This is a genomic window from Bacillus sp. HSf4 (genome assembly GCF_029537375.1).
Classification (GTDB): Bacteria; Bacillota; Bacilli; order Bacillales; family Bacillaceae; genus Bacillus; species Bacillus sonorensis_A.
The window spans coordinates 40,001-95,000 of sequence record NZ_CP120679.1 but is presented as its reverse complement, the minus strand read 5'-3'; the positions used below and the strand labels follow the sequence as shown (position 1 = coordinate 95,000).

Annotated in this window: 60 protein-coding genes, 2 tRNA genes and 1 pseudogene (2 of these 63 cut by a window edge); 3 read left to right on the top strand and 60 right to left on the bottom strand. The window is 45.3% G+C overall.

Annotated elements, in window-relative coordinates; genetic code table 11:
* The 47 genes and pseudogenes from lysS to metG form a co-directional block, all read right to left on the bottom strand.
* Positions 1-989, bottom strand: partial view of a lysine--tRNA ligase gene (gene lysS / locus P3X63_RS00505; protein ID WP_026589793.1) — the 5' portion only. Its footprint begins 511 nt before the window's first position; only the first 989 of its 1,500 coding nucleotides appear in the window; its start codon is at positions 987-989; its stop codon lies off the left edge, out of view.
* A gap of 82 nt (positions 990-1,071) precedes the next feature.
* Positions 1,072-2,073, bottom strand: a complete 1,002-nt coding sequence (dusB, locus tag P3X63_RS00500) for a tRNA dihydrouridine synthase DusB (protein ID WP_026589794.1) — start codon at positions 2,071-2,073, stop codon at positions 1,072-1,074.
* Positions 2,074-2,089: 16 nt separating this feature from the next.
* The gene (locus P3X63_RS00495) at positions 2,090-2,299 is read right to left on the bottom strand and encodes a helix-turn-helix domain-containing protein (protein ID WP_035428856.1); all 210 of its coding nucleotides are present in this window, start codon (positions 2,297-2,299) and stop codon (positions 2,090-2,092) included.
* Complete coding sequence (gene folK, locus P3X63_RS00490; RefSeq protein WP_026589795.1) at positions 2,251-2,751, bottom strand: 2-amino-4-hydroxy-6-hydroxymethyldihydropteridine diphosphokinase; 501 nt, start codon at positions 2,749-2,751, stop codon at positions 2,251-2,253. Before folK ends, P3X63_RS00495 begins: the two co-directional genes overlap by 49 nt.
* The gene (folB, locus tag P3X63_RS00485) at positions 2,748-3,110 is read right to left on the bottom strand and encodes a dihydroneopterin aldolase (protein ID WP_026589796.1); all 363 of its coding nucleotides are present in this window, start codon (positions 3,108-3,110) and stop codon (positions 2,748-2,750) included. The genes folK and folB overlap by 4 nt, the downstream gene beginning before the upstream one ends.
* Positions 3,103-3,960: a dihydropteroate synthase gene (gene folP / locus P3X63_RS00480; protein ID WP_026589797.1), complete on the bottom strand. Its 858-nt coding sequence runs from the start codon at positions 3,958-3,960 to the stop codon at positions 3,103-3,105. The genes folB and folP overlap by 8 nt, the downstream gene beginning before the upstream one ends.
* A gap of 18 nt (positions 3,961-3,978) precedes the next feature.
* The gene (gene pabC / locus P3X63_RS00475; protein ID WP_277692241.1) at positions 3,979-4,833 is read right to left on the bottom strand and encodes an aminodeoxychorismate lyase; all 855 of its coding nucleotides are present in this window, start codon (positions 4,831-4,833) and stop codon (positions 3,979-3,981) included.
* Positions 4,830-5,414, bottom strand: a complete 585-nt coding sequence (gene pabA, locus P3X63_RS00470; RefSeq protein ID WP_277692239.1) for an aminodeoxychorismate/anthranilate synthase component II — start codon at positions 5,412-5,414, stop codon at positions 4,830-4,832. The genes pabC and pabA overlap by 4 nt, the downstream gene beginning before the upstream one ends.
* 4 nt (positions 5,415-5,418) lie before the next feature.
* Entirely contained in the window at positions 5,419-6,843 is a 1,425-nt protein-coding gene (locus tag P3X63_RS00465) for an anthranilate synthase component I family protein (protein WP_277692238.1), read from the bottom strand.
* 179 nt (positions 6,844-7,022) lie between these two features.
* On the bottom strand, positions 7,023-7,946 hold the full coding sequence (cysK, locus tag P3X63_RS00460) for a cysteine synthase A (RefSeq protein ID WP_026589801.1): 924 nt from the start codon (positions 7,944-7,946) through the stop codon (positions 7,023-7,025).
* Between the two features lie 68 nt (positions 7,947-8,014).
* Positions 8,015-8,911 carry a peptidyl-prolyl cis-trans isomerase gene (locus P3X63_RS00455; protein ID WP_277692235.1) on the bottom strand — a complete coding sequence of 299 codons (897 nt, stop codon included), beginning with the start codon at positions 8,909-8,911 and terminating at the stop codon, positions 8,015-8,017.
* Between the two features lie 54 nt (positions 8,912-8,965).
* Positions 8,966-9,835: an Hsp33 family molecular chaperone HslO gene (gene hslO, locus P3X63_RS00450; protein WP_026589803.1), complete on the bottom strand. Its 870-nt coding sequence runs from the start codon at positions 9,833-9,835 to the stop codon at positions 8,966-8,968.
* Positions 9,836-9,845: 10 nt separating this feature from the next.
* Positions 9,846-10,622: a type III pantothenate kinase gene (locus P3X63_RS00445; protein ID WP_026589804.1), complete on the bottom strand. Its 777-nt coding sequence runs from the start codon at positions 10,620-10,622 to the stop codon at positions 9,846-9,848.
* Positions 10,623-10,831: 209 nt separating this feature from the next.
* The gene (gene ftsH, locus P3X63_RS00440; RefSeq protein ID WP_026589805.1) at positions 10,832-12,754 is read right to left on the bottom strand and encodes an ATP-dependent zinc metalloprotease FtsH; all 1,923 of its coding nucleotides are present in this window, start codon (positions 12,752-12,754) and stop codon (positions 10,832-10,834) included.
* Between the two features lie 85 nt (positions 12,755-12,839).
* Positions 12,840-13,379, bottom strand: a complete 540-nt coding sequence (gene hpt, locus P3X63_RS00435; RefSeq protein ID WP_026589806.1) for a hypoxanthine phosphoribosyltransferase — start codon at positions 13,377-13,379, stop codon at positions 12,840-12,842.
* On the bottom strand, positions 13,363-14,793 hold the full coding sequence (tilS, locus tag P3X63_RS00430) for a tRNA lysidine(34) synthetase TilS (RefSeq protein ID WP_277692231.1): 1,431 nt from the start codon (positions 14,791-14,793) through the stop codon (positions 13,363-13,365). Before tilS ends, hpt begins: the two co-directional genes overlap by 17 nt.
* A gap of 102 nt (positions 14,794-14,895) precedes the next feature.
* Complete coding sequence (locus P3X63_RS00425; protein WP_026589807.1) at positions 14,896-15,936, bottom strand: serine/threonine protein kinase; 1,041 nt, start codon at positions 15,934-15,936, stop codon at positions 14,896-14,898.
* Positions 15,902-16,639 carry a VWA domain-containing protein gene (locus tag P3X63_RS00420; protein WP_026589808.1) on the bottom strand — a complete coding sequence of 246 codons (738 nt, stop codon included), beginning with the start codon at positions 16,637-16,639 and terminating at the stop codon, positions 15,902-15,904. The genes P3X63_RS00425 and P3X63_RS00420 overlap by 35 nt, the downstream gene beginning before the upstream one ends.
* Before the next feature lie 69 nt (positions 16,640-16,708).
* Positions 16,709-19,198, bottom strand: a complete 2,490-nt coding sequence (gene spoIIE, locus P3X63_RS00415; protein ID WP_026589809.1) for a stage II sporulation protein E — start codon at positions 19,196-19,198, stop codon at positions 16,709-16,711.
* Between the two features lie 209 nt (positions 19,199-19,407).
* A tRNA-Glu gene (locus P3X63_RS00410) sits at positions 19,408-19,479 on the bottom strand.
* A 9-nt stretch (positions 19,480-19,488) separates the two neighbouring features.
* A tRNA-Met gene (locus P3X63_RS00405) sits at positions 19,489-19,562 on the bottom strand.
* 154 nt (positions 19,563-19,716) lie between these two features.
* A complete protein-coding gene (locus P3X63_RS00400) occupies positions 19,717-20,103 on the bottom strand; it encodes a S1 domain-containing RNA-binding protein (RefSeq protein ID WP_026589810.1) in 387 nt (128 codons plus the stop codon).
* Between the two features lie 79 nt (positions 20,104-20,182).
* Entirely contained in the window at positions 20,183-20,560 is a 378-nt protein-coding gene (locus P3X63_RS00395) for an FtsB family cell division protein (protein ID WP_026589811.1), read from the bottom strand.
* Between the two features lie 17 nt (positions 20,561-20,577).
* A complete protein-coding gene (gene yabQ, locus P3X63_RS00390) occupies positions 20,578-21,204 on the bottom strand; it encodes a spore cortex biosynthesis protein YabQ (protein ID WP_026589812.1) in 627 nt (208 codons plus the stop codon).
* A complete protein-coding gene (gene yabP / locus P3X63_RS00385; protein WP_026589813.1) occupies positions 21,201-21,509 on the bottom strand; it encodes a sporulation protein YabP in 309 nt (102 codons plus the stop codon). Before yabP ends, yabQ begins: the two co-directional genes overlap by 4 nt.
* Positions 21,510-21,584: 75 nt before the next feature.
* A complete protein-coding gene (locus P3X63_RS00380; RefSeq protein WP_077735247.1) occupies positions 21,585-21,848 on the bottom strand; it encodes an RNA-binding S4 domain-containing protein in 264 nt (87 codons plus the stop codon).
* A 3-nt stretch (positions 21,849-21,851) separates the two neighbouring features.
* Positions 21,852-23,324 (bottom strand): bifunctional methyltransferase/pyrophosphohydrolase YabN, encoded by a 1,473-nt coding sequence (yabN, locus tag P3X63_RS00375; protein ID WP_077735248.1) that lies wholly within the window; start codon positions 23,322-23,324, stop codon positions 21,852-21,854.
* The gene (locus tag P3X63_RS00370; protein WP_026589816.1) at positions 23,314-24,912 is read right to left on the bottom strand and encodes a putative polysaccharide biosynthesis protein; all 1,599 of its coding nucleotides are present in this window, start codon (positions 24,910-24,912) and stop codon (positions 23,314-23,316) included. Before P3X63_RS00370 ends, yabN begins: the two co-directional genes overlap by 11 nt.
* 204 nt (positions 24,913-25,116) lie before the next feature.
* Complete coding sequence (gene spoVT / locus P3X63_RS00365; protein WP_026589817.1) at positions 25,117-25,653, bottom strand: stage V sporulation protein T; 537 nt, start codon at positions 25,651-25,653, stop codon at positions 25,117-25,119.
* A 134-nt stretch (positions 25,654-25,787) separates the two neighbouring features.
* Positions 25,788-29,321: a transcription-repair coupling factor gene (gene mfd, locus P3X63_RS00360; protein ID WP_277692221.1), complete on the bottom strand. Its 3,534-nt coding sequence runs from the start codon at positions 29,319-29,321 to the stop codon at positions 25,788-25,790.
* Positions 29,322-29,386: 65 nt separating this feature from the next.
* Positions 29,387-29,617, bottom strand: coding sequence for an anti-sigma-F factor Fin (gene fin / locus P3X63_RS00355; protein WP_026589819.1), 231 nt, complete (start codon positions 29,615-29,617; stop codon positions 29,387-29,389).
* A gap of 57 nt (positions 29,618-29,674) precedes the next feature.
* On the bottom strand, positions 29,675-30,241 hold the full coding sequence (gene pth / locus P3X63_RS00350; RefSeq protein ID WP_026589820.1) for an aminoacyl-tRNA hydrolase: 567 nt from the start codon (positions 30,239-30,241) through the stop codon (positions 29,675-29,677).
* A gap of 116 nt (positions 30,242-30,357) precedes the next feature.
* The gene (locus P3X63_RS00345) at positions 30,358-30,984 is read right to left on the bottom strand and encodes a 50S ribosomal protein L25/general stress protein Ctc (protein WP_026589821.1); all 627 of its coding nucleotides are present in this window, start codon (positions 30,982-30,984) and stop codon (positions 30,358-30,360) included.
* An 80-nt stretch (positions 30,985-31,064) separates the two neighbouring features.
* Positions 31,065-32,015: a ribose-phosphate diphosphokinase gene (locus tag P3X63_RS00340; RefSeq protein ID WP_026589822.1), complete on the bottom strand. Its 951-nt coding sequence runs from the start codon at positions 32,013-32,015 to the stop codon at positions 31,065-31,067.
* A gap of 20 nt (positions 32,016-32,035) precedes the next feature.
* Positions 32,036-33,406, bottom strand: coding sequence for a bifunctional UDP-N-acetylglucosamine diphosphorylase/glucosamine-1-phosphate N-acetyltransferase GlmU (gene glmU / locus P3X63_RS00335; RefSeq protein ID WP_077735252.1), 1,371 nt, complete (start codon positions 33,404-33,406; stop codon positions 32,036-32,038).
* Between the two features lie 295 nt (positions 33,407-33,701).
* On the bottom strand, positions 33,702-33,995 hold the full coding sequence (gene spoVG, locus P3X63_RS00330; protein ID WP_003178198.1) for a septation regulator SpoVG: 294 nt from the start codon (positions 33,993-33,995) through the stop codon (positions 33,702-33,704).
* Between the two features lie 180 nt (positions 33,996-34,175).
* Positions 34,176-34,553: a 2-iminobutanoate/2-iminopropanoate deaminase gene (gene ridA, locus P3X63_RS00325; RefSeq protein WP_026589824.1), complete on the bottom strand. Its 378-nt coding sequence runs from the start codon at positions 34,551-34,553 to the stop codon at positions 34,176-34,178.
* Positions 34,552-35,405: pseudogene (gene purR, locus P3X63_RS00320) on the bottom strand (pur operon repressor); the annotation flags it as partial. The gene ridA and the pseudogene purR, both read right to left, overlap by 2 nt.
* Positions 35,406-35,461: 56 nt before the next feature.
* The gene (ispE, locus tag P3X63_RS00315) at positions 35,462-36,331 is read right to left on the bottom strand and encodes a 4-(cytidine 5'-diphospho)-2-C-methyl-D-erythritol kinase (RefSeq protein WP_026589826.1); all 870 of its coding nucleotides are present in this window, start codon (positions 36,329-36,331) and stop codon (positions 35,462-35,464) included.
* A gap of 186 nt (positions 36,332-36,517) precedes the next feature.
* Entirely contained in the window at positions 36,518-36,703 is a 186-nt protein-coding gene (locus P3X63_RS00310) for a small, acid-soluble spore protein, alpha/beta type (RefSeq protein ID WP_026589827.1), read from the bottom strand.
* 148 nt (positions 36,704-36,851) lie between these two features.
* Positions 36,852-37,112 (bottom strand): biofilm formation stimulator Veg, encoded by a 261-nt coding sequence (veg, locus tag P3X63_RS00305; protein ID WP_003178187.1) that lies wholly within the window; start codon positions 37,110-37,112, stop codon positions 36,852-36,854.
* Between the two features lie 324 nt (positions 37,113-37,436).
* Positions 37,437-38,312: a sporulation peptidase YabG gene (gene yabG, locus P3X63_RS00300; protein ID WP_026589828.1), complete on the bottom strand. Its 876-nt coding sequence runs from the start codon at positions 38,310-38,312 to the stop codon at positions 37,437-37,439.
* Between the two features lie 150 nt (positions 38,313-38,462).
* Complete coding sequence (rsmA, locus tag P3X63_RS00295) at positions 38,463-39,341, bottom strand: 16S rRNA (adenine(1518)-N(6)/adenine(1519)-N(6))-dimethyltransferase RsmA (RefSeq protein ID WP_077735253.1); 879 nt, start codon at positions 39,339-39,341, stop codon at positions 38,463-38,465.
* The gene (gene rnmV / locus P3X63_RS00290; RefSeq protein ID WP_277692216.1) at positions 39,334-39,894 is read right to left on the bottom strand and encodes a ribonuclease M5; all 561 of its coding nucleotides are present in this window, start codon (positions 39,892-39,894) and stop codon (positions 39,334-39,336) included. Before rnmV ends, rsmA begins: the two co-directional genes overlap by 8 nt.
* 164 nt (positions 39,895-40,058) lie before the next feature.
* Positions 40,059-41,387 carry a G5 and 3D domain-containing protein gene (locus P3X63_RS00285; RefSeq protein ID WP_035428862.1) on the bottom strand — a complete coding sequence of 443 codons (1,329 nt, stop codon included), beginning with the start codon at positions 41,385-41,387 and terminating at the stop codon, positions 40,059-40,061.
* A 116-nt stretch (positions 41,388-41,503) separates the two neighbouring features.
* Positions 41,504-42,271, bottom strand: a complete 768-nt coding sequence (locus tag P3X63_RS00280) for a TatD family hydrolase (RefSeq protein WP_026589832.1) — start codon at positions 42,269-42,271, stop codon at positions 41,504-41,506.
* A gap of 93 nt (positions 42,272-42,364) precedes the next feature.
* Positions 42,365-44,353, bottom strand: coding sequence for a methionine--tRNA ligase (gene metG / locus P3X63_RS00275; RefSeq protein WP_077735256.1), 1,989 nt, complete (start codon positions 44,351-44,353; stop codon positions 42,365-42,367).
* A gap of 506 nt (positions 44,354-44,859) precedes the next feature.
* Here metG and P3X63_RS00270 point away from each other — a divergent pair.
* The gene (locus P3X63_RS00270) at positions 44,860-45,150 is read left to right on the top strand and encodes a transition state genes transcriptional regulator AbrB (protein WP_085959887.1); all 291 of its coding nucleotides are present in this window, start codon (positions 44,860-44,862) and stop codon (positions 45,148-45,150) included.
* Positions 45,151-45,199: 49 nt separating this feature from the next.
* On the opposite strand, the gene rsmI is transcribed toward P3X63_RS00270, so the two are convergent.
* The 13 genes from rsmI to P3X63_RS00205 all read right to left on the bottom strand — a co-directional run bounded on the left by rsmI (position 45,200) and on the right by P3X63_RS00205 (position 54,499).
* Positions 45,200-46,075: a 16S rRNA (cytidine(1402)-2'-O)-methyltransferase gene (rsmI, locus tag P3X63_RS00265; protein ID WP_026589834.1), complete on the bottom strand. Its 876-nt coding sequence runs from the start codon at positions 46,073-46,075 to the stop codon at positions 45,200-45,202.
* Entirely contained in the window at positions 45,999-46,349 is a 351-nt protein-coding gene (locus P3X63_RS00260; RefSeq protein WP_051290501.1) for a GIY-YIG nuclease family protein, read from the bottom strand. Before P3X63_RS00260 ends, rsmI begins: the two co-directional genes overlap by 77 nt.
* Positions 46,336-47,079, bottom strand: coding sequence for a tRNA1(Val) (adenine(37)-N6)-methyltransferase (locus P3X63_RS00255; RefSeq protein WP_026589835.1), 744 nt, complete (start codon positions 47,077-47,079; stop codon positions 46,336-46,338). Before P3X63_RS00255 ends, P3X63_RS00260 begins: the two co-directional genes overlap by 14 nt.
* A 56-nt stretch (positions 47,080-47,135) precedes the next feature.
* Complete coding sequence (gene yabA / locus P3X63_RS00250) at positions 47,136-47,498, bottom strand: DNA replication initiation control protein YabA (protein ID WP_026589836.1); 363 nt, start codon at positions 47,496-47,498, stop codon at positions 47,136-47,138.
* Between the two features lie 14 nt (positions 47,499-47,512).
* Complete coding sequence (ricT, locus tag P3X63_RS00245) at positions 47,513-48,340, bottom strand: competence/sporulation regulator complex protein RicT (protein ID WP_026589837.1); 828 nt, start codon at positions 48,338-48,340, stop codon at positions 47,513-47,515.
* Positions 48,341-48,342: 2 nt separating this feature from the next.
* Entirely contained in the window at positions 48,343-49,332 is a 990-nt protein-coding gene (holB, locus tag P3X63_RS00240) for a DNA polymerase III subunit delta' (RefSeq protein ID WP_077735258.1), read from the bottom strand.
* 11 nt (positions 49,333-49,343) lie between these two features.
* Positions 49,344-49,784 (bottom strand): YaaR family protein, encoded by a 441-nt coding sequence (locus tag P3X63_RS00235; RefSeq protein ID WP_077735259.1) that lies wholly within the window; start codon positions 49,782-49,784, stop codon positions 49,344-49,346.
* Between the two features lie 11 nt (positions 49,785-49,795).
* Positions 49,796-50,125, bottom strand: a complete 330-nt coding sequence (locus tag P3X63_RS00230; protein ID WP_026589840.1) for a cyclic-di-AMP receptor — start codon at positions 50,123-50,125, stop codon at positions 49,796-49,798.
* Positions 50,126-50,199: 74 nt separating this feature from the next.
* Positions 50,200-50,835, bottom strand: coding sequence for a dTMP kinase (gene tmk, locus P3X63_RS00225; protein ID WP_277692208.1), 636 nt, complete (start codon positions 50,833-50,835; stop codon positions 50,200-50,202).
* 2 nt (positions 50,836-50,837) lie between these two features.
* Positions 50,838-52,274: an aminotransferase class I/II-fold pyridoxal phosphate-dependent enzyme gene (locus tag P3X63_RS00220; protein ID WP_077735260.1), complete on the bottom strand. Its 1,437-nt coding sequence runs from the start codon at positions 52,272-52,274 to the stop codon at positions 50,838-50,840.
* A 134-nt stretch (positions 52,275-52,408) separates the two neighbouring features.
* A complete protein-coding gene (locus tag P3X63_RS00215; RefSeq protein WP_277692206.1) occupies positions 52,409-53,527 on the bottom strand; it encodes a toxic anion resistance protein in 1,119 nt (372 codons plus the stop codon).
* Positions 53,528-53,541: 14 nt separating this feature from the next.
* Positions 53,542-54,159, bottom strand: coding sequence for a 5-bromo-4-chloroindolyl phosphate hydrolysis family protein (locus P3X63_RS00210; protein ID WP_077735262.1), 618 nt, complete (start codon positions 54,157-54,159; stop codon positions 53,542-53,544).
* 181 nt (positions 54,160-54,340) lie between these two features.
* Positions 54,341-54,499, bottom strand: coding sequence for a sigma factor G inhibitor Gin (locus P3X63_RS00205; RefSeq protein WP_409446681.1), 159 nt, complete (start codon positions 54,497-54,499; stop codon positions 54,341-54,343).
* Here P3X63_RS00205 and P3X63_RS22780 point away from each other — a divergent pair.
* Both P3X63_RS22780 and P3X63_RS00200 read left to right on the top strand, forming a co-directional pair.
* Positions 54,467-54,571, top strand: coding sequence for a hypothetical protein (locus P3X63_RS22780; protein WP_372708716.1), 105 nt, complete (start codon positions 54,467-54,469; stop codon positions 54,569-54,571). The two genes, P3X63_RS00205 and P3X63_RS22780, sit on opposite strands and share 33 nt — an antisense overlap.
* Before the next feature lie 142 nt (positions 54,572-54,713).
* Positions 54,714-55,000, top strand: the 5' portion of a protein-coding gene (locus P3X63_RS00200) for an amino acid permease (RefSeq protein WP_277692202.1). It continues 1,141 nt past the right edge of the window; the window shows 287 of its 1,428 coding nt (coding positions 1-287); its start codon is at positions 54,714-54,716; its stop codon lies beyond the right edge, outside the window.

Sequence of the window (55,000 nt, the reverse complement as noted above, 5' to 3'; positions counted from 1 at the left end):
TTAACGGCATCTACCATATGAAGCCTTTTCCACTCAGGTTTGAGATCGACTTGATGATCACCATATTGAACAGTAGTAGTGCCAAGCACTTCTTCAGCGATGTGAGCGATGAGATTTTCCGTTAAGCTCATGATATCTTTGTAATCGGCATAAGCTTCATAAAGCTCGATCATTGTGAATTCGGGGTTGTGGCGGGTGGATACTCCTTCATTCCGGAATACACGTCCGATTTCATAAACTTTTTCAAGTCCGCCGACGATCAGCCTTTTCAAATGAAGTTCAATCGCGATTCTCATATAAAGCGGCATATCGAGCGCATTATGGTGTGTGATAAACGGACGGGCGGATGCACCTCCTGGAATGGCATGCATCGTAGGTGTTTCTACCTCCAGGTATCCGTGGTCATCTAAGTATCTTCTCATTGATTGAATGATCTTACTTCTTGTAATAAACGTATTTTTGCTGTCCGGATTGACAATCAAGTCCAAATAACGCTGGCGGTAGCGCTGTTCAATGTCTTTTAAGCCGTGATATTTATCAGGAAGCGGACGAAGAGCTTTTGTTAAAAGATCAAAAGATGTTGCTTTGACAGACAATTCACCCACATTGGTTTTAAACATAACACCAGTAACACCGATAATATCCCCGAGGTCAGAGCCTTTAAACAGCTCGTATTGTTCTTCTCCGACACTGTCTTTTCTAACGTAAATCTGGATTTGGCCTTTCAAATCCTGAATGTGGGCAAATCCAGCTTTCCCTTTGCCTCGTTTTGTCATCATCCGGCCTGCAATCGTTACTTCGATTGCTTTCTCTTCTAATTCTTCCTTAGAGTACTCATTGTACAAATCAATTAGTTCCGCTGATTGATGAGTGCGTTCAAAACGCTGACCGAAAGGGTCCTTTCCGCTTTCGCGCAATTGACTCATTTTATCGCGTCTGACTTGCAACTGATCGTTTAATTCTTCATGGTTATGCTCTTCATGACTCATCATATATCACTCCGTTATTTTTAGTCTTTCAGGAAAAGCAGAAAAACTGCCAGTTAAAACTGGCAGTGAGCAGAGGTCGGATTTATCCTACTTTAGCATCCTGAAGCTCTTTTGCCTCGGCTTCAATCGTAAACGCATCCAGCAGCTGCACGAGCTCATCTCTCGTTTCGCAATGGTTGATTTCATTCCGGACCTTTGCGTTTCCTCTTATACCTTTTAAATACCAGGCCGCGTGCTTTCTCATTTCACGAACTGCCACATTTTCACCTTTTAGTTTGATTAAACGGTCAAGATGAAGCTTGCAGACGGAAATTTTCTCACGCACTTTCGGCTCATCTTTTAATTCGCCTGTTTCCAGGTATTGAACCGTGCGGTAAATCATCCACGGATTACCCAAAGCAGCACGGCCGATCATGACGCCGTCCACTCCTGTTTCATCAAGCATGCGCTTCGCGTCTTGAGGTGTTTTGACGTCTCCGTTTCCGATAACAGGTATTGATACAGACTGCTTTACTTCTTTGATGATGTCCCAGTTCGCCGTTCCTTCATACATTTGCACGCGGGTCCGCCCGTGAAGAGCCACGGCTTTTCCGCCGGCCCGTTCAACAGCTCTTGCATTCTCAACAGCAAAAATGTGATCATCATCCCAGCCCATTCTCATTTTAACGGTAACCGGTTTATCAACCGCATCCACTACAGCAGAAACCATCTCATAAATTTTATTCGGATCAAGCAGCCATTTGGCCCCCGCATCACATTTTGTAATCTTTGGCACCGGACATCCCATGTTAATGTCAATAATATCAGCTGTTGTGTTTTGATCAACGAATTTCGCCGCTTCGACGAGCGTTTCTTTTTCACCGCCGAAAATTTGCAGGCTGAGCGGTTTTTCCCGTTCATCGATATAAAGCATTCCCATTGTTTTCGCATTGTTATAAAGGATCGCTTTATCGCTGACCATTTCTGCGCACACCAAACCCGCACCGAATTCTTTAACGGTCAGGCGGAAGGCGGAGTTGCATACCCCTGCCATCGGCGCAAGGACAACCCTGTTTTTCAATTCGATATCACCGATCTTAAACATTTTACGTCCTCCTTTCTTATTCTTCTGATGGAGACAATTCCTCCACTGATATATTTAAAGTATTGGCTACATCCCTGAGCATGCTCTCCGACGGCATTCGATTTCCCCGTTCTATTTCACCCAGTACAGAAACGGACATACCCAATGCTTTGGCAAAGCCCTCTTGAGTATAACCTTTCAACTTTCTGTACGCACGAATTCGTCTACCCCAGATTTCTGCTTCCATACCCTTACACCTTCTTGATTTTTCGCATGATTGACAGATTCCTCAAAGTCCGGATAAATCTCCAATAGCGGGACGAGTACAAACAAACGTTCATGCATTCTCGGATGAGGAACAATGAGTTGCTCTGTCTCAATATTTTCACGATTATACAGCAAAATGTCAAGGTCTGCCGTTCTCGGACCCCACCTGATGTCCCGCGTCCGGCCGAGTTCATTTTCAATGCGCTGCGTCAAATCAAGCAGTGCAAAAGGCGAAAGAGATGTTTTGACAGCCGCAACCATATTTAAAAATGGATCCTGATCTGTATATCCGACCGGATCTGTCTCATAAATTGAAGAGATGCTTGTAACCGTGACAGACGGATGCTGATGCAGGAGAGCAACGGCTTTTTTTAAATATTCTTCCCGCCGGCCGATATTCGAGCCCAACGCTATATATGCCGTATGTTTCATTTCCGCTTTCTCGTCATTTCTATGGCTACGGATTTGTAATGTCCGGGTATCGGCGGATCTGGTTTGATCACCTTGACAGTGCATTCCTGAACCGCTTCAAATTGACCGAGGACTTTCTCGGCTATCGTTTCTGCAAGGGTTTCGACAAGGTTGACCGGCTCTCCTTCCACAACCTCTTTACAGAGCTTGTACAGCTCTGCATAGTTAATGGTCGCATCAATATCATCGGTCTTTCCTGCTACGCTCAAGTCTAATCCTGCCGTCAAATCAACGCGGAAACGCTGGCCGAGTTTGTTCTCCTCTTGAAAAACCCCGTGGTATCCGTAAAATTCCATTCCCTCTATATATACTTTATCGATGATAAACGCCTCCCTTATCGATCATCGCATCCATCATTTTCGCCATTCTAGCAATCGGCTTGACGTCATGGACTCTGACAATGTCGCATCCTTTTTGAATGCCGAGGCATACTGTCGCGCCTGTCCCTTCCGCCCGTTCCTCAGGCGGCAAATCCAGGACGCGTCCGATAAACCTTTTGCGCGAGGTGCCCAGTAAAAGCGGGTAGCCCAGACTCTTGAATCTCTCCAGCTCATTCATGACCATAAGATTGTCATGATATGTTTTGGCAAAACCGATACCGGGATCAAGGATGATGTGATGGTCTTGCACTCCGGCGGACTTCGCAATGTCTACACATTCCATCAGATCGGACATCATGTCTGGTATTAAATCTGTATAATTTCGTTCATGTCGATTGTGCATCAAGATAACCGGCACATCATGCCGAGAGGCGACAGCAGCCATTTCGGGATCGGCTTTGGCGCCCCATACATCATTGATAATCGAAGCTCCGGCTTTTAGCGCTTCATCGGCTACCCCAGCCTTATATGTGTCAACCGATATCGGTGCATCGATTTCCTGTACAAGCTTTTCAATTACAGGAATGACTCTTGCAAGCTCCTCATCAAGGGAAACCTTCTCGGCTCCGGGCCTTGTCGATTCTCCCCCGATATCAAGGATATGGGCGCCGTCTTCTATCATCTGTTTCGCATGGACCACTGCGCGGTCTATACTGTTGTATTTCCCTCCGTCGGAAAACGAGTCAGGCGTGACATTTAAAATGCCCATAATTAATGTTTTATCTTCATATGACAACGTGTATTGTTTTGCTTTCAGCCGCTTTGAACGGACTGTTGTTTGCAGCGCCATATCCCTCACCCTTTAGATTCAATTATCGTCTTTTGCTGTTCTATCGTTAGTGTACACCTTTTGCAGTTTCTTTGTCAGACTTCCATCCTTTCCCGGGAATGCAGTGGCGCCGATTTGGCGGAACGGCACAATCTCCTGAACGGAATTGGTCATCCATGCTTCCTCAGCAGCGAGAAGATGATCCAACGGATATTCCCCCTGTCTGACCTTCATTCCCATACTGTCGAGCCGCTCCAGCACATATCGCCGCGTCACACCGTCTAAAATTCCGGTCTTCAGTGAAGGTGTATACACACATCCGTCTTTTTGCCAAAAAAGGTTGGAAACAATGCCCTCGGCTACATCTCCGCTCGCGGTAAGAAAAATCCCTTCTTTTCCCGGATCACTTCCGAGTTCTCTTTTTCCATACAGGTTGTTTAAAAAGTGGTGGGATTTCAGCCGGAAAGGCCCCTCAGGCGTGTTTCGGCGAACCTGCAAAATGATTCCTTCCTTTTCCTCCGGTACGGATGCCGGATCAAAAGGGTTCATCATCACCATGATGCAGGGATTTTTGTATGAATCGGGAAAAAGCCCTGATCCCCCGGGACCGGCTGATATATTGAGCCTGATCCTCGCATTGCCATTTGGCGGCTGATTCAATTCGAGCAGCTTGTCCAGCACACTGAGGACATCGCTCTCTGTCAGCGCCGTCTCTATTTTCAGTTCATTCAATGCTGTCTGAAGCCTTTCCATGTGCCATTCCAAAAGAAACGGCTTCCCTTTATAGAGGCGAAATGTTTCAAAAACGCCGATTCCATATAAAAAACCATGGTCAAAAGGAGAAAGTCTCGCTTCCTCCTCTTTCACATAATGACCGTTCATGTAAATGATCATGCGCTCACTTTCTTTCGGTAAGTCTCAATAAAATTATTGAGCATCTCTTTTCCGCAGGAGGTCATAATAGACTCCGGATGAAACTGCACACCTTCGATCGGCAGCTCTTTATGCCTGATGGCCATAATCTCTCCTTCATCAGTCCAAGCGGATGTGGTAAAGCAGCTCGGCAAGGTTTCAGGTTTAACGATCAGCGAATGATACCGGGTAGCCGTCAGCGGACTTTCCAAGCCTTTAAAAACGGTTAAACCATCGTGGGAAATCTCTGATGTCTTCCCATGCATCAACCGTTCCGCTCTGACGACATCGCCGCCGAAAACCTGGGCGATGGATTGATGTCCGAGGCAGACTCCGAAAATGGGAATCTTCCCTGCAAAATGACGGATCGCTTCAAGGCTGATTCCGGCCTCATCAGGGCTGCACGGCCCCGGCGAAATCATCAGAAAATCCGGGGACAATTCTTCAATGCCCGCCAGTGTCACTTCATCATTGCGCTTGACGATCAATTCTTCGCCGAGCTCTCCTAAATATTGCACCAAATTGTACGTAAACGAGTCATAATTGTCGATCATCAAAATCATTTTCTCAGCTCTCCTCTGCTCTTTTTTTCTCTTCTTCACTCAACTGCAGCGCCTTTTTCATCGCAATGGCCTTTTTAAATGATTCCTTATATTCATGCTTAGGGTTTGAATCAATGACGATTCCCGCTCCCGACTGCATGAACGCATGGCCTGCTTTGACATAAATCGTTCGGATGACGATATTAAAGTGCATATTTTGATTATATCCGAACCATCCTATAGAACCAGTATAAAGCCCTCGCCTTGTCGGCTCAAGCTCTTCAATGATTTCCATTGTTCTTACCTTCGGAGCCCCTGTAATCGTTCCGCCGGGAAACACCGCGTGGATGACATCAACCGCATCGCATTCTTCTTTGATTTCACCGCACACATTTGAAACAATGTGCATGACATGGGAATATTTTTCAATCACCATGAATTCATCGACGCGAACGGAGCCGTATTTTGACACCCTGCCAAGGTCATTCCGCTCTAAATCCACAAGCATCACGTGCTCGGCCCGCTCTTTTTCATTCATGATCAGTTCATTCGCGAGCGCTTCATCCTCCGCTTCATCCGCCCCGCGGGATCTTGTCCCTGCAATCGGCCTTGTTTCCAGCAGGGTTCCTTTCTTTTTAATCAGCAGTTCAGGCGATCCGCAAATCACCTGGAAATCCGGGGTTTCCAAGTATGCCATGTAAGGAGAGGGATTCACTTTTCTCAGCATTTTATAAACGTCAAACGGCGCCGCCGACAGCCGCTCTGACTGCCGCAGGGAAAGATTCACCTGGAACACGTCACCGCTTGCGATGTATTGCTTTATTTTTTCAACCGCCTGTGAAAAGCCCTCTTCGGTAAATGAAGGTGCAAACGAAGCCCCTTTATTGTCCGCCGGTTCTTCAGCTGCTGCGGGTTCCGCATCGCGTGACATCCACATCTGTTCAAGCTGATTCAGTTGATCTTCCGTAGAGGAAAGCTCTTCTCCGTTTTTGTGCGTGATCAGCCAAAGCTCTTCCTTTGCATGGTCATAGACGGCCAGATCATCAAACACGAGAAAGAATAAGTCAGGCGTTTGCAGATCATCGATAGACAGATGTTTAAATTTTTCAATATAGCGGGCATAGTCATAGCTTAAAAAGCCGACAGCCCCTCCCTGAAAATCAGGAAAATCTGCAACCGTCTCCGTTTTCAATTCCTGAAACCATCGGGTAAACTGTAAAAACGGATCTCCTTCTTTAAATATCGTTTCCCCTTTATATTGAATGGTCGTGATCCCGTCTTTCCCTTTCGCGATGGCGACAGGATCAAGACCGGCTATACTGTAGTCGCCGCCTCTGGCGCTTTCCAGGAGCACATGGTGTTTTTTTCCTTTCGAAAGACATTCATACCTTTTAAAAAAACGTTCCTGGGAATATGGGTATATTCTGGCTACAGGCCTTCGTTGTGTCATCGTATCATTCCTAACCGTTATTCTATTGTCCTTATTGTAATGCAAATCTTTTTTTAAAGAAAAGAGAATTTCATTTCCAATACATAAAAAGCCCTTGAGCATTTTACTCAAGGACACCGACCTCCTTTTATAAAGCAAAAGGCCGCCGACATCGTCGACAGCCCAACACTTTTTTAAACCTATTCAAATTGATAAAGAGGTGTGCTTAAGTATCTCTCACCATTACTTGGGAGTACGGCAAGCACTTTTTTGCCTTTTCCGAGCTTTTTAGCAACTTGAATGGCAGCGAAGATCGCCGCTCCTGAAGAAATTCCGCCCAGGATTCCTTCTTCTCTTGCAGCTTTACGGGCAAATTCAAAGGCTTCTTCATTCTTCACCGTAATAATTTCATCGTAAACATCAGTATTCAAAATTTGAGGTACGAACCCGGCTCCGATTCCTTGAATTTTATGCGGCCCTGGTTTTCCTCCTGAAAGAACCGGAGAATCTGTCGGTTCCACAGCAAAAATTTTGATCGACGGATTTTTTTCTTTCAGAACCTCGCCGGCTCCTGTAATGGTTCCGCCGGTTCCGATACCGGCGACGAACGCATCAAGTCCATCTCCAAATTGTTCAGCGATTTCCTGGCCTGTCGTGCGGCGATGCACTTCCGCATTTGCAGGGTTGTTAAATTGCTGAGGCATAAAATAGCCGTTTTCTTTAGCCAGTTCTTCCGCTTTTTTAATCGCACCTTTCATTCCTTCAGCGCCCGGTGTCAGCACAAGCTCCGCTCCATAAGCGCGAAGAAGGTTGCGGCGCTCGGAACTCATTGTATCAGGCATCACAAGGATGGCTTTGATGCCTTTTGCAGCAGCGACCATGGCAAGGCCGATTCCTGTATTTCCGCTTGTCGGCTCAATCAGTGTATCTCCTTCTTTCAGAAGGCCTTTTTCTTCGGCGTCTTCGATCATCGCAAGCGCAATCCGGTCTTTAACACTGCTGCCGGGATTCATATACTCAAGCTTTACATATACATCAGCACTGTCTTCATCAACAAGACGATTTAATTTAACAACAGGTGTGTTTCCGATTAAGTCATAAACAGAGTTTGCAACGCGAACCATATGAACACCTCAATTTCCGAGTAATTTTATTGGGATTATAACTAATTTATCAATATCAAAAAATTTTGTCAATCTTTATTTTTATCACCATAAAACCACGATACGTTTGCATCTTTCCAGAGGGTTTTAACTGAGGCTTTGTCGCCAATCTGATCCATTGCGATCTGTCTGCGGATTTGATTCTTGACTTCGCTGTAAGTGAAAGACCGGCCGTTCAGCTTTTCTTTCAGCTGAATAATGGAATAGCCCTGGCTCGTTTGAATCGGTTCATCGACCCACTCGTTTTCTTTTAAATGTTTGGCTGCTTGCAAATATTCTGCCGGGATGTTTTCATTCTGCTCATTGACAAAGCCGAGGTCTCCGCCATAAGGCGCCGTATATCGGTCTGTCGAGTGTTCGGCAGCGGCCGCTTCAAAGCTTGATCCGCCCTTCAGTTCCTTTAACACTTGTTCAGCTTCATCTTTATCTTTTACAACGATATGCTTCAAGCGGTAAGAATCATCGAATTTATACAGGTCTTTATTTTTCTGATAGAAAGACTTTAATTCGCTTTCCGGGATCACAATGTCTTTAGTGAGGAGCTCTTCAAGAAGTATATTGTGCTTGATCTGTTCTCTCCACTCTTTTTCCGTCGTATGTTCGTCTTCATAGAAAGAATTATAAACGGCTTTGATCAAAAGAAACTCCCTGTCGATTTCATCATCAGAGATTTTGATGTTATTTTTTTCAGCCAGCTGGTTGACGACACGCTCATTGATCATATCTTCCAAAGTAGCCTTTCCGAAGCGGTCCTCCATCTCACTCAGCCATTCCTCCCGGGTAATGCCGCTCTTTCCAATGTTGGCAATCACCTCCTGGGCTGATGAAGTGGAAGCGGTCTGCGACTTTGTGAGAACATATGCAATCACAATACAGTTGACAAAAATTGCGCCAATGATAATCGGCCACAGCGTTCTTGATTTCAATATCGTTTCTCCCCTTTTCCCATTGTAAAAGACCCGCTACATGAATAGCGGGCATTAAATTTCATCTCGAAGCGCTTCAAGCTCTTCTTTTGTAAACAGATACGTTTCATTGCAAAAATGGCATTGCGCCTCGGCTTTTCCATCTTCATCAATCATGGCTTGAATCTCTTGTTTGCCAAGACCGATAATTCCTCTTGCGAAACGCTCTTTTGAACAATTGCAGGTAAAGCGGACTGGAACGGTTTCCAGCACTTCCGCTTCTTCCCCCAGAACCGTTCTCAATACTTCCTCAGGGGTCAGCCCTTTTTGAATCAGCTTGGAAATCGGTTCCACCTGGGATAAGTTAGTCTCCAGCTTTGTGATGGTTTCATCATCAGTCCCGGGCAGCAGCTGTATGATGAAGCCGCCGGCTGCCAAAATCGTATTGTCCGGATTGACGAGCACACCAACGCCCACCGAGGAAGGGACTTGTTCAGAAGAGACAAGATAATATGTAAAATCATCGCCGATTTCTCCGGAAACGATTTCGACTTGACCGGTAAACAAGTCGCGCAAACCAAGATCCTTTACAACGCTGAGCGTTCCCGACGTTCCCACAGCTCTTCTGACATCAAGCTTTCCATGCTCATTTAAATCAAAATGGACATGAGGGTTGGACACATAGCCCCGAACGTCTCCCTTTGCATTTCCATCGGCGACAATAGCCCCGATCGGTCCGCCGCCTTCAATTTTAACGGTCAGCTTGTCTTCGCCTTTCAGCATAGCGCCCAGCATCACGGCCGCCGTCATCGTTCTTCCTAAAGCGGCGGAAGCGGTCGGCCAGGTATTGTGGCGTCTTTGTGCTTCATGAATCGTTTCTGTCGTTCTTGCTGCATATGCCCTGACTTTGCCGTCATATGCAATCGCTTTTACTAAATAGTCCATCGTCATCCTCCTATACACTTTCAACGCGATTCCGCTCGTATATCAGCTCAAGTCCCTTTAATGTGAGAAACGGATCGACAACATCTATACAATCGGACTCATCCGCAATCAAAGAAGCCAGACCGCCTGTCGCAATGACTTTCGGATTTTGTTTCGACTGCCATTTCATCCGTTTGACAATGCCTTCAACTTGTCCGACATACCCGTAAAGAATGCCGGATTGCATGGCGCTGACCGTGCTTTTACCGACAATGTTGTCCGGCCTTGCGATTTCAATTCTAGGAAGCTTTGCAGCTCTTGAGTAAAGGGCTTCTGTCGAGATCGTGATGCCCGGCGCGATCGCTCCGCCCATGTATTCTTTGCGTTCGTTGATATAACAGTATGTTGTAGCGGTTCCAAAATCAACGACAATCAGCGGACTTCCGTAAAGATGAATCGCCGCCACTGCATTAACGATACGGTCAGCTCCGACTTCTTTCGGATTATCGTATTTAATATTCAATCCTGTCTTCATACCGGGCCCGACGATCTGCGGCTCGATCTGAAAGTATTTTGTACACATTCTTTCAAGGGAAAACATGATCGGCGGTACAACTGATGAAATGATAATTCCTTCGATCTGGTCAAACATCAGTCCAACATAATCAAATAAAGACCTGAGGAGCATGCCGAATTCATCTTCTGTTTTGTGGCGGCTTGTTTCAATCCGCCAGTGATATTCTAACTCCCCGTCGTGATATATGCCTAGAACGGTGTTTGTATTTCCCACATCTATAACGAGTAACATTCTGATCACCACTTTTGACTAGTTTCTCTTACTTGGTCATAAAACATTCTACCATCATACAATACACGATGCCGATTCTTTTTGTAAACGAATCAAACCGGCGGAAAGAGATTTCGCCAAAGCGGCTCTAAAAAGGCAAAAAAATAAGAAAACTGCCGAATAGCATACGCTTGGCAGTTTTCTTAAAACGAAGGGAAAAGGGATGGGAATTACGCTTTGTCATCCTCTTTTCTCTCTTCATCATCTCTTTTGTTGATGTTTACTTTGACATCGTCTTTTTTCTCCTGAACATCATCTGCATAGGTCCGGTCAGGAAGTTTTCCGTGCTCAGTCAAATGCTTGATTTGCTCAGCGTCGAGCGTTTCGACTTCCAGCAATGTCTGAGCGATCAGTTCAAGCTTATCGCGGTTTTCGGTAAGGATCGTTTTCGCACGTTCATAACATTCTTTGATGAAGCGCTGGATTTCCTTATCAATTTCATACGCGATCGCGTCACTGTAGTTTTGATCATTGTTGAAGTCACGACCCAAGAAGACCTGGCCGCCCTGAGACTGTCCGAACTGAAGTGGACCGAGTTTTTCAGACATTCCAAACTCCGTAACCATCCGTCTAGCGATGCCGGTGGCACGCTGGAAGTCATTATGGGCTCCCGTGCTGACTTCGCCGAATATAATCTCCTCGGCTACACGGCCTCCAAGCAGACCGACGATTTTATCGAGAAGTTCCGGTTTTGTTTGGAAATAACGGTCTTCCTTAGGAAGCATAACGGCATATCCGCCGGCTTGGCCGCGGGGTACGATTGTTACTTTGTGCACCATATCCGCTTCGTCCAAAACAAGTCCGATGACGGTGTGCCCCGCTTCATGATAAGCAACGATATTGCGTTCTTTTTTCGAAATCACCCTGCTTTTCTTAGCAGGACCGGCGATGACGCGGTCTGTCGCTTCATCGATGTCGCGCATATCGATTTTCTTTTTATCATGGCGGGCTGCTACGAGAGCCGCTTCATTCAAAAGATTCTCAAGATCCGCACCGGAGAATCCAGGCGTTCTCATCGCGATTGATTTCAAGTTGACAGATTCGTCAAGCGGTTTGTTTCTCGCATGGACGCGAAGCACTTCTTCACGGCCTTTTACATCAGGACGGTCAACTGTAATTTGACGGTCAAAGCGTCCCGGACGAAGCAATGCAGGGTCTAAAATGTCTGCGCGGTTAGTCGCGGCAATAATGATGATCCCTTCATTGGCGCTAAAGCCGTCCATTTCAACAAGAAGCTGGTTCAGCGTCTGCTCCCGTTCGTCATGGCCGCCGCCTAGACCCGCACCACGCTGACGTCCGACTGCATCGATCTCATCGATGAAAATCAGACACGGCGCATTCTTCTTCGCATTTTCAAACAGGTCGCGTACACGTGAAGCACCGACCCCGACGAACATTTCCACGAAGTCTGATCCGCTGATGCTGAAGAAAGGCACGCCAGCTTCACCGGCACAAGCTTTCGCAAGCAACGTTTTACCTGTACCCGGAGGTCCGACCAAAAGCACACCTTTCGGAATCCTTGCTCCGAGTTCAGCAAATTTGCGGGGATCCTTCAGAAACTCGACGACTTCGACAAGCTCTTGTTTTTCCTCATCCGCTCCTGCCACATCTTTGAATTTGACGCGTTTCTTTTCTTCTGTATATAGCTTAGCCTTGCTTTTACCGAAGTTCATGACACGGCTTCCGCCGCCTTGAGCCTGATTAAGCAGGAAGAAGAAAAGAATGAAGATAATTACAAAAGGGATGATGGTGGTAAAGAAGGTCATCCATCCGCTTGTTTCCTGTGCAGGTTCAACTTGTATCTTCATCTTTTTGACTTGATCAATAATCTGGTCTGCCCCTTTTCCTTCAGGAACATGGGTCAGGAAATATTGGTCTTTTTCATAATTATTCAGCTGCCCGCGGACTTCGTAAACACCTCTGACAGGCTGGATGGAAACATTCTCAACCTTCCCGTTTTCAAGGTTTGAAACAAAGTCACTGTACGTCATATTTTCTGTTTTCGGATTTGCGGTTTGGAAGTAGCTCACAACTCCGATTACAACTAATAAAATAAGTAAATAAAAAATGGTATTACGGAAGACCCGATTCATTCCTTACCTCCTCCCACAGTAAGCACAACTATGTTCAATAGTATCATAGAAAATCGTTCCAATACAACAGATATCCCTTTCGTAATCAGCTTTCATAAACCGCCGGCTTGAGAACTCCGATGTACGGAAGATTGCGGTAGCGCTCCGCATAATCAAGACCGTATCCCACAACGAATGCGTCCGGCACTTCAAAGCCGACATAGTCCGCTTTGATATCCGCCTTGCGTCCGCTCGGTTTATCAAGAAGGGTTACAATCTTAATCGACTTTGCTTTGCGGTACCGGAAAAGCTCCACAAGATAACTTAAAGTCAGCCCACTGTCGATGATGTCTTCAATAATTAAGATGTCACGGCCCTCGACTGATGTATCCAAATCTTTAATGATTTTGACTTCGCCGGAAGAAACCGTGGAATTGCCATAGCTTGATACATCCATGAAATCCATTTCCAAATATGTATCAATATGCTTTAAAAGATCGGCCATAAACGGCATGGCTCCCTTTAACACGCCGATGGCCAACGGGAACTTGCCGCTGTATTCATCTGTTAATGCGGTGCCGAGCTCCTTGACCTTTTTTTGGATCTCCTCCTCAGAGATCAGGATATTTTCAATATCTTGTTTCATTCTTTGCTAGCCCCCTACACTTTTCATGCTGTCTATATTGTAATACAATGCGATCATTGTTTGTAACATCAAGTTCCTCAAAAATGGTTTTTTTCAGACCGGGTATCCAAACAATCCTTCCGTCCGCGTCTGTCACAATGGGCCAGCTGTCTCTTTTCGCAAGAGGTACTTTTTCATCAATAAATATATCTTTAACCTTTTTTGAGCCGTTCATCCCTTTAAGTTGGATTCTGTCTCCTTTTTGCCTTGTCCGTACATAAAGGGGGAAATGAACATGCTTGGAACTTGCTGCAAAAACATCATTTCCTTTCGGCACGTGGGCTGCACCTTGTCTGCTCACATGAAGGGAATATCCGTTAGGAAGCATCAGGTCTTCGTCTTCCGCACCGCTGATTTCATAGTGATAGGAAATTTTTTCACATTGCAAACGCTGAAATGTAAACAAACATGTATGATAAGATTTAACCACTTTAAGCCCGTTTGGAAAATCAAGAGAACCGGATGGACCCGTTTTTGAAATCCATTCCAGAAACAACTTAATATGATGGGCTGAAAACGCCGATGGAACGTTTTCATAAAGATAGTTTAATATTAGTTGAACTCCCCTTCTTTGTAAAGGCATAGGGAGATCGAGAAGGTGCGGGACGCTGATTTCTACAACGGTACTTGACTTGCTTGTGATAACTGTATTCATTTTATCTTTCGTTAATGCCTGTAAGTATAATTCGTCCTCAGCCAGAGATTCACTGACCGATTGAAATCGTTTATGGACATCTTCCGACTCTTTCTTTAAGAAAGGGAGAACATAATGCCTGAATCGGTTTCGTGTATAGTCGTCCTCAGCATTGCTCGGATCTGTCCTGAACGGGACACGGTTCACCTTGCAGTAAGCCAGAAGGTCTTCTTTGGCAAGCTCGAGAAACGGCCTGATCAGCCATCCGCTCTCAAAGCGGCGCTTCGGCTGCATACCGGCAAGGCCTAAACCGACCGTGCCCTTCGCCAATTTCATCAGCATCGTCTCCACCTGGTCATCTCCATGATGTGCCAATGCCAAAAATCCCGCCTGATGCTGATTCATTTGCTCCTTAAAGAAGCGGAATCTGCACTCTCTTGCGGCCGCCTGTTTGTTCAGGCTGTTTTCAGAAGCATACTTGCCGACACCGATTTGCCGGGCTTCACAGTATATCCCTTCCGCTCTGCAATATTGCTCAACAAAACGCATGTCTTCCTCAGACTCCCGGCCCCTGAACATATGATCGACATGTACGGCAATAAGTGTCGCCGTTTCGGGAATCGAATGATGCAAGGCGTGAAGCAGGGCCATGGAATCAGGTCCGCCGGAGACGCCAACGATGATCGTTGTTCCATCAAAAGACAGATCGTTTTTTTTCATGAAATCTTCTATCGTTTTCACAATGTCCTCCCACTTAGAGCAGGGTGATTTTCAAAAGATATAAATAATCCTAACACTTTCAATCAGTCCCTGCAAAGAAGAGCTATCGGCCTTGTATGTTCTTCACATAAAGAACAGAACGATATAGGCAAAATAAAGGGCAAGGACACTGACGACGATCAACAGCGTTTCAAAGATACCGCCGGATTTCTGCCGGGCTTTCCTCACCCTGCGGCCGCTTCGCGAACGCTGCTGAGGCGCCGCATGCGCCCGTTGACCCGGGCCTCGCGCTGAGGCCGGCACCTGCGAACGGCGGGCGGTTCTCGGCTGATGCCTGCTGCTTTGTCCCTTAACCGGACGGCTCACCTCGAGCAGGTCGGTCTTCATTTCATCCGCTGTTTTATACTTTCCTTTTAAAGCTGAAACCAAAACCGCTTTATATTTTGATAAAAACGGCTGACTGTCAATGACTGTCAAAAGCTGATCCGTCGGCTTGGCCGACTTCTTGAATTCTTTTTTAGTCACACAGTTCACCATAATCATGGCCACGGAAAACAAATCATATGATGGTTCAGCCTTGCGGGTTCCACATTCCCAATATCCCCTGTCAAAAAACTCCGTGTACTCCTTGATCGCCCGGCCTTCTTTTGTCGTTCCCCCGACATCAATACAGCGAATTCTTGCCGGAGGCCCCGTCACGATCAAATTTTCCGGTTTTAAATCTCCAAAAACCCATCCTTCGCGATGGATGATCGCTAAGCTTGATAGAAGCTGACTGATCAATACCGGAATCCATTCCTCCCCCTTTTCGCTGACATAACGTAAAAGAAGGGGCCCCTCGATATATTCCATGACATAAAATGAGAGTTTTTTGCCGGTATTGGACAACAGCATGTCATCCACATCAAAAAAAGAAGGCCCCATCGCTTTAGCCTGGGCCTTTGAAAAAGATTTCAGAACATTCACTTCCGACGTAATGGACAGACTGTCATCGCTCACTTTAAGCGCCACACGTCCTTTAGTTGAATCAGCTAGGTACACAACGCCATTAGCCCCTTTTCCCAGCTGTCTGATGATCTTATAGGAATGATTGTTCCACTTTCCAACAACCTTTAAACCCGGCTTTAAACTACCCGCTATACTCGTCGAAGCGTCTTTCATCATCTTCTAACATGCCCCTTCTCGAGCTGATTTTATTAAAATGCTGAATCGCCTCTCTGATTGCCGGGCCTGTCGGGGTAATGCCTCCCGCCGCCAGTTTGGAAAATATTGAGGATAGAGATTCAAACTTTGGCGTCCAATCCAGCACAAGCTCAACCTCTTGTTTTTTCCCGGGAAATATAAACATCGCAAATTCGTTGTCACCGATTCTTGAGTTTAGGCTGATCGACAGATCGATCAATGCTTCTTTGACTGTCGGGAGCTTTGGATTCATGCTTGCGCTTGTGTCGACAAGAACCAAAACGTGTAGATGAACGGTTTCCCCGAGCTCATCAACGACTTCCATGACTTCCCCGCGCTTATCAGGGGGCAGTTCATCGATTTCTGTAGACTTTCCGAGAATCTGTTTCAGCTCATTGTTGACCACACCTTGAAGCGTTTGTGTCATTGCTTTTTTCGTCACCATCTGAACCGTTTGCGACAGCTGGGAAGCATAGACCACCTGATGAACACCGCCTCCTGCAAGAGCGATTCCTTCAACTTCATTCATCGCTTCTTGATCCATCGCATTTTCTTCCATAATCCCAATAACATTTACGGTGATCCCCTGCTCTTTTGCAAAGGCCGCCATCGCCTGCGGGTCTTCACCGCGGTTTGAACATCCGTCTGTAATGAGCAGGATTTGATTCAAGTGCCCCTTTTTCATGATTTTTATTCCTCCTGGAGTCTTGATTTAGTTTCATCATCGCCAGAAGAAATTTGATTTATACGAATGCTATGAAATCTCTTGGTTCTTTTGCAAAAAAGCCGGCGCCGGAATGGAAGCCCATTTTGGTGTATTATGGTCGATCTTGATGACAAGCACTGTCATATCATCCTCAATCAGGCCTGATCTTGTCCGAATAACCTCTTCCATGATCAAGTCGGCGATTTCCTGAGGATCCTCTGTTTTCAGTGATTTCAGCTTCCGTTTCATCCAAAGGTCGTAATTTTCCACATGTCTCGGCCCTTCAAAAATTCCGTCGCTCATCATAATCAGGAGATCTCCCGCTTTTAATTGCTCGCTGACAACATCGACGTCAAATTCGGTGATGATGCCGATCGGCAAATTGCTGGCCTGGACTTTGATGATTTGATCTGACCTCTTAATAAAGCTTGGGGTCGAACCGATTTTTAAAAATTTGCAGCTCGCATCCTGTAAATCAATGATGGACAGATCAAGCGTTGAGTAAATCTCATCTGTTGTTCTTAATGAAAGGATGCTGTTGATCGTTTTGATCGCAACCTTTTCATCAATGCCTGACTGGAGAATTTTTTCAAGCAGTTTGATCGTTTCATTGCTTTCAAAATGAGCCCTGGCTCCGTTGCCCATGCCGTCGCTGATGGCGGCGGCGTATTTGCCTGCGCCAAGCTCCATCATATTATAGCTGTCGCCGGAGACGAGGCCGCCGCCTTTGGCTGCATGGGCCGCCCCCGTCGACACACGGTAGGATTTCGCCGATCCGAAAGCGACGTGGCAGTAGCCGTTCGGGTGTCCGGCACATTGCTCAGCCTTAACGATGATCTGCTCCTCCAAAATATCAGACAACATCGGGGCAATGATTTTTTCACACTCCCCATGCCCGTTGCAATATGGGATGCTCATTTCGATATCGATATTTCCTTGATCAAGACTGTAGATTTCAACCTGCTGAATTTCGATGCCGAAATGCTGCAGCGCTTCGCGAATTTGCTCTTCCTGGATAAAGTGCTGCTCCCTCTCCCTTTTTATTTCCCGAGAAAAGTCGGCCATGACCTGGGATACGCCGAGGAGCTGCTCCGCTACGAGACGTCTGCTGTCATGGACCTTTTGCTTTAACGTCTGATCTGCTCTGAAGTGTGTAAGCTCGTCCTCGATCAGCGCTTCAACCTGTTTCGATTTAGAACAGTGCTGATTGAATTCTTTTTTCAGCTTGCGGTTTTGATAGTATTGCTTTTCTTCTGTTTCCTGCATAACCCGCGTCATCAAATCATATGTTTTATCAAAGTTCTGTACCCAGCACTTGTTTTTCTTATAACAAGATTGACAGGAGTGTTCAGTCACCTTGCTTAAAAACAGATCGATTTCTTTTTCCTTCCCTTCTTCGTCAGGAACGGAATGATAAAATGTGGCAAAGCTTTCTGACAAAGCATGAAACACATTTGAAAATTGATCAACTTTTTGGGCGGTGACATCCCGGATTTTTCTTGCATATTGCTGCTGCTCCTGGGCATGTTCGACCGTTCCGGGGATATATTTGGCCACTTTTTTCGTGATGGACTGCGGTGTTAACAGAAACAAACCGATCGCTATTAAGGATTCATACAATGTCGGCACAAGTTCAGCCGAACCTTCTCCATAAAGAGAAATCAGCAATGATCCGATCAGCAGGCCGACCGCGGCGCCTACTTTTTTTCCTTCTTTTAACAGACCGCCGAGAAGGCCTGAAAAAGCCAGCAGGCTCATCTGATATAGATTGCCGATATTGGAGAGGCTGAGAATCAATCCAGTCACAACCCCGACCGTACAGCCGATGCTGGCGCCGCCGATAAACGCGAAGGCCAGCACGACATACCGGGCCAATATCAGTTCAGCCTGCATGCCTTGGAATGAAACACCCGTTAATCCGGTGAGAACGGATGCAATTAATATCATAAAGCAGATGATTTCCTCAATTTTCAAAGATTGTTTGGCCCGCTTTGATGTCACGATCGGCAGGCTTTGCAAAAAAATCAAGGTCAAAATAAAGGACAGCCCTGCTTCGACAAAAGCCATAATGTAGTGATAGTTTGACACCGTTCCGTGCTGAGCATAAACAAACCCGCATCTCGCCAGCGCCATTGCCAAAAAAACGACGACAGGCAGCGTCCTGACCGGATCTTTTATAATAAAAGAAGTCATTTTTGAACATATGGCAAATGTAACGAGTGCGGCAAGGATAAACAGTGCATGCTGCGGTGAAATGCTCAAAGCTCCCGCAAGCAGCGCCAGACAGGCCAAGAAGGCTTTATCTTTTTTAATCAACAGCATCGCTCCGAAAAATGGAAGGGCAAATGGAATCACCTCCGACAAAATGAAGGCTCGTCCCAATAAAAAACCGATGATCATATAAATGAACCCTTTATAGAAAAAGAGCGAATACAAATGCTGCATCATCAGCTTCGCCATGCTGGCATACCATGAATGGATCTTCTGTACAAATGGTCCTGCAATTGGGCTGTTCACTCTTCTTTCCGCTTTTTCCATGATCTCATCCCCCACTGGTTTATTCGTTGCTTGCCATTATAACGAAAGATGAAACAGGATTTTGTCAAAAGAAGGTAACGATTCCAAAGAACTCTTCGACGCTTTTTGTAGAAAGCTTCAATCGCTCATGATAAGTCGAGTCTTTTCTCGCAATTTTGCAGTTTTGGGCAAAACAAAAAACCGGCTTCATAAGAAACCGGTTTTGCGGATGACCCGTACGGGATTCGAACCCGTGTTACCGCCGTGAAAGGGCGGTGTCTTAACCACTTGACCAACGGGCCATATCAAAGTAGCGGCGGAGGGGATCGAACCCCCGACCTCACGGGTATGAACCGTACGCTCTAGCCAGCTGAGCTACACCGCCATGTTTATCATTTCGCGTTCTTTTAACGCACAAGTTCTATAATACAAAGGATTGTTCAGTCCGTCAATAGATTTTTAAATAAAATTTTCGAGAAAATAAAAAGGCATCCGTTGGGATAAGACGAATGCCTTTCGTATATATAGAAAGCAGCAAGTTAACCTCTTCTTGCTCCGCGCCCTCCACGTTTTGATTCCGTGTTGCGTTTAAGAGATGATAAACGGTCTTCACTATCTTTTAAGAACTTAGACATTTTCTGTTCAAACGTTTCTTTAGAGCGGAAATCATTTCTGGGTCTTGATTGAGGACGGTCTACAGCCTTTTTGATGGACAAGCCGATTTTTCCATCTTTTTCAACATTGATGACCTTGACTTGGACTTGATCACCGACTTTCAGATGATCATTAATATCCTTCACATAATTATCGGCTACTTCACTAATATGAACGAGACCTGTTGATCCTCCAGGCAATTCAACAAACGCTCCGAAATTTGTAATACCTGTTACTTTCCCTTGCAACTTGCTGCCAACTTCAATCGACATAAAAAAAGTGCTCCTCCTTAGACTTAAAAAAGATCATTTCTTTAATTATACATAAAGAAAAAAATAAGTGTCAACAAGGCTACTTGCTCTTCTTGTCAAACTTGAAGATGATTTCCCCGTCCTTTGACAGGTAATAATCCTTTCTGGCAAGCTCGGCAACGTAATCCTTGTCCTTCAATTTGACGATCTCATCTTGCAAATCCGATTTTTTTGCTTCCAGCTTATCCAGCTTTTTCAAGAGTTCTTCTTTCTTCTCTTCTTTTGCGCTTATGTCAGAGGATTGCGTCCACATTGAGCTGACCAGCACAATCGCCGTAAGCAGCACGACGGCCCCAAATACCGTCAACCGTCTGTAAAGACCGCGTCTCTTTCTTTTGAGATGCTGCTGTTTCCGTTCCATCTGCTCTTTATATTCATTTTGAATCTGAGAAATATTGCGTTTTCTAGAATCGTTCAATTCCAGACGGCCTCCCTTCACTTTTTCAATAATTTCGTTTTAATTGTTATGAATAGTTTCTTTCCCTTTTTGAAAAATCCTGCTCCGGATTGAAAAAAGCGTTTCAGCAGCCTCTGAATACGGGCGGGTAGCAGCTTGTAGCATTGGTATATTAAGAAGTAAAACGGGTAGCCTGCAAATTTTAAGATCTTATATAAACATAACGCAAAAAATCGAAAAAGAACATAGATATTTTTCAATGTAAACAAAATGATAGCCAAAATGGCCTGAAGTGCCCACACGACAGGGCGGAATATCATCATCCGCATCATTTTTGCCGCGGTTCGGCAAATGAAAACGAAAAAAGAGATCATCCATTCCAGCATTTGATTGTAGATATGTTTAAAAAGGCTTTGGTAAGCGGCAAATCCCAGCAAGACCGCCAAAAAGATATAGATTCTAAACTCTCCTTCATTTACGCTGAGCAAGACGTAGAAAAAAAGGAGACCTTGTACCATCCAAAACAATAGATCATGGATAAATAAGAGCAGTCTGGCGGTTTTTGCGCGAAGCACAAATCGTTTGTAGGTATCAAGGGAAGCACCCAGCCATGCCCCCATTCCGGCCATGGCCAGCATCGTATAAAACTGGGTGGTCAGCGTCATTTAAACAACTTGCTAAAAAAACCTTTAGCTTTCTCCCCCTGCTGCTCATCCAAATAGACGAGATCAAGCACTCTTCCTTTAATGGAGACAACGCCTTTTTCCACATCCAGATTTTTCATCTGCAGATTTTCGCCTCTGACCGCCAGCATACCCATGACGGTTTCCAGCAAAAATTCCTCATTGTCAAAGCTCTCGACTTGTTTGACGCCGGAAATGTCCAACAGCTTGCGGCCCTTCATCATCACATTATGTTCAGGACCAGATGACCCGCCGGAAGGGTTGTGCTGATCATAATATAAGCTCATCTATTCATCCCCCATATCCTCATACTAAGATTCGTTACTGCATTGTATGAGTCGGGAGATTTTTTTAGAACAAGCCTATTCTCCTCCGAGTTTCTCTTCTTTCAGCACGGTGTACATATTGGCCGCCTCTTCTTTTTTTGTCGTGTCCTTCAATTCGTTAACTTTGACCGTGACAAGCTTTTGGCCGAAACGCACTTCAAGCTCGTCTCCCGCTTTGACGACAGAGCTTGCTTTTGCCTGCTGTCCGTTGATCGAGATCCTTCCCTGATCCGCTACCTCCTTGGCCAGTGTTCTTCTTTTAATCAATCTTGATACTTTTAGAAATTTATCAAGTCTCATCGTTCAGTTTCCCCTTTCCAATTCTTTCGCTTCATTCCAAAGTTCATCCATTTCCTCAAGCGTCATGCTTTCAAGGTCTTTCCCGGCGCGCTTCGCTTCTTGTTCAATATACGTGAACCGCCTGTAAAATTTGGCATTCGTCATCGTCAGTGCCTCTTCTGGTTCAATTTTGTAGTAACGGCCGATATTGACAAGAGCAAATAAAAGATCACCGAATTCTTCCTTTATTTTTTTACTGTTCGGTTCAGCTTCGGAGATTTCAAGCGAAAACTCTTTTATTTCTTCTTGAACCTTATCCCACATATCCTCAACGTCTGACCAGTCAAATCCGGTTTTGGCAGCTTTTTTTTGAAGCTTGTTCGCCTTTGCCAGAGCAGGCAGCGGCTTCGGAATGTCACCAAGGAGCGATGTCTCACCGGTCTGTTTTTCCCGCTTCTTGATCTCTTCCCAGTTTGCCATGACGTCCGCCTCATCGCGAACGGCAACGTCTCCAAAGACATGCGGATGCCTTCTGATCATCTTCTCGGTGACTCCGCGTATCACGTCATCAATTGCAAAAAAGCCTTCGTCCTCGCCGATCTGCGCATGCAGAAGGATTTGCAGCAGGACATCGCCAAGCTCTTCAACAAGATGATCCGGATCGTCTTCATCGATGGCTTCCAGCACTTCATAGCACTCTTCTATCAAGTATTTCTTCAGTGATTGATGGGTTTGTTTCTGATCCCAAGGGCAGCCGTTCGGCCCGCGCAGCTCCCTGATAACACGGCGGAACATCGAAAACTCCTGATAAAGTATCGCGTCATCTTTAACAGGCGGGACGTAGACGCTTGTCAAGTTATTGATGCCAAGGCTCCTGTCCAGCTCATAAAGAGGCACTTTCCTGACCTCTTCCATGCTGCTGCCCGCTGCTGTTACGATCACGACCTCATAGTCGTCAGGCAGCTTTTCCATCAATGTCAGCTTCACTTCTGAAGCGGTTATCTGATCATAGACCTGACAAATAATGAGATGATGGCGAAGTTCGACTTCGTCTGCGGAGAACTGGACGGCATCTACAAATTGAAAGCCTTCAATCGGATCGATCTCCAAGGCGTTAAATGTCGCGTCAAGAAAGCTGTGGCCTCCCTCCACCTCTACTTCTGTATAGTGCATATGCTGTCTTTCAAGCAACAGCTGCACCGTTTTTTCCGCTACGAACGGGTGGCCCGGCACGGCGTAAAGCACATCCCGCTCCTCTGCCTCGCGAAAAAGCCTTGCAACGATTTCATCGTAAACCTCATCAAATTGATCATGCTTTTCATAGACCTCATCAAAAAAATGAATGGTCGGAATTTCTTTTCTCAGCTCTTCTATTAATGGATGGTCCTTCGTCCGGACATATAAAACCTCAGCCTGTGTAAGACGCTTGTAGACGCCGAGGGTTAATTGGGTCATATCGCCTGCCCCGAGACCGACAACTGTTATTTTACGAGCCATTCCTGCCGCCCCTTTCTCGTTTGAATGTAAGGAGCTTGCTTCCAAAAGGCACAAGCTCGAGTTCTTTCTCTGAAAACACGCGTAATTTGAATATACAGTATAAATAGACCGCACCGCCGATCAAAACGGCACTGAGGCTTTCGGCAGCCGACAGCCACCTGCTTGACTGGGTGATCACCGCTTCAAACACATAAAGCCAGACCGCTAAGACCGCCGACATGATAAAGGCTGAAAGCAGAATGCCGGTGATTCTGTATTGAGACAGCTTAATCCAGCCCTTTCTTCGCAGCTGGATCAGATTGAGCCCGGCGACAGCCGCAAATGAGACCACCGTGGCCAACGCTGCTCCGGATATACCGAAAGGAGGGATCAGGGCGCAGTTCATAACAGCTTTCAGCAAAAATCCGCTGCAAACGGAGACAGCCGGAAAAAACGTGTCCCCGAGGCCTTGCAAAACAGCGGTCATCGTCATAGCAACCGATGCAAAAAAAATCGAAATACTGAAAATTTGCAGGACAGCCGTCCCTTCACTGTTTTTGAACAGCATGACATTAACCGGCTCCAAAATGCACATGAGGCCTGTCGCCGCACCGGCACCGATCATAAAGCTGATTTTAATTGAAGACTGCACCTTTTCCCGGGCAGCCTCGCTTTCCCGCTGTTTTTTCGCTTTCGTAAGGGACGGGACGAGAGCCGTCGCAATACTGGCAGCAAAGACAGTTCCCAATTGCAGCAGCGGCTGTCCTCTGTCATATACACCTTTTATATGTTTCGCCTGGAGTTCATCCATTCCCTGCCCGGTTAAAAGCGAATATAAATTCAGCGCGTCGACAAGCTGGATCAGAATCAGCATGAGGCTGGCAGCGCAGATCGTTGCCGTGTAAAGACAAAGCTGTTTCACAATGGTTTTCGTCTCAACACCAGCCTTAGCCGTGACAACGACTCCGGTCCTCTCTCTTTTTGTCCAACATATCGCCAGGATCAAAAACGCCGCAAGGCCGCCGATCAATGAGCCAAAAGCCGCTCCTGCGCCGGCTTCATATAGCGAGTGTCCGTTCTTTACCAGCCACCATGTCAGGATAAGGATGGCCGCAACGCGAAGCAGCTGCTCCCCGATTTGCGAAAATGCCGTCGGCAGCATCAGCTCGCTCCCTTGAAAATAGCCTCTGAAAAATGAGACGAAGGGCAGCAGCAAATAAGAAAACGAAACGGCGCGAATAACCGGACCAAGTTCCGCATCCCCCATCAGGCCTGCGATCGACTCCGCTCCGACAAACAGCAGCAGAAAAAAGACAAGGCCGACACCAGACACAAACAGCATGGACACCCGGAGGATTTTCCCGCGGCCTTCCGGTCCATAGTCATTCAAAAGCTTTGAAATGATGACCGGAAAGCCTGATGTCGCTAGCAGCACAGAGATCCCAATCATCGGATACACCTGCTGAAAAATATAAAAACCGACATCTCCCACAATATTTTGAAAAGGCACTCTATATACAGCGCTTAATATTTTTGATAAAATCCCCGCCAATGACAGCACAAAGGCACCTTGCCAAAGCAGCCGTCCTCGGCTGTTGAAAAAGCCCATTTTGCAAGCTCCTTTCAATGCGCTCACCTTATAAAAAAGCGCACGAAACGTGCTTATTATACCATATAGAGAGCCGGTTCCCGCGCTTTAAACTCCTCAACTAAAAAAAGAACAGCCCAAAAAGGGTGCTGTTCCATCATCGCAAGCGGGTTCGACATTCCTGCTTTAGAGGGAGCAGGAATGTCAAAATAAAAGGAATGAGACCTATTGTTCCATTTGACGAGCCAGAAAACCGGCCGCCGTTTCGACTGCTTTATGTTCGACTTCACCAATCGACTGGTCTTTCGAAAAAATTACGACGGCTCCGATCGGATCGCCGTTTGCAACAATCGGTCCAACCGTATAAGAAGCGACTTCTTCGTCAATGCCGTCAATCAGCTGGATGGTCTTCGCATCCCCGTCCAATACAGAGTTGCGCTGATCCATCGCTTTTTCTACCAGATCGCTGATCGATTTATTTAAGTAGTCTTTTTTAGAGCTTCCGGAAACCGCGATATACACATCCCGGTCGCAAATCAGCACGGAATGCCCTAAACTGTCATAAAGCGCGTCCGCATATTCCTTGGCGAAATCACCAAGCTCGCTGATGGGAGAATATTTTTTTAAAATAACCTCCCCGTCCCGATCCACAAATATTTCCAATGGGTCCCCCTCGCGAATGCGCAAGGTTCTTCGGATTTCCTTCGGGATTACGACCCGGCCTAAATCATCAATCCGACGTACGATACCAGTTGCTTTCATCTCTGCTGCCTCTCTTTCATTTGATGATATATCTGGTGGATGTAACAGAGCTGTGTCCTTGAAACACTCTCCACTCTTGATTGATTTTAGTATCCTTCACATCAAATGTAATATACGTGAGAAACAGCAAAATTTTACGATGAAGCGATTGTTTGTTTTTTGACGTCTTGCAAGCCTTTCAAAATCTCAAGAAGCGTCTCCAGCCATTCTTCCGGCTTCCGGTTTTTAATTTGAATCGAGATTTTTAGTTTTTTCCCTTCCATTCCGAGGCCGATCTGTCTGCCATATTTGCTGCCGAGCTCAAACAGCTTTTGTCCATCGATGGCAGAGCTTGCCTGTTCATCAATCGTCAGCATGACGGCGCCCTTATCCTGCTTGATCAGCTCTACTCGCTCTCTGATCGCATATACCTTCATTTCTGCGATGGCAAATAAGTACTCGACTTCTTTCGGGTATTCGCCGAAGCGATCGATCATCTCATCCTGAAGCTCGCTCTTTTCTTCAATTGTCGCGACGGACCTGAACCGTTTATACATATCTATTTTTTGTTTCCCGTCGGTGACATAGGTTTGCGGAATATACGCGTCAATCTCCAAATCGATTTCCGGCTCAAATTTTTCAACCTGCGGCACATCACCCTTGCGCGCTTCAATCGCTTCCTTGAGCATTTGTGAATATAAATCAAAACCGACGGAATCGATAAACCCGTGCTGCTGTGCACCCAGAAGGTTTCCGGCGCCGCGAATCGTCAAGTCGCGCATCGCGATTTTAAACCCTGACCCCAGTTCTGTGAACTCTTTAATAGCCTGAAGCCTTTTTTCCGCCACTTCCGTGAGGACTTTGTCTTTGCGGTACGTAAAATAGGCGTACGCCACCCGATTGGAGCGTCCGACGCGGCCCCTCAGCTGATACAGCTGGGAAAGTCCCATTTTGTCGGCATCAAACACGATCAACGTATTGACGTTTGGAATATCAACGCCCGTCTCAATAATCGTCGTACTGACAAGAACATCCGATTCTCCTTCTAAAAAGTTCAACATGACGGATTCAAGCTCGTTTTCCGTCATTTTCCCATGAGCATACGTCACCTTGGCATCAGGCACAAGCATTGAAATTTCTTCGGCTTTTCTTTCAATGTCCTCTACCCGGTTGTATAGGAAGTACACCTGGCCGCCTCTGGCCAGCTCCCGTTCAATCGCTTCTCTCACCAGTGCTCCGTTGTATTCGACAACATACGTCTGCACAGGAAAGCGATTTTCCGGCGGAGTTTCAATGACTGACAAATCCCTGACACCGAGCATGGACATATGAAGGGTTCGCGGTATCGGAGTCGCCGTCAACGTCAAGACGTCGACATTCGCTTTAATGCGTTTAATCTTTTCCTTGTGTGTCACACCGAACCTTTGTTCTTCATCGATAATAAGCAAGCCCAGATCTTTGTATACAACATCCTTTGACAAAAGCCGATGGGTTCCGATGACAATATCAATCGTGCCGTTTTTCAAGCCTTTAATCGTTTCATTCGCTTCCTTTCTCGTGCGGAAGCGGCTGAGCAGACCGATGTTAATCGGGTAGTCCTGGAAGCGCTCCTGTATCGTCTCATAATGCTGCTGAGCCAAAATCGTCGTCGGAACAAGGAGCGCGACCTGTTTTCCGTCAGCAATCGCTTTAAATGCAGCTCGTATCGCCACCTCTGTCTTGCCGTATCCGACATCGCCGCAAAGCAGACGATCCATTGGACGCGGTTTCTCCATATCTTTTTTAATTTCATGAATCGATCTCAGCTGATCCTCTGTTTCCTGGTATGGAAAAGCAGCTTCAAATTCGCGCTGCATTTCATGATCGGGAGAAAATGCATACCCTTTGCTTGCTTCCCTTTCGGCATAGAGCTTAATCAAGTCATCGGCGATATCCTGAACAGAGGTTTCAACCTTTTTCTTGACCCGCTTCCATTCGCTTCCTCCCAGTTTATACAGCTTCGGTTCTTTTCCTTCTGAACCGACATATTTTTGGACCTGGTCAATCTGGTCAACGGGCACGTACAGCTTATCGCTTCCCTGGTAATGAATATTGAGGTAATCCTTGTGGATGCCGTTGATTTCCAGTGTTTCGATGCCTAAGTATTTTCCGATTCCATGATTGACGTGGACGACATAATCACCGACCTGCAATTCTGAGTAGCTTTTGATTCTTTCTGCATTGGTCAGTTTTTGCTTGCGCGCCTGCTTTTTTACGCGCTTTTTAAACAGCTCTTCTTCGGTGATGACGGCCAGCTTCATCAGCGGGAGCTCGAAGCCCGATTGAAGGCTGCCCTCCATAACGTAAATTTGGCCTTGGGCAAGGCCTGTATTACGGTCGGCTTGGGCAGCTTCTATTTCATAATCCGATAGAACAGAAGCAAGCTTGTCAACGCGTTCCTGGCTGTCCCCGAGAAAAACCGTCGTATACTTGGATTTCCTGAACCGTTCAATTTCATTTTTGAGCACATTCATCTGTCCGTGAAAGTTCTGCATTTGTTTGCTTGATACATTCACGATGTTTTGCGGACTTGTATGCTGAACATGCCTTAAAAACAGCGAATAGTATAAAATCGGGCGAGACTGTTTCGAAATGAGTTGATGAAAAGGGAATGACATCGATATATCATGAAGAATATTGCCCTCTTCGAGAAGACTCGTCATCCATTCAGCTTCTTCTTTTTGCAGCTGATCTTCCATTTCATGAATACGGCTGATTTCATCCAATATCAGCAAAGTATGGTTTGGAAAATAATCTAGCAAACTAGCAGGCTTCTCATAGAAATAAGAAAGGTATTTGACCATTTCCTGGCCAATGTTTCCTTCCGCCAGCCTCTCTTTATCCTCTTCTATATTTTGATGGAGGATTTCTTTCTGTTTATCAAGCTTCAGTTTCTTGAGGCTGTCGGCAAGACCTTTTTCTATTTGTTCAAGCGCTCTTTTCCGGTCTTCATCCCGGACGATCAGCTCCTTGGCCGGACCGATCTTCACTTGCTCGCGCGTCTCAAGAGACCGTTGATCATCCGTATTAAAAATGCGAATCGAATCGATCTCGGTGTCAAACAGTTCAATGCGGATCGGGTTTTCCTCAGTCAATGAGTAGACATCGATAATGCCCCCGCGAATACTGAACTCGCCTGGAGCCGCGACCATATCCGTACGCTCATATCCGATTTGAACCAGCGTCTGAATCAGCTTTTCCGGGTCGATTTCCCTTCCGGTTTCAAGGTGAACCTGACTATTTCTCCATACTTCCACAGGGGGCAGCATTCTTCTCACGGCTGCAGCGGGAGCAACTATGATCGGAGATTCTCCGCTTGCCAGCCTATTTAAAACATCGAGCCTTTGCGAGCGCAGCTCAGGGCTTGCAACCGCTATCTCGGACGAAATCAACTCATTTACAGGATACAAAAGGACAGGCTGATCTTTTATCAGCCCTGTTAAATCATCTGTAATTTTTTGAGCCTGATAAAGGTTATGTGTAATTAAAAACAACGGCCGTCCAGATTCTTTTGAAAGAGCGGCTGTAAACAGCGACCGGGCTGATCCGGAGAGCCCCGCAAGCAGCTGCTCCTTCAGCCCTTCGTTTAAACCGTTGACGATGGATTTAAAATCATCGCTTTCTGTAATGTATGATTGAATATTGTTCAAATGAGCCCCTCCTCTCTTCCTCAAATAGAAAAATGCTTTGGTCTAGTCTCTACACCAAAGCTTTTTTATTGAATAAATGACTGATATTGATGATAATCCGGATTTCGTTCCAGCGCTTCCTGGCAATCTTCACATATCGTCCTGATGTGTAAATCCCCATTATCCTTATAAGAAATCATATCGTTTCTTTCCTCATTTGTTAAGTGGTCAAAGCCCAATTGCGCGCTATTGACATAAGAATGATCAAGACTTCCTACTTTTACGCCGCAATGGCGGCAGTAATAATGCAAAGCCATAAAGGAACCTCCCATAGCCAGTCTTTTTACGACTAGTATGTTCTGATCCCGTGCCGCTTATACCTTTGCATTAAATTCATTCATGACTTCTAAAAAAGGTTTTTCCAAAGAAGCTTCACAGGCCTTGGCCGATTGTTTGACGGCCTCTTGTATCGCCGGCTCTTCTTCATCTGTAAAAGCGCCAAGCACATAGTCGACGATTTTCATGCCGTTGACCGGACGGCCGATTCCGATTCTGATCCGGTTAAACTCCGCTGTTCCCAGATGCTGAATCATCGATTTGATGCCGTTATGGCCTCCTGCGCTTCCTTTTGTCCTCAGACGGATTTTTCCGGTCGGAAGATCCAAATCATCATAGATCACCTTCATGTTCTCAACAGGGATTTCGTAATAATCCAGAAGCGGCCTCAAGCATTCTCCCGATAAGTTCATATATGTAAGCGGCTTAACAAGTAGAACCTTTTTGCCGGAAACAAATCCAATTCCGTATTGACCGTTGAACTTTGTTTTATCAAGCGGAATGCTCCACTCTTTTGAGAGCTCGTCGATCGTCATAAAACCTACATTGTGTCTCGTATTTTCATATGTTTTACCCGGATTGCCCAATCCTGCAAACACAAGCATTATTCTATATCCTCCCTTAAGCAAAACCCTGCCTCAGCATACCGAGGGGGAGCATCCTAATTTCCCCTCATTCTAGCACAAAAGACGTAACCGCGGGAGGATTACGTCTTACGTATTTATTCTTCTTTTTCCTCTTCAGTGCCTTTTTCTGGTTCCTCAACGTCTTGTGCGGCTGATTCGGCTTCCGTTTCTTCCTGCTTTTGAGGAGGAAGAATGGATGCAACAACTTCATCAGGCTCATGGTTGTATGAATAATCACCTTTGGACGGAATATCGCCGACGGTTAGAACATCGTTGACTTCGAGACTGGAAATATCGACGTCGATCGTTTGCGGAATGTTCTTCGGCTTTGCTGTGACAGACAGCTCGTAAAGCGGCTGCTGAAGAACACCGCCCTGTTTGATGCCCTCTGCTTCACCCGTAAGGTTTACAGGGACCGTCGCCTCCATTTCCGCTTCCATATCAACCACTTTAAAATCGGCATGGACGATTGAATCTTTTAACGGATCCGTCTGCAGCTCAGTCACCATAACAGAGTGCTGATCACCGTTTATATCCAAGTTGATAATCGTATTTTTGCCCTCAGCGCGCAAGATTTTTAAAAGCTCGATACTGTCTAACGCTACGGATTTGTTCTCCAGATTTCTTCCGTAAATGACACCCGGCACATACCCGGATTGCCGAATTCTTCTTAAAGAAGACCGTCTGGAATCCGTTCTTTCTTCCGCTTTTAAAATTGCCATATTCAGCACCATCCTATCGTTAGATTGGTCTTTCTAAAACCATACCCATAACGACAAAACTTTAAACCAGAATGAGCAAATTAATCGAACAGGAAGCTGACAGATTGTTTTTCATGCACACGAATAATCGCTTCCGCCAACAGCGGCGCGACAGAAAGCTGTTTAAACTTCGCAATTTTCTTTTCTTCAGGAAGCTCAATGCTGTTGGTCACAACGAGCTCTTTAATTTTGGAATTGTCGATTCTTTCGATCGCCGGACCGGAAAGAACCGGATGTGTACAGCATGCATACACTTCCTCTGCGCCGCTTTCGACGAGCGCATTGGCCGCAAGCGTAATCGTTCCTGCAGTATCGATAATATCATCGATTAAAATGGCTGTTTTTCCTTCAATATGTCCGATGATATTCATAACCTCGGCTACATTCGGCTTAGGTCGGCGTTTGTCGATAATCGCAATCGGCGCTTTCAAGCGGTCCGCCAATTTGCGGGCACGTGTCACACCGCCGTGGTCAGGAGACACGATCACGACATCCTTGAAATTTTTCTCTTCAAAATAATTTCCTAAAATCGGAACACCCATTAAATGGTCGATCGGGATATCGAAGAAACCTTGAATTTGCGGAGCGTGCAGGTCAAGAGCGATCACCCGGGTAGCGCCGGCTGTTTCAAGCAGGTTGGCCACGAGTTTTGCGGTAATCGGCTCGCGGGAACGGGCTTTACGGTCCTGACGGGCATAGCCGTAATAAGGCATCACGATATTAATCGTTTTCGCCGAAGCGCGTTTCAGCGCATCCACCATGATCAAAAGCTCCATGATGTGCTCGTTCACCGGCGCGCTTGTCGATTGGATGACATAGCAGTCGCAGCCGCGGATGCTTTCTTCGATATTGATTTGAACCTCACCGTCGCTAAAGCGTTTAACAGAACTCTTTCCAAGCTCAACTCCGACGCTATCCGCGATTTCCTTCGCAAGACCCGGATTTGAGTTTAAAGAAAAAATCTTCAAATTGTCGTCTTCATATTTAGACATGGTAAACCTCCGATTTAGGATTATTTTTTGTGTATGTTCTCAACGTAGTCTTCTTTGTTGACTTGTCTTGCCCTTGCAATAGACAAAGCCCGGCCGGGTACATCATCGGTAATTGTTGAACCCGCCGCTACGTAAGCGCCCTCGCCGATTGTTACAGGAGCAACCAAGTTGGAGTTGCAGCCAACAAAAGCTCCGTCCTCAATTTTCGTTTTAAACTTATTTTTCCCGTCATAATTAACGGTAATCGAACCGCAGCCGAGATTGACATCCGATCCAATTTCCGCGTCCCCTATGTAACTTAAATGAGATGCTTTGCTGCGATCTCCGAATTGCGACTTTTTCACTTCTACGAAATTGCCGATTCTTACTTCATTGCCGATTTTAGAGTCAGGTCTGATATGAGCAAACGGCCCGATCGTCACATCGTCGCCGACTTCGCTGTCCACGACAACGGACTGTTTAATAACGGTCCGGCTCCCGATCGTACAGTTTTCCAGCTCGCTGTTTTGTCCGATCATCGTGTCTTCACCGATGACAACTCTGCCCTTGATCACCGTTCCAGGATAAATCACGGTATCCCGGCCGATGACGGCTTCCGGTGAAATGTATGTGTTGGCTGGATCGATTAAGCTGACGCCATTTTGCATATGGCGTTTGTTGATGCGCTGCTTCATATAAGCTTCAGCTTGAGACAGAGCTACCCTGTCATTGACTCCGAGCGTTTCTTGGAAGTTATCAGTCTGATAAGCGGCAACAGTCTCCCCTTGATTTTTCAAGATTTCAATCACATCAGGAAGATAATATTCCCCTTGGACATTATCATTGGACACCTGCTCGATCGTCTGGAAAAGAGCTTCATTATCAAAGCAGTAGGTTCCTGTGTTGATTTCTTTGACAAGGCGTTCCTCAGCTGTTGCGTCTTTATGTTCGACAATTTTTGCAACATCGCCGCTTTCGTTGCGTATGATGCGTCCATAGCCTGTCGGATCTTCCGCAAGTGCTGTTAAAATCGTAACCTTGGCTGCTTTCTCCTGATGCTCACGGAGCATGGCTTCCATTGTTTCCGCTGTTAAAAGCGGAGTATCTCCGCAAATGACGATCGTCGTTCCTTTTTCGCCTGCAAGAATCGATTTAGCTTGCTTGACAGCATGTGCCGTACCGAGCTGTTCAGCTTGAAGAGCATATTCACTCTTTTCCCCGAGCTGTTTTTTGACATCTTCTGCACCATGTCCGACAATTGTAACCAACTTTTCCAATGACAGCTTGCGGGCTTCATCGACAACATGTTCGACCATCGGCTTTCCGCAAACAGGATGAAGCACTTTATATAACTTTGATTTCATTCTCGTTCCTTGACCAGCTGCTAATACAACTGCAAACCGCTTATCCATGTATTGGCCTCCATTATCCCTATTATCCATAGAAAAATATATCCTAAATATGAGCTGATTTCAAGCAAGCCAAAAAAGGAAATCAGCAAATCAAGACGACAAATTTTAGACTTTCTGGGATATTTATGGGATCATATCTTTCGGCTAAGTCTCTGTTCTTTTAGTGAACTAAGCTGCCCGGGCTTCATTTTCACCCATTTACTGATATATGCACGGATAAACCATATATTGTCATTTTATTATCATATCATCATTTTTTGCAAAACAAAAAGGGCTTTCTATAAGCCCTTCTTTTTTAAGAAGCTCCCGCTTCTTCATATTCTATTTCCTCAACGTCACCCAAACGATGATATTCATTTAACACCGCGTCCTGAATTTTTCCGCGGGTGCTTGAGTTGATTGGATGAGCGATATCACGAAACTCTCCATCAGGTGTACGCTTACTTGGCATCGCAACGAAAAGACCATTGTTTCCATCAATTACACGAATGTCATGCACTACAAATTCGTGATCCAGCGTGATGGATGCAATCGCTCTCATGCGACCATCGGTATTCACGCGGCGTAATCTTACGTCGGTAACTTCCACAGTAGTTCACCACCTTTTCCCAATATAAAAACATTAGTGTAATTATTCAACGGTTTTTTTTGTTTTCCTGCATAACCCTAAAATATTTTTGTAATATTGGGATAAAAACACACTGAATTGTCAAAAATTCCAACAAAAAAAGATGGTTTTGTCAGCCAAAACCACCTTTTAACGATTCATCTATTTCACGAGTGCGATGACTTCAATTTCAACCAATGCATCTTTCGGGAGACGCGCAACCTCCACACATGATCTCGCCGGTTTATGTTCAGCGAAATACTGGCCGTAGACCTCATTAACCTCGGCAAATTGATTCATGTCAGCCAAAAACACGGTCGCTTTCACGACGGTTTCAAGCGAAGCGCCCGCTTCTTTCAGAACGGCTTTTAAATTGCGGAACACCTGATGCGTCTGTTCCGTGATGTCTCCATCGACCATTTCACCCGCCGGGGTCAGAGGAATTTGCCCTGAACTGTAAAACATATTATTGACGATAATCCCCTGTGAATATGGTCCGATTGCTTCCGGAGCTTCCTTTGTCTGAACAACCTTTGCCATTCTCAATCTCCCCATTCTTTATTGATTTTCTTCAAAAAATCGCGGAAAATTTCCGTTTTGTATTTCTACGTTTTTTTCCTTTATATCGATTTCTGAAAGGGTAAGAAGCGACATATACTCATCAACAAGCCGCTCCTGCACCCCCTGGGCTTCAACAAGAACGCCGATGCCTGCAACATGAGCGTTGAATTCATCCAGCAGATTGATCATGCCATTGATCGTACCGCCCGCTTTCATAAAATCATCGATGATCAACACGTGCGAACCCGTTTTCAAGCTGCGTTTTGCAAGCGACATCGTCTGAATGCGGTTGGATGAACCTGAAACATAATTGATGCTGACCGTTGACCCTTCCGTAACCTTGTTGTCCTTCCTGACGATGACCGTCGGCACATCCAAATAACTCGCTACGGCATATGCCAGCGGAATGCCTTTCGTGGCGACCGTCATCACGACATCGATTTCCCTGTCCGAAAAAGCTGAAGCAAAAATCTTCCCGGCCTTTGTTAACACTGATGGCTTTCCGAGGACGTCCGTCATATATAGATAACCGCCGGGCAAAATCCGTTCTGAATCGACCAACGACTCCCCGAGTGTTTTGACAAAGTCTGCTGCCTCATCAAGCTTAACCTTTGGAATGTATTTAACACCGCCCGCTGCTCCCGGCACTGTCTGAAGCGTTCCGATTCCCTGCTGCTCGAAGGTCTGCTTAATGATGGTTAAATCTTCACTAATTGATGATTTAGCAGATTGATACCGTTCTGAAAAGAAGGTTAATGGCACTAAGACATGCGGATGGGTCAACAAATAATTTGTCAGATCCACCAATCTGCCGCTTCGACGAAACTTCATGCACTTACCTCCAAAATCCGAATATTTTTAAAAATAATATAACTTAACATACGGATTTAATCAAGGTCATTTTGTTCTCCGATCATTCGGACAGCATATACCTGATCGCAAAACCCTCTTAACCCGTTGTAAATTCTCTGTACTTTTGATTCATACTGCACCAGTCCGAACACCGTCGGTCCGCTTCCGCTCATCAGTACCGCATCTGCGCCAAATCGTTTCATTTGATTTTTTATCATCGCCACTTCAGGGTGCATGTTCAATGTGACTGTTTCGAGAACATTCCCAAGTTTTTCACACATTTTATGAAAATTTTTCTCTTCAATCGCAGAAATCATACCTTGAACATCCGGATGTTCGATTTTGTCGAGCTTCAGCTGCTTGTACACTTCCGCGGTTGATACGCCGATCGTCGGCTTCGCCAATACAACCCAGCAGTGCGGCGGCGTCCCGATGTGGCGGATTTTTTCCCCCCGCCCTGTTGCCAGAGCCGTTCCCCCGTGAACGCAAAATGAGACATCCGATCCGATTTCCGCACCGAGCTCGGCCAGTTCATTCACAGAAAGCTTCAAATCCCACAGGCGGTTCAAACCTCTGAGGACAGCGGCTGCATCGCTGCTCCCTCCGGCGAGCCCTGCCGCCACAGGAATGACCTTTGTGATGAAAATGGAAACACCTTTTGTAATGGCGTAACGCTTTTTTATGAGCATCGCAGCCTGATAAGCAAGGTTTCGCTGATCGTCCGGTACAAAACGGTTATGTGAAGATACTGTCACTTTATCTTCTGCCAGCTCTGTTAATTCAATTCGATCCGCCAAATCGATCGTTGTCATCACCATTTCAACTTCGTGATACCCGTCAGAACGTTTACGGCGAACGTCGAGCGACAAATTAATTTTAGCCGGCGCCTTCTCTAAAATACGCAATCCAGTCACCTACTTCTCCATCTAAACATAAGTATCCACATTGTAACATATTTTGAAGTACAGGCGTACAAATGCATGCACAGCAGCAGGGCGCCGCTTTTTTAGCTCTGCTGGCAGAGGCATGGCCGCCTCGTAAAAGGCCCTGATAAAAAACGGAGGACAAATTGTCCTCCGGTTGTCACTGTTTTATTGATTTTGTCTGTTTTGAGCCATTTGCTGTTCGGCTAATTCGATGGCCCTCTTCACCATGTTTCCGGCGTCTCTGGCCCGAATTCCGCCCCAGCCCTCAGTTTTTACCGTATCGTAAAATCCAAGATCTTTAGCCAATTCATTTTTGAATTCCTCTGACATGATGCTTCGACGTCTGCCCATGCGAAACAGCCCCTTTCAAGTATCATACCATTCGTCTGACTCATCATAAAACGAGTGACATTCATTAGCTTTGCTTGATCTTTAGCAGAACTTGCCCGAAAAATATTGGATAAAACAAAAAAGCAGTAAACATGACGTTTACTGCTTATTAAAGGGCTACTGAGCTCGTTTTATCGTCAGAAAATCTTAACTCAACCGTCTCAGTAAGAATATCGGCATAACTGTATGAAACTCTTTCAAACGAGTTCTCGTCTTGATCTAGTTGTATCACAAAAACAGAAGGGTACGTCTCAGCTAAAATGCCCGAACGCTCAATCGTTTTTCGGCGGCCTCCGTTTGCTTTTAACGTCAGCCTTTTTCCCAAATGTCCATCAAGCGATCTTTTAATATCGGACAACGTTTTCGCCATTGCATCCACCTCACTATATTCAGTATACACCAGAAGCCCATTTTTGTCAAATAAAATTTAAATTATATCAACGTTCATAAGCCTCTGTCAATAAAATATTTGTGACAAATTCTACATCAACTTTCCCTTATTTTCCTCATTTTTCGCTTATTTATGTATGCTTTTTAAAAAAAGGGAAAATTTATTCAAAAGCGAAGCAAAAAACCCGCACTTGCGGCGGGTTTTTATCTTATTGAGAAACGCTTATTTCTCCGCTGTTCACAGACCGCTTGAGGGACCCGCATGTCCTCCCGGGCCAAGGTGGATGATCATCCTGACAACCCTTTAATCGTTTGCTTTATATGGCATCCCGATTCTTAAAACACCGCGTGTTTCAATGCCGCCGAGCCCTTTCTCCCGCGTCAGGGTATTCCTGAGCACCTCCCAGACGTTGATGCGGTCCATAAACGGAGTGAAGCTGATTTTTGCCACAATATAAACCGGATCAAGCGCATGGATGTTGACTCTTGAGGGTGAGCTTGCAAAATTAGCCCCGGCTCTGATCAATGATTCAAAATGGGACTGGCACGCCCCGGCAAAAATGACAAGCTGATCGAGATGGGGGATTTTTTTCCTCGCTTTTTGCACAGTTTCGATGAAATCTTTGGTGTGCCTGTAAGCGTCCAAATTGTCGATATCGCCCTTTTGCTTTGAATAGGCATCATGTCCGGTGATGACAAGGAGATCCGGACGGTATTCATCGATCAGCTCCTCAATAACGGAAGACATTTTCTTTTCATGACAATGAATCCCGTACACTGGAACGCCGATCTTTTCATACAATGTCAGGCACTTTTTTAAATAAGCTGAATCGCCATCTAAATGCAAAACCCTTCCAGGCAGATGGAAATATTGCTGTTGGGTGCTGTATTGATTTGTGGCGCGGTATTCGTGTTTGTCGCGAAGAAGCTTATAATCCTGGCGAAGCAGATCGAGGGATTCCTTCATTTTTGATTCTTCCTCCCTCTTTCTCATCTGCCGCTCAGCCTCGCGCACAATCTCCAGGTCAGACAAATTCGCATCAGCGATCAATCTGACTTCATCTCCGTGCAATACGGCGACAGGATCACCGTTTGCCGATTGATCAATTCGTATAATTCGAAATAATATATCCCTTCGATAGGATTTTCTGACAACCATATCGCCTATTTTAAATTGCATGCTTTTCACTCCACACATAGACTAAGCCCCATCATGATGAACGAAAAAACAATAATAAAGGTGCTTCTTTAGCCTATGTACCTGCCGTTCAAGTGGTGAACAGCTGGCAAGCCTCATCAGTGCGCCGCGCTTCATAAAAAAAGCCCTCCATCAAAGAAGGGCTTTCGATAAATGCTCGCTCAGAACGGCGAACTCTTCAATGCTGAGCGATTCTCCGCGCCTTTTGCCGTCAATCTGCGAGTCTTGGAGCGCTTTTTCAATATCCGCTTTATGCTCTTTGCCATTCGCCAAATTATTGACGAGATTGTTTAAAAGCGTTTTGCGGCGCTGAGCAAAACTTGCCTTCACGACCTGAAAGAAAAACGCTTCATTCTGAACTTGAACGGCAGGTTCTTTCCTCAACGTCAGCCTGATGACGGCAGAATCAACATTTGGCTGAGGTACGAAAACGGTTTTCGGAACGTTCATGACCGTTTTTGCTTCAGTGTAAAACTGAACGGCGATGGAGAGGGATCCGTATTCCTTTGAAGAAGGCTTAGCTGCCATCCGGTCTGCGACCTCTTTTTGCAGCATGACGACAATGCCTTTCAAAGGCAGATTCTCCTCTAAAAGCTTCATAATAATAGGTGTGGTCACATAATACGGCAGATTAGCGACGACCATGACCTCTTCACAGTCTTGAAACTGTTCATCCATCACCGCCTTGATGTCCGCTTTCAGAACATCCTGATGGAGGACCGTTACATTGTCGTACGGAGAAAGGGTGTCCTTTAAAATCGGCAATAGCCTTTGGTCGATTTCAAACGCCGCCACTTTCTTCGCGCGTTTTGCCAGCTGTTCGGTCAATGCCCCGATCCCCGGGCCGATTTCAATCACGCCCGTTGTCCCGGTCACTTCGGCGTGGTCAACGATTCTGTCCAATATATTCGTGTCGATCAGGAAATTCTGTCCCAAGCTTTTCTTAAATGAAAAACCGTATCGCTTGAGAATTTCCTTTGTTCTTATTGGGGTGGCGATGTCCTTATTCATTCTCTTCCTCCCGCAGCACTGCATCCAGCGCGCTTAAATAGTCACTCTTTTTAATTTGAAACATCTGCAGCCGTTTTTGAAGCTGCTTTCCGTTTGTGTATCCGATATTCAATATGTCGCCGAGCCGCTCGCGTCTTTGTTTCGCAAGCGGGCCTCCAATCAGGCCGGCTTCGATTAAATCCTCGGTCTTGATTTCCGGTTCCACCGCATCCATTTCTTCTTGAACGGTTCTCAAACAGTCGCGGATGCTTTCAAGCGAGGCATGCTCAACACCAATTCCCCAGTTGTTTTTAGGCTTTGCCAAATGCTTTGGCAAAAATGCATGCTTACAGCCCGGTACTTTTTCGGCAATCGTTTTTCTGATTTTCTCCCCCGGGAAATCGGGGTCAGTAAATATAATGACGCCGCGCGTTTTCTGAGCGAGCCGAATCCGCCTGATGACATCCTCTCCTATAGCAGACCCGTTTGTTTCTATTGTATCTGCATCAACAGCCGATTTGATTTTGGCTGTGTCATCACGTCCTTCAACCACAATAATTTCTTTAATTTTCATTTTTTCCTCCGAATGTCGAAAAACCTTATATTACATTTTTAAAAAAACTGAAACCTTTTTGTAACAAAACCGTCTAATTAGATGAGAAACAAGATGGATCTATTATAACCAAAAAAACAGAGGGCGCAAAATCCCTCTGCTTGCTAAAAATAATATAAGTATATTTAGTTCAAAACCTTGATTTTAACTCGTTTGTTCCCCCACCGGTAAGCGGCGGACTTGTTCGGAAAGAATACATCAATTTTGCGGCCTTTAATGGCTGAGCCCGTATCGGCTGCGATCGCATAACCGTAGCCTTCTACATGCACTTTGGAGCCCAATGGAATGACGCTTGGATCTACAGCAATCACCTTGGAGCCCGGATTGCTTTTCAAATTCACGCCGGTCGCAGTATGGCCTGAGCATCCGTTACAGCTTGCAGTATACGCTGTGGATGATACATAAAATTCTTTTCCTGAGGATTGATTGCCGCGCGATACATTCGCGCTGACTTGCGCCACTGCTTTTCGTTTTGTTCCGACGGCGATCACTTTGGCTTTGCTTTCTGCTGTCGTTTCCTCTTTAATCAATTCCCTGGAAACTTCTTTGCCGTTTTTCATCACGACGGCATAATGCTTTTTAAGCTTGCCTTCTTTGCCGTGCTGAACGACCTTCTGTTCGCCCTTCTCCAGAGATGAATCTTCTTTCTTCTGGACGTCAAAAGGGATCTTTTCTTCCACTACATCGGTGACTTTTTTGATACGGGTGATGTAAACGTCAGCCTGATCTTTCGTCAGCTTCTTGTCTAGTGCAGGCTTGACTTCATCCTTATCGCTTATGCTGATCTTATGTTGTTTTAAAAAGTCAGCGACCGTAGTCGAAGTTGTCCATATATCTTTATGTTTACCGGCATCCTTTACGGTTACTTTAAAAGCCCTTTGCAAAGTCAGCTTCATATCTTTTTTTATTTCTTTATCAACTGAGGGGTTAATTTGATCGTGTTCCGCCAACTCAAGATTTAAATCTTTCAGAAGCTTTCCGACTGTACCCGCTGTTGTCCATATTTTCTTTTCCTTCCCGTTTATCGTCAACTGAACGGGCTTGGCAGCAACATACTCAATGTTCATGTTGCCCGTGATTTTTGTATTTTCAGCGGGAGAAATAAGATCTTCTTTCCTCGTTTCAATATCCAAACTTTTCAGCAGCTCGCCTACGGTTTTAGCATGCGTGCGAACATCCTGCTTTTTCCCGTTAATAGATATTGAGACTTGCTGTTTAGCGAGCTCATGTACTCCGTAAGCAGTTCCGCTTCCTGCCACTAGCAGTCCAGCAGCAACCAGTATCCATCTGCTTTTGCTAAGCTTTACGGAAAACAGCTTTTTCATTTTTTGTATGATGAAAAACGCCTCCTTCTCCTCGGGGAGATTATATAGAGTATCTACAAGCCTGTCAACCCTCCTCTCTATTTTCTCCGCAAGCCCGCCATCTCTTTTATTATGGGAAAACACCCTCATAAAAGAAAGAAAGACTTGTCGACACAGATATCCTATGAGTGTAAACAGACATGTAGAACTTTTGAGAACCTTCTCCCGAAAAGACAAGCTTGCCCACAGGTCGATATCAAATGCTGTCAGTTAATGCCGAAAAGTTTTTTTGCATTCTCTGTAGTAAAAGCTGCCACTTCCTCATAAGTCAGCCCTTTCAGTTCAGCAATCTGCTCAGCGACAAGCTTGACATAGCTCGGTTCATTACGCTTTCCTCTAAAAGGATGAGGCGCCAAAAACGGGCAATCCGTCTCGATCAAAATTCGATCGTTCGGCACTTGTTTGACAACTTCTTTCGGTTTTTTGGCATTTTTAAATGTGACCGGCCCGCCAAAAGATAGGTAAAAATTCATATCGATGCATTCTTTGGCGATTTCGGCACTCCCGGTGAAGCAATGCATAATGCCGCCGACTTTTTCCGCCCCTTCTTCGCGCAATATGGATACAACGTCTTCAGTTGCCTCGCGGTTATGGATGACGATCGGCAGGTTGACCTCTTTTGCCAATGCGATTTGTTTTCTGAACACTTCTTTTTGAACGTCCTTCGGCGATTTATCCCAATGATAGTCCAGTCCCATTTCTCCAATCGCCACAACCTTTTCATGGGCCGAGAGCTTCTTGATCCATGCTAAGTCCTCATCCGTCATATCAATCGCATCAACAGGGTGCCAGCCGATTGCCGCATAAATGAAATCATAAGCATCAATCAATTCCATTGCGCGCGTAATCGTCGGCCGGTCAAAACCGACCACTACGATGTGTTCCACTTCTTCTTTCTTTGCCCGGGCAATCACGTCTTCCAAATCGTCGTTGAACTGCTCGGCATTTAAATGTGCATGTGTGTCAAATAACATGTAAACGCCACCTTTTTCATAAATGTTGTCGATAAAAACAAAAGGTGTTCGACGAAATGTTACACGTGAAACACCTTTTGCTATTGGTCTGATTTATTTAATACGTGTCCCGTTCGCCAGTGAACTGTCTACGGATGCCAGTGAAAGAAGACCTTGATCCTCTCCAGCTAAAATCATGCCTTGAGACAACTCGCCTCTTAGCTTGACCGGTTTTAAATTGGTTACGCAAATCACTTTTCGGCCGATGAGCTCCTCAGGTTTGTAGTGTTTCGCAATTCCCGAAACGACCTGGCGCTTTTCAAAGCCTAAATCGAGCTGAAGCTTCAACAGCCGGTCCGCTTTGTTAACAGGTTCCGCACGAATGACTTCAGCAACCCGCAGCTCCGTGCTCATAAAATCATCAATTGTGATCTCCGAGAGCCGTTCAGGCGCTTCCGCTTCTTTTTTCGCTTCTTCTTTTGGAGCCGCTCCCTGCATTTTTGCTTTAATATATGCGACTTCTTCCTCAGCATCGAGCCGCGGAAACAACGGTTCTCCTTTTTGAACCTGCACCGACTTTAATTGTCCGAAGCTGTCAATGCTATCCCATCCTTTTAATGAAGGATCGGAAATGCCCAGCTGTGAAAAAATCTTTTCAGGCGTCTGCGTTAAAAACGGCTGAAGCAGCACAGCGGTGATTCTCAGCGATTCAGCTAAATGGTACATCACAGATTGAAGCTCTTTTTCTTTTTCTTTATCTTTCGCAAGAATCCATGGTGCTGTTTCATCAATATATTTATTGGTTCTGCTGACAAACTGCCAGAGGGACGAAAGTGCAACAGAAAACTCCATGTTTTCGATCGCCCGCTCATACGCTTGAATCGTCTCTTTTGCAAATGAAGACAGCGATTCATCGTAAGCCGTTACAGGGCCTTCATAAGCTTGGATCTGTCCGTCGAAATATTTGTTGATCATGGCGACCGTTCTGTTTAAAAGGTTGCCCAAGTCATTCGCCAAGTCATAATTTATCCGCTCAACAAATCCTTCCGGTGTGAATACACCATCAGATCCAAACGGAACTTCGCGAAGCAGATAGTAGCGAAGTGCATCAAGGCCGTATTTGTCGATCAGTGTCACAGGGTCGACTACATTCCCTTTTGATTTAGACATCTTTCCATCTTTCATTAACAGCCAGCCGTGGGCAAAAACCTTTTTAGGCAATGGAAGGTCTAATGCCATCAGCATGATCGGCCAATAGATGGTATGGAAGCGGACGATTTCCTTGCCGACCAGGTGAACATCAGCCGGCCAATACTTCTGATAATTTTCATCATTTGCCGTATTAAAGCCCAGAGCCGTGATGTAGTTAAACAGCGCATCGATCCATACATAGATGACATGCTTTGGATTTCCCGGCACTTTGATGCCCCAGTCAAATGTCGTTCTGGAGACAGCTAAATCTTCAAGACCCGGTTTAATAAAATTGTTGATCATTTCGTTTTTGCGGGATTCAGGCTGAATGAATTCAGGATTCTCTTCATAGAAAGCGAGAAGGCGGTCAGCGTATTTCCCCATACGGAAGAAATAGGATTCTTCCTTGATCAGTTCAACGGGGTGCCCGCTGTCAGGACTTTTTCCGCCGATCACCTCGCCTTTTTCATTGCGTTCAACATCGACAAGCTGTGTTTCGGTGTAGAATGTTTCATCAGGGATGCTGTACCAGCCCTCATATTGATCAAGATAAATATCGCCGTTGTCGAGCAGCTTTTGGAAAACCTTTTCGATCACACTTTTATGCCGTTCTTGTGTGGTTCGAATGAAATCATCGTTGGATATATCTAGCTTTTTCCAGAGCTCTTGAATGTCTTCTGCCGCACGATCGACCAATTCCTGCGGAGTGATATTCTCCTTCTCCGCTGTTTGTTGGATTTTCTGTCCGTGCTCATCTGTTCCTGTTAAGTATCTTACATCAAAGCCCCGCAGTCTTTTGTACCGGGCCATCGCATCACCGGCAACGGTTGTGTAGGCGTGACCAATATGTAGCTTTCCACTTGGATAGTAGATCGGTGTTGTAATGTAAAACGTATTCTTTTCTTGCGGCATCATGGAACCTCCCAATTAAAATGTCAAAAAACTCCCGCCCAAAGGACGAGAGCGGCATGTGCATTCATTCACTATATACTCAATATATAATCCCTCTATATATGATACCATCTTAGCCTTTAAGTTCAAGAAAATATACATTGTCGACAAACAATGAATGCAGTCGATTACAATTTTTGATTTGAAAAGAAAAATTATACTTCGACAAAAAAATGCTTTCATTGTCGAATAATGTCGTATATAATCGATATGAAGAAAAACCTTAGTTCGAAAGTCTTGATTTAAGGGCATTTTTCAAGACTATAACTTGGTTTTATCATCTTCAAATCCCTTGTTTAATCAATTCTCACAAGGTCTTTTGACTATATGATGTAATTTTTACAATCAATAGAAAAGAAAATGATTGACGTTTATTGGAAACCTTGTTATGCTAGGACTGTAAGGATTTTGTCGAATAATGACGAAGATAATAACACCTATTAAAATAAGAATCTTTCGGGAGGAGAATGAATATGAAATCTACAGGTATCGTACGTAAAGTTGATGAGCTAGGACGCGTGGTGATTCCGATTGAACTTCGCCGTACACTTGGAATCGCAGAAAAAGACGCTCTTGAAATCTATGTTGACGACGAAAAAATCATCTTGAAAAAATATAAACCAAACATGACTTGCCAAGTAACAGGTGAAGTTTCTGATGACAACCTTAAACTTGCCGGCGGTAAATTGGTTCTTAGCCCAGAAGGCGCTGAGCAAATCATCAACGAGATTCAAGCACAACTTCAATCTCAAAAATAATTATTTTGATTATACAAAAACCGTTCTTGCGGAAGCAAGAGCGGTTTTTTTAGTTTTGTATATGGTAGGCTTCATAAATTTTTCGTTTGGGAACGCTTCGGTCGGCAGCGGTTTTTTTGATCGCTTCTTTCGAATGGAGTCCTTTGCCGATATAATATTCAACATGTTCTTTTTCTGATAGATTCTCCCACCAAAGCGCTTCTTCGACAACCTCTTCGCCGGCCCCTTCAATCACAAGGCAAAATTCTCCGCGCACTTGCTCCTGCTCGGTCCATGCCAGCACTTCTTCGATCGTCCCTCTTATAAATTCTTCAAATTTCTTTGTCAGCTCTCTTGTCACGGCAATGTTGCGGTTGCCAAACACATCGTAAATCGCCGTCAGCGTTTCCTTGAGCCGATGGGGAGATTCGTAAAAAATCATCGTTTCCCGCCTGTTTTTCAACGCCTCAAGCTGCTTTTTTCTTTCGCGTTTATTCCGGTCCAAAAAGCCGAAAAAGAAGAATGGCTGGGGAGCGATGCCCGAAGCGATCAGCGCGGTCATAGCCGCATTCGCCCCCGGCAGAGGCACAACGTACCCGCCGATCGCGATAAAATCGCGGACGATTTCGGCGCCTGGATCAGAGATTGTCGGCATGCCCGCATCGCTGACCAAAGCGACATTTTTCCCATCCTTCAGCCATTCCAAAATTTTATGTCCGCTGCTTTCTTTGTTATGTTCATGATAGCTGACCAGCTGTGTTTCAATTTGATAGACATGGCACAGTTTCTTTGTCTGCCGTGTGTCCTCCGCGGCGATGACGTCAGCCTCTTTCAATGTATCAATGGCCCGAAATGTCATATCCTCCAAATTACCGATTGGCGTCGGCACGAGGTATAGAATGCCCATCTCTGATTGTTGAGCAAAGCTCTTTTGTCGATTGATGATCAACAGCCTCCCTTCGTTTTTGCTTTTCTTCTATATAATGTTCTTTGTTTTTTCTCGATAATTTTTTGAAATAATACTCAGCTTGCATCGCCTCCCGTTTTGTTGGAAAGCGCTCCGCATAATGGAGCGTGACCGGCAGCCTCGCTCTTGTATATTTGGCGCCCTTTCCGTCATTGTGGGTTTTCAGTCGTTTTTCGAGATTGTTCGTATAGCCCGCATATAAGCTGCCGTCGGCACATGACAGCACATAAAAGTAATGATCATTTGTCTCCATATAAAATCTTCCTTATCTCGTTTGTATATTGGTCATTCTCGTCATATACAAACAGAGGAGACAAAATTTTAAGGTCGGGCCTGCCGTCTTTAATGCCTTCCACCAGAATGGTATTAGCTTCTTTGCTCTGTTTCGGATAAACGAATTGCACACGTTTCGGTTCAATCTGATATGCCTTCATTAATTCAAAGATTTCGAGCAATCTGCCCGGCCTGTGAACGAGAGCCAGCTTTCCGCCTTGTTTTAAAAGCTTGCTGCTGACTCGAATCACATCTTCCAGCGTGCAGTAAATTTCATGTCTGGCTATAGCCAGGTGTTCATTCAGGTTTTGCTCCGTTTTTTGCGGAGTTTTAAAATAAGGGGGATTGCAAGTGACAACATCAGCTTTGTTATAGCCAAGCACCTGCGGCATATTGTTCAAATCATCCCTGATGAGATCAATCTGCTGTTCCAGATTGTTGTAGGCCACACTGCGAAGCGCCATATCATAAAGCCTTTCCTGGATTTCAACCCCGGTGATGTCCGCTTTTGAACGGGTGCTGAGAAGCAGCGGAACAATCCCGTTGCCTGTGCATAAATCAATGATTTTCCCTTTTTGGATGGGAACATAGGCGAACTTTGACAGCAGCACCGCATCTAAAGAAAACGCAAAAACCGTCGGACTTTGCACGATTTTCATATCTTCTGCCAGCAAATAATCGAGTCGTTCATCATCTTTTAATTGAATCATGTTTTTTCCCTTTCTGTCCTGTGAAAAGGGCTTCCGTCTGCCGGAAGCCCTTGCTTTTATTTTTTATTTAAAAACGACAGGCAGAACAGACAGTCTCCTTCTTTGCGGACGCTTCCGTAATGGATATTGCAGATGTGGAAGCCCTCCTGATACAGGCGCGCCAAATTATCGTGGCCCTCTCCAATATCAGCATGCCCTGTCTTTTCCGCTTTTATCTCTTTCTCATCCGCTTTTGCCGCATTCAGCCTTTGATCTGTCTCTTCCAACCGCTTCCGCAGATGTTCGTTTTCCAGCTGCAAATGATTATTTTCTTCGATCATTTCCCCGATGTGCTGCTTAAGGTCTCCAAGCTGCCGGTACAGGGATCCGATTTGTTCTTCTAAACTTATGACTGTATCAAACAATTCTTTTTTATCCAAGGTTTCACACCTCGTCAATCTGTGGTTTGTGCAGATACGACACCTTCTTGCAACAGCTCATCCCACGTGTATTCAACGACTTTTTCGCAATCTGTCAATTCGACTTGCAGGATGCGTTCGAGAATATTCAGTCCGACGACCTTTGCCGGTCCGTTGGACGTGGCGATCACTTCTCCGATATCCGGAAGCTGTTCTTTGGCTGTTTCGTATTCATCGTTTTCGTATTTCAGACAGCACATCAGCCGTCCGCATAGACCGGAAATCTTCGTTGGATTAAGGGACAGATTTTGGTCTTTTGCCATTTTGATAGAAACCGGTTCAAAATCGCCAAGAAACGTCGAACAGCACAGCATTCTTCCGCAAGGCCCGATGCCGCCCAGCATCTTGGCTTCATCTCTTACACCGATCTGTCTCAGTTCGATTCTCGTTTTAAAGATGGATGCCAAATCCTTAACAAGCTCTCTGAAGTCCACTCTTCCGTCGGCCGTAAAATAAAAAATAACCTTGTTTCGGTCAAAGGTAAACTCGACATCGACCAATTTCATTTCCAAGCCGTGTTCATTGACCTTTTTCTGGCATACGTCAAAGGCGGAAAGTGCAGCTTCCTGATTTTCTTCCACAATCAGCCGGTCGCGTTCATCCGCCACCCTGATCACTTTTTTCAACGGCAGCACAACGTCGTTTTCGTCCACCTTCTTATTCGCGATGACAACCTGCCCGTATTCAACGCCGCGAACCGTTTCAACGATGACGCAGCTGTCTTTATCTATCTGAAATCCGTTTGGATCAAAATAATAAATTTTGCCCGCTTTTTTAAAGCGAACACCTATGACGTTATACAAGCTTATCCCTCCTGCAGCATTAAAACCAAGTGCTCCATTAAACCTTGGGCATTCACATTGGAATAAAGCCGTTTTTTTGCTTCTAAAACAGCAAGAATCTGGTTTGTCACTCTTTGTTGTGTTGATTGCAGCGCGTGCTGTTTTAATGATTGGAATAAGTCCTGAAATAATATTTTATCTTCATGTCCGATCTGAATAGACAACACATCACGATATATAAATAAAAGCATATCAAGACCCATTTCTTGATGGTCTTTCTCCTTAAAAAAGGGCATCCACTGATCTTGAATATAGAAAAAAGCATGTCCTTTTCGCTGGTGTAAGACTTCATACAATTTTATCACTTTCGCTCTCGTCTCTGCAAACTGATCATTTCGACTTAATTCGAGCGCTTCCGATAAATTGTTGGTCATATTCGACAAAATCGCAGCAAGTTGCTGTGTGACGCCTTGCTTGATCAGCTCCTTTTCAATCGATTCGGGCAAAAGCGATTGAAAAGACAGAACCTGACACCGCGATATAATCGTATCAAGCAGCTTGTGCTGCTGTTCCGTTAAAAGAATGGCTATCGTATCGCTGTTCGGCTCTTCCAAAAATTTCAGCAGACTGTTGGCCGCATTTGCCGTCATCTGGTCTGCATGGGAGATAATGTACAGCTTTTTATGCGATTCCAAGCCCGTTTTTGAAAATTCCTCTTGAAGAGCCTGAATCTGTCCTTTTTTGATGGATAAGCCATCAGGATGAACGACGTGTACGTCAGGATGGTTGCCGGAAGAAATCCGCTGACAGTTTCGGCAGGATTCACAAGGTTCCGCACCGTTTTCCAGACAAAAAAAACTTTTCGCCAGCAATATGGCCGCATCCAGCTTGCCTGTTCCTTTACGGCCTTCAAACAAATAAGCGTGTGCAAGACGATTTCTTTCTATACTGTTTTGCAAAAGCTTCATGACACGCGGCTGAAGCTTTTGCATGTCTGTCCAGGTTGTAGCCATACCATCACTCTCTATGTGTAAAGGTTTATCAATAAACCCTTTATTTCCCCAATTCGTTCCAACAATTCGATAGAGGGCTTTTCTTGATCCATTAATTCCTCTGTCAACTGTACAAGCTTTTCGTCAAGCTCCTTGACGATGCTTAGCGTTCTGCTGTTTCCGTATAAATCGAAACTCCTTGAATTCTCAAGCGTTAAACCGTTTTCCACGGCTTCTTTCACAAAACGTTTGATCAAGCCTTTAAATCTTGCCAAGTCCTTGAAGTTTCTTGATTTCGTCAGTCTTTTGCCAAACGTTTCGATATCGGTCAAAAGCATCGTCAGCTGTTCAAACCTGAGCTTACCGCTTTGTATATTCATCTTTTCCTTAAAAGAAGCAGCAGCATTTTCTCCTCTGATTGCAGGAGCCTGCTGTTTTTCTATCATCGTCCGCAGTTCTTGACTTATTTTCATATCCTCAACCCTTAAAATTGATGGAATTGCTCAATTGGCAGTACAAAAACGGTTGCTCCGCCTACTTCAACTTCAACCGGATAAGGAACATAAGAATCCGCATTTCCTCCCATCGGAGAGACAGGCGCAATCAGCTGATCCCGTTTGCTTCCGTTTTCTTTTATCAGACTTAACGCTTTATCCACTCGAATATCATCAACGCCCATCATGAAGGTGGTGTTTCCCGATTTCAGAAAACCGCCGGTTGACGCCAGCTTGGTCACGCGGAAATTATGATCGGTCAAAGCCTTTAAAAGCCGATTGCTGTCTTGATCCTGAACAACAGCTATAATTAACTTCATATGAAAAGCCTCCTTTTGATTGGAAACGCCTAAGGATATTCTTGTTTCCATTATAACAACGATTGGTAATCAGGTCACAGTCGATTTTTTAACGCTTCATTAATAATTTGATTTACCCTTTTTAATACATCTTCAAATGTCTGGCTGGCGTCAACCGTTTGAAAACGGTCGGGAAACCGTTTGATCGCCTCTTGGTAGCCTTCCTGAACCCGCTTGTGAAAGTGAATTTGTTCAAGATCGAGACGGTTCTTTTCCCGGTCTTCATTTGCATTGATCCGTTTGAGGCCTTCCTCGGGTTCAATCGCAAAGAAAATGGTCACATCCGGCATCATACCGCCGATCGCAAACTGGTTGACAGAAAGAACTTCGTCCATTCCAAGTCCCCTTGCATATCCTTGATAAGCCAAGGAGCTGTCGATGAACCGGTCGCACAAGACGATTTGCCCCTTATCAAGGGCGGGTTTGACTTTTTCAACAAGGTGCTGCCTCCTTGCCGCTGCATATAAAAGCGCCTCTGTTTTAGGGTCCATATCCGTATTTTTCGGATTAAGAATGACTTCGCGAATCTGTTCGGATATGTCAATGCCTCCCGGTTCTCTTGTTGCAAGAACGGAATGGCCGTTTTTCATCAATATTTGGGCTGCGGCCTCAAGGACGGTTGTTTTTCCTGCACCTTCAGGACCTTCAAAAGTAATAAATAAACCGCTCATGATTACTCCTCTTCTATATAGACAGTTATTTGTTTATCCTCCAAGTGAACGCCTCCCTGAATGTGAACATTCAGGTCGATAAGCCGTGACAACTGGCTGATGCTCTCTTCGGTTATTCTTTCCCCCGCCATGATCAAAGGAATGCCGGGCGGATATGGAATCACCTGCTCGGCGCTGATTCTGCCGGCAGCCCTGCTCAATGGCACCGCCTCTTTTTTCAAAGAGGAAAGGACGCTTTTTTCAAAAGGCAAGGTGGTGATTTTTTCTATAGGCAGCTCGATCCGGGATCGGCTTTGCTTGGCGGCCGGCCAGTGATCGATTCCCTTTTCAATCTTCCTGATGAGCTCCGGTGCGAGTCTGCTTTTCCCCTCCAGTGGAAGGATGAACAGCACCTGCTTTTCATCTGCTAACTCGGGATGGACCCCGTTCGCCTCAAAGATGCTTTTCAATTCATAGCCGGAGTGGCCATGAAGCGACCTGACACAAAGCTTCAAAGGGTCCTGCCGAACGCCGGGATCAGCCGGTTCTACGATTTCCAGTCCTTTGATTTTGAAGAAATGCTCTTTTATTTCATTGATCCCTTTTTCAATCTTTGTTATTCTATGCGATTTTATGATCTCCTCGGCATAGGCCCTGGCTAAATCCAAAGAAGCCATAATCGGATAGGAAGGGCTGCTGCTTTGAAGTACGGTCACATAATGCTTCAGCCTGTCCCTGTTGATTCTCCCGCTGTTAAGGTGAAGGTAGGAGCCCATTGTCATCGCCGGCAGCGTTTTATGTGCTGACTGTACGACGGCATCCGCACCCGCTTCTAATGCCGGCTGGGGAAATGGACGGCCCAATATAAAATGGGCGCCATGGGCTTCATCGACTAAGACAGGTATGTCATGCTTATGGGCTTCAGCGATAACGGGTTGAAGGTTGACGGCATGTCCGTAGTAATTAGGATATGTCAGCATCAGCCCTTTTGCCGACGGATGCTTTAAAATCGCATCTTGGACGGTCTTTTGCAGAACATGGGTTGGAACATCAAGCGCATCATCCACTTCAGGCGTCAAAAACACCGGCTGGGCGCCCGACAGTTCAACCGCATGAAATACCGACTTGTGGCAATTTCGCTGAACGAGCAGGACATCACCCGGTCCGCAGACTGAAAGAATCATGGCCAGATTGCCGACCGTTGATCCGTTAACGAGAAAAAAACTTTCTTTTGCACCAAAAAGCTCTGAGGTTAAATCCTGTGCTTCCTTTATAACACCTGACGGCTCATGTAAATCATCAAGACCCGTCAATTCGGTGACATCGATTTTCAGGATGGATTCAAACAGGGTTCTCGCTTCATCAAAAAAGACATCTCCATTGTGATGTCCCGGAACGTGAAAAGATTGATGATTTCCTTCTGCATGGTGAACCAATGCTGTATATAAAGGTGTTTTCATGTATACCGATCCTTTTATGTAAGCCCGGAAATCCTTCCCGGCATCTCTCTTTATTCAAACATCTCTCATCAAGTGGATGCTGACCTTATTATACCTTTGAAAATGCCTGACTTAAAGGAAGACCTTTTGGAAATTTACCGATCGTCTTTCATATTCATAAGCTTCATTTTAAAATCTCCCTCAAGCTGCCTTATTTTTTCTTCAGCCTTCAGCCGTTTTGCCTGTCCCTCTTCTTGAATGTTGAGGGTCTCTTCAATTATGCCGATTAAATTGTCCTGCACTTTTTTCAAGGTTTCAATGTCGACGAAGCCGCGTTCTTTCTCTTTGGCGATTTCAACTGAATTGGCTTTCAGCATCTCTGCATTTTTGATGAGAAGCTCATTTGTCGTGTCGGAGACTTGCTTTTGCGTTTCTGCAGCGCGGTGCTGCCTCAGCAGGGCAAGCGCAATAGCCACCTGGTTTTTCCACAGAGGAATGGCTGTTATAATTGAAGACTGGATCTTTTCGGCCAATACTTGGTTTGTATGCTGAATGAGCTGGATTTGCGCCGCGCTTTGCAGCGTAATCTGCCTGCTCACTGTTAAATCGTAGAGACGTTTTTCCAGCCGGTCGGCAAACTGAATCATATCGTTTATGTCGTGGGCGGCCATATGATGCCGCTCCGTTTTTAGTTCTTCCTTCAGCTTGGGAATAATTTTTGTGTGCAATTCCTCCAGTTTCAGCCTCCCGGCGGCAATATAAATATTTAACGCCTCGTAATATTCCCGATTCTTTTCATAAAGCTGATCAAGCATTTTGCGATCACCGATCAATGCTGTTCTGGAATATTCAAGCCTTACACTGATTCTGTCAATTTGGACGGCAGTTTTTTGGTACCGTGATAAAACCTCTTGGACGGAATGGGAACCCCCTCCGAAAAAGCGGGAAAAGAAGCTCCGTTTTTTCGGCTGCAACTCATCAGGGCTGACCTGCTTAAGCTTTTTCACCAGCTCTCCTAAAACGTTTCCGGTCTCGCCTGCATCGTTCTTTTGAACATGCTCCAAAAAGGCATGAGAAAAATCAGCCAGTTTTGATTGAGTTTGAGCTCCAAATTGTGTGATGCTCTGGTGATTTTTCGGATCAATCTGTTCAGCCAGCTGCAATGCCCGCCTCCGGTTTTTTTCAGACAATACATCTGCTCCTTGTCCATAAGGATCGACAAGAAGATCACGTCCCGCCGCGCCCTTTCGCTGTGAAGGATTGGATTCAGTCATTCATCTCTCCTCCTTCAGCTTTTCTTCAACGAATTTTTGGCGACATCCAGCTCAAATTCCAGGTGTTCGATATCCGATTTCAGCAGACAGTAAAGGTCTTCTTCCAATTGTTTTGCAAGCTTGTCAATTGTCATTCGCGTTTCGCTCAACGACACTTCCAGCTTCGCATTCCGCTTTGGCTGTGAGGCTAACAAAGCATATTTTTCTGTCAATTCAACAATTGAATCAAGGTGTTGATAATAAAAGCGTTCCACTTGATAAAAACGCTTCGGCTCTTTCTTTGTGATCGTGTAAATTCTTCTGACGATGCGCAAAATTTCAAAATTCTGTTTTATCGTTTGGATATTTCTCACTGCAAACAGCGCTTTTCTTAAACGGGCTATTTTCTCTTTTGCTTCCCGCAAATTTTGTTTAATATAGGCATATTCGCGTCTTGTAAGCTGATTGTCTCTTAAAAATAAATAGGTTCCATACCACTTTCCCCCGGCATAAATGACAGTCCAAGCTCCTGCCGCATAAAGAGAGGACAGGAGAAATGTCTGGTCAAAGGCAAAGAAACTGGTAAACCAAAGGAATACGGACATTGTACTTGCGGTTACAGTACGAAGTAAAAAATGACAAATCGGTTTCATCACATCATCTCCTCCTCATCCATTCTTTCATAAGCTAAAAAGCCGCTGTCATATATCAAAAAAGACATCTCAATCCGATGTCCCGAAACAATCCGCATGTTTCCCATCTTTATTATACCGTGCTCTGATAGGATCTGAAAGACTCCCGATCGATAGGCAAAAAAAAAGACCTTGAAACGGTCTAAGAATACAATGGCGGTGTGCGGAGACTTTTTAATTTTTTTACATAATCAGAGTATTGAGGGTCGGACGTTGATGTCGATATAATCTTTTTTTCGCAATCTTCACATAAAAATTTAGTATAAAGGTGAATTCCTTCGCTTTTTGTTTGTTCACAAATGATACACGTTTCCCCATGATCAGACTTACTCATCCATTCCACCTCCATGGTATAAGTATTTCCAACCTTTAATATTTGTATACAAAATTAAGAAAGTTTTTGAAGGTTAGATCAGTATATGTAGGCGCTGGGCATTAGGTGTCTGTATCAACGTCATCTATGTGCGGATTTTCCGGCAAATGAGCTTGACCTGCTCATGATAGAATTCGGGAAAATGGAAATAATACCTTTATCGATTTTAAAAGGACTGAGTCTGATGAAAGATCCTCATCTCATCAAGCAAACCGTAAAACATCAGCAGGCAAAACAAGCAGCGCAGGGAAAGGGGCCAGAACTGAAATGGTGGCAGCTCTCTCTGATTGGCATCGGCTCCATTATTGGCGCAGGCTTTTTTTTAGGGACGGGACTATCGATAAAAACCGCTGGTCCTTCTGTTTTACTTGGCTATATGATAGCCGGTCTGACAACTTTTTTTGTATTCAGCGCACTCGCGGAAATGAC

What these genes read in the sequence shown, in the direction of transcription:
- dusB (WP_026589794.1), bottom strand. Translation starts at nt 2,073, where the DNA reads ATGTTTAAGATCGGTGATATCGAATTGAAAAACAGGGTTGTCCTTGCG.
- P3X63_RS00495 (WP_035428856.1), bottom strand. Translation starts at nt 2,299, where the DNA reads ATGGAAGCAGAAATCTGGGGTAGACGAATTCGTGCGTACAGAAAGTTG.
- folK (WP_026589795.1), bottom strand. Translation starts at nt 2,751, where the DNA reads ATGAAACATACGGCATATATAGCGTTGGGCTCGAATATCGGCCGGCGG.
- folP (WP_026589797.1), bottom strand. Translation starts at nt 3,960, where the DNA reads ATGGCGCTGCAAACAACAGTCCGTTCAAAGCGGCTGAAAGCAAAACAA.
- pabC (WP_277692241.1), bottom strand. Translation starts at nt 4,833, where the DNA reads ATGATCATTTACATGAACGGTCATTATGTGAAAGAGGAGGAAGCGAGA.
- pabA (WP_277692239.1), bottom strand. Translation starts at nt 5,414, where the DNA reads ATGATTTTGATGATCGACAATTATGACTCGTTTACGTACAATTTGGTG.
- P3X63_RS00465 (WP_277692238.1), bottom strand. Translation starts at nt 6,843, where the DNA reads ATGACACAACGAAGGCCTGTAGCCAGAATATACCCATATTCCCAGGAA.
- cysK (WP_026589801.1), bottom strand. Translation starts at nt 7,946, where the DNA reads ATGGTTCGCGTTGCAAACTCTGTTTATGACTTAATCGGAAACACACCT.
- hslO (WP_026589803.1), bottom strand. Translation starts at nt 9,835, where the DNA reads ATGGACTATTTAGTAAAAGCGATTGCATATGACGGCAAAGTCAGGGCA.
- P3X63_RS00445 (WP_026589804.1), bottom strand. Translation starts at nt 10,622, where the DNA reads ATGTTACTCGTTATAGATGTGGGAAATACAAACACCGTTCTAGGCATA.
- ftsH (WP_026589805.1), bottom strand. Translation starts at nt 12,754, where the DNA reads ATGAATCGGGTCTTCCGTAATACCATTTTTTATTTACTTATTTTATTA.
- hpt (WP_026589806.1), bottom strand. Translation starts at nt 13,379, where the DNA reads ATGAAACAAGATATTGAAAATATCCTGATCTCTGAGGAGGAGATCCAA.
- P3X63_RS00425 (WP_026589807.1), bottom strand. Translation starts at nt 15,936, where the DNA reads ATGATGAAAGACGCTTCGACGAGTATAGCGGGTAGTTTAAAGCCGGGT.
- P3X63_RS00420 (WP_026589808.1), bottom strand. Translation starts at nt 16,639, where the DNA reads ATGAAAAAGGGGCACTTGAATCAAATCCTGCTCATTACAGACGGATGT.
- spoIIE (WP_026589809.1), bottom strand. Translation starts at nt 19,198, where the DNA reads ATGGAAAAAGCGGAAAGAAGAGTGAACAGCCCAATTGCAGGACCATTT.
- P3X63_RS00400 (WP_026589810.1), bottom strand. Translation starts at nt 20,103, where the DNA reads ATGTCGATTGAAGTTGGCAGCAAGTTGCAAGGGAAAGTAACAGGTATT.
- yabQ (WP_026589812.1), bottom strand. Translation starts at nt 21,204, where the DNA reads ATGACGCTGACCACCCAGTTTTATACGATGCTGGCCATGGCCGGAATG.
- yabP (WP_026589813.1), bottom strand. Translation starts at nt 21,509, where the DNA reads ATGAGCTTATATTATGATCAGCACAACCCTTCCGGCGGGTCATCTGGT.
- P3X63_RS00380 (WP_077735247.1), bottom strand. Translation starts at nt 21,848, where the DNA reads ATGAGACTTGATAAATTTCTAAAAGTATCAAGATTGATTAAAAGAAGA.
- yabN (WP_077735248.1), bottom strand. Translation starts at nt 23,324, where the DNA reads ATGGCTCGTAAAATAACAGTTGTCGGTCTCGGGGCAGGCGATATGACC.
- P3X63_RS00370 (WP_026589816.1), bottom strand. Translation starts at nt 24,912, where the DNA reads ATGGGCTTTTTCAACAGCCGAGGACGGCTGCTTTGGCAAGGTGCCTTT.
- spoVT (WP_026589817.1), bottom strand. Translation starts at nt 25,653, where the DNA reads ATGAAAGCAACTGGTATCGTACGTCGGATTGATGATTTAGGCCGGGTC.
- fin (WP_026589819.1), bottom strand. Translation starts at nt 29,617, where the DNA reads ATGGCTTTGCATTATTACTGCCGCCATTGCGGCGTAAAAGTAGGAAGT.
- pth (WP_026589820.1), bottom strand. Translation starts at nt 30,241, where the DNA reads ATGCTTGTGTTTGCAGGATTGGGCAATCCGGGTAAAACATATGAAAAT.
- P3X63_RS00345 (WP_026589821.1), bottom strand. Translation starts at nt 30,984, where the DNA reads ATGGCAATTTTAAAAGCGGAAGAAAGAACGGATTCCAGACGGTCTTCT.
- P3X63_RS00340 (WP_026589822.1), bottom strand. Translation starts at nt 32,015, where the DNA reads ATGTCTAAATATGAAGACGACAATTTGAAGATTTTTTCTTTAAACTCA.
- glmU (WP_077735252.1), bottom strand. Translation starts at nt 33,406, where the DNA reads ATGGATAAGCGGTTTGCAGTTGTATTAGCAGCTGGTCAAGGAACGAGA.
- ridA (WP_026589824.1), bottom strand. Translation starts at nt 34,553, where the DNA reads ATGGCAAAGGTTGTTCAGACAAAGGAAGCTCCGGAAGCAATCGGACCA.
- P3X63_RS00310 (WP_026589827.1), bottom strand. Translation starts at nt 36,703, where the DNA reads ATGGGCAGACGTCGAAGCATCATGTCAGAGGAATTCAAAAATGAATTG.
- veg (WP_003178187.1), bottom strand. Translation starts at nt 37,112, where the DNA reads ATGGCGAAAACGTTGTCCGATATTAAAAGATCGCTTGATGGACATTTG.
- yabG (WP_026589828.1), bottom strand. Translation starts at nt 38,312, where the DNA reads ATGCAATTTAAAATAGGCGATATGGTTGTCAGAAAATCCTATCGAAGG.
- rsmA (WP_077735253.1), bottom strand. Translation starts at nt 39,341, where the DNA reads ATGAATAAGGACATCGCCACCCCAATAAGAACAAAGGAAATTCTCAAG.
- rnmV (WP_277692216.1), bottom strand. Translation starts at nt 39,894, where the DNA reads ATGAAAATTAAAGAAATTATTGTGGTTGAAGGACGTGATGACACAGCC.
- P3X63_RS00285 (WP_035428862.1), bottom strand. Translation starts at nt 41,387, where the DNA reads ATGAGGGTGTTTTCCCATAATAAAAGAGATGGCGGGCTTGCGGAGAAA.
- P3X63_RS00280 (WP_026589832.1), bottom strand. Translation starts at nt 42,271, where the DNA reads ATGTTATTTGACACACATGCACATTTAAATGCCGAGCAGTTCAACGAC.
- metG (WP_077735256.1), bottom strand. Translation starts at nt 44,353, where the DNA reads ATGCCGCAAGAAAAGAATACGTTTTACATTACAACACCGATCTACTAT.
- P3X63_RS00270 (WP_085959887.1), top strand. Translation starts at nt 44,860, where the DNA reads ATGAATATGAAATCTACAGGTATCGTACGTAAAGTTGATGAGCTAGGA.
- P3X63_RS00260 (WP_051290501.1), bottom strand. Translation starts at nt 46,349, where the DNA reads ATGGAGACAAATGATCATTACTTTTATGTGCTGTCATGTGCCGACGGC.
- P3X63_RS00255 (WP_026589835.1), bottom strand. Translation starts at nt 47,079, where the DNA reads ATGATTCAATTAAAAGATGATGAACGACTCGATTATTTGCTGGCAGAA.
- holB (WP_077735258.1), bottom strand. Translation starts at nt 49,332, where the DNA reads ATGGCTACAACCTGGACAGACATGCAAAAGCTTCAGCCGCGTGTCATG.
- P3X63_RS00235 (WP_077735259.1), bottom strand. Translation starts at nt 49,784, where the DNA reads ATGAAAATAAGTCAAGAACTGCGGACGATGATAGAAAAACAGCAGGCT.
- P3X63_RS00230 (WP_026589840.1), bottom strand. Translation starts at nt 50,125, where the DNA reads ATGAAGTTAATTATAGCTGTTGTTCAGGATCAAGACAGCAATCGGCTT.
- tmk (WP_277692208.1), bottom strand. Translation starts at nt 50,835, where the DNA reads ATGAGCGGTTTATTTATTACTTTTGAAGGTCCTGAAGGTGCAGGAAAA.
- P3X63_RS00220 (WP_077735260.1), bottom strand. Translation starts at nt 52,274, where the DNA reads ATGAAAACACCTTTATATACAGCATTGGTTCACCATGCAGAAGGAAAT.
- P3X63_RS00215 (WP_277692206.1), bottom strand. Translation starts at nt 53,527, where the DNA reads ATGACTGAATCCAATCCTTCACAGCGAAAGGGCGCGGCGGGACGTGAT.
- P3X63_RS00210 (WP_077735262.1), bottom strand. Translation starts at nt 54,159, where the DNA reads ATGAAACCGATTTGTCATTTTTTACTTCGTACTGTAACCGCAAGTACA.